61 protein-coding genes, 1 pseudogene and 2 other annotated features (1 of these 64 running past the window's edge) are annotated in these 57,671 nt (G+C 40.2%); of the genes and pseudogenes, 17 read left to right on the forward strand and 45 right to left on the reverse strand.

From position 1 onward, the window contains the following. Window positions 1-112: 112 nt before the first annotated feature. From trpA to ACQKKK_RS03355, 9 genes are all read right to left on the reverse strand, one after another. Entirely contained in the window at window positions 113-892 is a 780-nt protein-coding gene (trpA, locus tag ACQKKK_RS03315; RefSeq protein ID WP_427614085.1) for a tryptophan synthase subunit alpha, read from the reverse strand. After that, the gene (gene trpB / locus ACQKKK_RS03320; protein WP_427614086.1) at window positions 885-2,090 is read right to left on the reverse strand and encodes a tryptophan synthase subunit beta; all 1,206 of its coding nucleotides are present in this window, start codon (window positions 2,088-2,090) and stop codon (window positions 885-887) included. The genes trpA and trpB overlap by 8 nt, the downstream gene beginning before the upstream one ends. Before the next feature lie 4 nt (window positions 2,091-2,094). Further along, window positions 2,095-2,709, reverse strand: coding sequence for a phosphoribosylanthranilate isomerase (locus ACQKKK_RS03325; RefSeq protein WP_427614088.1), 615 nt, complete (start codon window positions 2,707-2,709; stop codon window positions 2,095-2,097). A gap of 10 nt (window positions 2,710-2,719) precedes the next feature. Then, window positions 2,720-3,496 (reverse strand): indole-3-glycerol phosphate synthase TrpC, encoded by a 777-nt coding sequence (trpC, locus tag ACQKKK_RS03330; RefSeq protein ID WP_427614090.1) that lies wholly within the window; start codon window positions 3,494-3,496, stop codon window positions 2,720-2,722. Then, entirely contained in the window at window positions 3,497-4,519 is a 1,023-nt protein-coding gene (gene trpD / locus ACQKKK_RS03335; protein ID WP_427614092.1) for an anthranilate phosphoribosyltransferase, read from the reverse strand. A gap of 22 nt (window positions 4,520-4,541) precedes the next feature. Next, window positions 4,542-5,147 carry an anthranilate synthase component II gene (locus ACQKKK_RS03340; protein ID WP_427614093.1) on the reverse strand — a complete coding sequence of 202 codons (606 nt, stop codon included), beginning with the start codon at window positions 5,145-5,147 and terminating at the stop codon, window positions 4,542-4,544. Further along, on the reverse strand, window positions 5,144-6,538 hold the full coding sequence (gene trpE / locus ACQKKK_RS03345; protein ID WP_427614095.1) for an anthranilate synthase component I: 1,395 nt from the start codon (window positions 6,536-6,538) through the stop codon (window positions 5,144-5,146). Before trpE ends, ACQKKK_RS03340 begins: the two co-directional genes overlap by 4 nt. Before the next feature lie 116 nt (window positions 6,539-6,654). Further along, window positions 6,655-6,892: a binding site (T-box leader), on the reverse strand. A gap of 35 nt (window positions 6,893-6,927) precedes the next feature. After that, window positions 6,928-7,158 (reverse strand) — a binding site (T-box leader). A gap of 69 nt (window positions 7,159-7,227) precedes the next feature. Further along, window positions 7,228-7,503 (reverse strand): UPF0223 family protein, encoded by a 276-nt coding sequence (locus tag ACQKKK_RS03350; RefSeq protein WP_427614097.1) that lies wholly within the window; start codon window positions 7,501-7,503, stop codon window positions 7,228-7,230. 57 nt (window positions 7,504-7,560) lie between these two features. Then, the gene (locus ACQKKK_RS03355) at window positions 7,561-8,520 is read right to left on the reverse strand and encodes an NAD(P)H-dependent flavin oxidoreductase (RefSeq protein WP_427614099.1); all 960 of its coding nucleotides are present in this window, start codon (window positions 8,518-8,520) and stop codon (window positions 7,561-7,563) included. A gap of 402 nt (window positions 8,521-8,922) precedes the next feature. Between ACQKKK_RS03355 and ACQKKK_RS03360 the strand changes: the two genes are divergently transcribed. Then, window positions 8,923-10,380, forward strand: coding sequence for an aminotransferase class I/II-fold pyridoxal phosphate-dependent enzyme (locus ACQKKK_RS03360; RefSeq protein WP_427614101.1), 1,458 nt, complete (start codon window positions 8,923-8,925; stop codon window positions 10,378-10,380). 186 nt (window positions 10,381-10,566) lie between these two features. Here ACQKKK_RS03360 and ACQKKK_RS03365 read toward each other — a convergent pair whose 3' ends face one another. Continuing rightward, window positions 10,567-10,692: a GapA-binding peptide SR1P gene (locus tag ACQKKK_RS03365; RefSeq protein ID WP_081108747.1), complete on the reverse strand. Its 126-nt coding sequence runs from the start codon at window positions 10,690-10,692 to the stop codon at window positions 10,567-10,569. Window positions 10,693-10,998: 306 nt separating this feature from the next. Between ACQKKK_RS03365 and ACQKKK_RS03370 the strand changes: the two genes are divergently transcribed. Further along, entirely contained in the window at window positions 10,999-11,433 is a 435-nt protein-coding gene (locus tag ACQKKK_RS03370; RefSeq protein WP_427614103.1) for a DUF1885 family protein, read from the forward strand. Between the two features lie 26 nt (window positions 11,434-11,459). On the opposite strand, the gene ACQKKK_RS03375 is transcribed toward ACQKKK_RS03370, so the two are convergent. The 7 genes from ACQKKK_RS03375 to ACQKKK_RS03405 form a co-directional block, all read right to left on the reverse strand. Then, window positions 11,460-12,287: a polysaccharide deacetylase family protein gene (locus tag ACQKKK_RS03375; protein ID WP_427614105.1), complete on the reverse strand. Its 828-nt coding sequence runs from the start codon at window positions 12,285-12,287 to the stop codon at window positions 11,460-11,462. Between the two features lie 46 nt (window positions 12,288-12,333). Continuing rightward, complete coding sequence (locus ACQKKK_RS03380; RefSeq protein WP_427614107.1) at window positions 12,334-12,591, reverse strand: hypothetical protein; 258 nt, start codon at window positions 12,589-12,591, stop codon at window positions 12,334-12,336. A 273-nt stretch (window positions 12,592-12,864) separates the two neighbouring features. After that, window positions 12,865-14,277 carry a dihydrolipoyl dehydrogenase gene (lpdA, locus tag ACQKKK_RS03385; protein ID WP_427614109.1) on the reverse strand — a complete coding sequence of 471 codons (1,413 nt, stop codon included), beginning with the start codon at window positions 14,275-14,277 and terminating at the stop codon, window positions 12,865-12,867. A gap of 3 nt (window positions 14,278-14,280) precedes the next feature. Continuing rightward, window positions 14,281-15,639 (reverse strand): dihydrolipoamide acetyltransferase family protein, encoded by a 1,359-nt coding sequence (locus ACQKKK_RS03390; protein ID WP_427614111.1) that lies wholly within the window; start codon window positions 15,637-15,639, stop codon window positions 14,281-14,283. A 121-nt stretch (window positions 15,640-15,760) separates the two neighbouring features. Continuing rightward, on the reverse strand, window positions 15,761-16,738 hold the full coding sequence (locus tag ACQKKK_RS03395; protein ID WP_061462266.1) for an alpha-ketoacid dehydrogenase subunit beta: 978 nt from the start codon (window positions 16,736-16,738) through the stop codon (window positions 15,761-15,763). Window positions 16,739-16,741: 3 nt separating this feature from the next. Continuing rightward, the gene (gene pdhA / locus ACQKKK_RS03400; RefSeq protein WP_427614113.1) at window positions 16,742-17,857 is read right to left on the reverse strand and encodes a pyruvate dehydrogenase (acetyl-transferring) E1 component subunit alpha; all 1,116 of its coding nucleotides are present in this window, start codon (window positions 17,855-17,857) and stop codon (window positions 16,742-16,744) included. 640 nt (window positions 17,858-18,497) lie between these two features. After that, window positions 18,498-19,160: a YkyA family protein gene (locus ACQKKK_RS03405; protein ID WP_427614114.1), complete on the reverse strand. Its 663-nt coding sequence runs from the start codon at window positions 19,158-19,160 to the stop codon at window positions 18,498-18,500. 210 nt (window positions 19,161-19,370) lie between these two features. On the opposite strand from ACQKKK_RS03405, the gene ACQKKK_RS03410 reads away from it, so the two are divergent. Both ACQKKK_RS03410 and def read left to right on the forward strand, forming a co-directional pair. Next, a complete protein-coding gene (locus ACQKKK_RS03410; protein ID WP_427614116.1) occupies window positions 19,371-19,529 on the forward strand; it encodes a YjcZ family sporulation protein in 159 nt (52 codons plus the stop codon). Between the two features lie 237 nt (window positions 19,530-19,766). Beyond that, window positions 19,767-20,321 (forward strand): peptide deformylase, encoded by a 555-nt coding sequence (def, locus tag ACQKKK_RS03415; RefSeq protein ID WP_427614118.1) that lies wholly within the window; start codon window positions 19,767-19,769, stop codon window positions 20,319-20,321. 50 nt (window positions 20,322-20,371) lie between these two features. On the opposite strand, the gene ACQKKK_RS03420 is transcribed toward def, so the two are convergent. After that, window positions 20,372-21,139: a Cof-type HAD-IIB family hydrolase gene (locus ACQKKK_RS03420; protein WP_427614120.1), complete on the reverse strand. Its 768-nt coding sequence runs from the start codon at window positions 21,137-21,139 to the stop codon at window positions 20,372-20,374. Window positions 21,140-22,093: 954 nt separating this feature from the next. On the opposite strand from ACQKKK_RS03420, the gene ACQKKK_RS03425 reads away from it, so the two are divergent. The 3 genes and pseudogenes from ACQKKK_RS03425 (at window position 22,094) to ACQKKK_RS03435 (ending at window position 24,998) form a co-directional block, all read left to right on the forward strand. Continuing rightward, window positions 22,094-22,303, forward strand: a complete 210-nt coding sequence (locus ACQKKK_RS03425; RefSeq protein WP_289324278.1) for a DNA-dependent RNA polymerase subunit epsilon — start codon at window positions 22,094-22,096, stop codon at window positions 22,301-22,303. A gap of 3 nt (window positions 22,304-22,306) precedes the next feature. Next, entirely contained in the window at window positions 22,307-23,977 is a 1,671-nt protein-coding gene (rnjA, locus tag ACQKKK_RS03430; protein WP_061462260.1) for a ribonuclease J1, read from the forward strand. 336 nt (window positions 23,978-24,313) lie between these two features. Continuing rightward, a pseudogene (locus ACQKKK_RS03435) lies at window positions 24,314-24,998 on the forward strand (transposase). Window positions 24,999-25,093: 95 nt separating this feature from the next. Here the strand turns inward: ACQKKK_RS03435 and ACQKKK_RS03440 are convergent. The 8 genes from ACQKKK_RS03440 to ACQKKK_RS03475 form a co-directional block, all read right to left on the reverse strand. Then, entirely contained in the window at window positions 25,094-25,753 is a 660-nt protein-coding gene (locus ACQKKK_RS03440) for a potassium channel family protein (RefSeq protein WP_427614123.1), read from the reverse strand. A gap of 59 nt (window positions 25,754-25,812) precedes the next feature. Next, complete coding sequence (locus ACQKKK_RS03445; protein WP_427614125.1) at window positions 25,813-26,943, reverse strand: N-acetyldiaminopimelate deacetylase; 1,131 nt, start codon at window positions 26,941-26,943, stop codon at window positions 25,813-25,815. Window positions 26,944-27,011: 68 nt separating this feature from the next. Further along, window positions 27,012-27,722, reverse strand: coding sequence for a 2,3,4,5-tetrahydropyridine-2,6-dicarboxylate N-acetyltransferase (dapD, locus tag ACQKKK_RS03450; protein WP_427614127.1), 711 nt, complete (start codon window positions 27,720-27,722; stop codon window positions 27,012-27,014). A gap of 124 nt (window positions 27,723-27,846) precedes the next feature. Beyond that, window positions 27,847-28,731, reverse strand: coding sequence for a LysR family transcriptional regulator (locus ACQKKK_RS03455; protein WP_061462256.1), 885 nt, complete (start codon window positions 28,729-28,731; stop codon window positions 27,847-27,849). Window positions 28,732-29,024: 293 nt separating this feature from the next. Continuing rightward, entirely contained in the window at window positions 29,025-30,521 is a 1,497-nt protein-coding gene (locus ACQKKK_RS03460) for an MDR family MFS transporter (protein WP_427614129.1), read from the reverse strand. Window positions 30,522-30,649: 128 nt separating this feature from the next. Beyond that, the gene (cbpB, locus tag ACQKKK_RS03465) at window positions 30,650-31,087 is read right to left on the reverse strand and encodes a cyclic-di-AMP-binding protein CbpB (RefSeq protein WP_427614131.1); all 438 of its coding nucleotides are present in this window, start codon (window positions 31,085-31,087) and stop codon (window positions 30,650-30,652) included. Window positions 31,088-31,208: 121 nt separating this feature from the next. Further along, window positions 31,209-31,355, reverse strand: a complete 147-nt coding sequence (locus ACQKKK_RS03470; RefSeq protein WP_089362373.1) for a hypothetical protein — start codon at window positions 31,353-31,355, stop codon at window positions 31,209-31,211. 125 nt (window positions 31,356-31,480) lie between these two features. Then, window positions 31,481-31,720, reverse strand: a complete 240-nt coding sequence (locus ACQKKK_RS03475; RefSeq protein ID WP_061462253.1) for a YkuJ family protein — start codon at window positions 31,718-31,720, stop codon at window positions 31,481-31,483. 183 nt (window positions 31,721-31,903) lie between these two features. Here ACQKKK_RS03475 and ACQKKK_RS03480 point away from each other — a divergent pair, with 183 nt between their 5' ends. Together ACQKKK_RS03480 and ACQKKK_RS03485 are read left to right on the forward strand one after the other, a co-directional pair. Next, on the forward strand, window positions 31,904-32,863 hold the full coding sequence (locus ACQKKK_RS03480) for an MBL fold metallo-hydrolase (RefSeq protein ID WP_427614134.1): 960 nt from the start codon (window positions 31,904-31,906) through the stop codon (window positions 32,861-32,863). Between the two features lie 94 nt (window positions 32,864-32,957). Next, window positions 32,958-33,191 (forward strand): glutaredoxin family protein, encoded by a 234-nt coding sequence (locus tag ACQKKK_RS03485; RefSeq protein WP_427614136.1) that lies wholly within the window; start codon window positions 32,958-32,960, stop codon window positions 33,189-33,191. A 66-nt stretch (window positions 33,192-33,257) separates the two neighbouring features. On the opposite strand, the gene ACQKKK_RS03490 is transcribed toward ACQKKK_RS03485, so the two are convergent. The 4 genes from ACQKKK_RS03490 to ACQKKK_RS03505 all read right to left on the reverse strand — a co-directional run bounded on the left by ACQKKK_RS03490 (window position 33,258) and on the right by ACQKKK_RS03505 (window position 37,483). After that, on the reverse strand, window positions 33,258-33,743 hold the full coding sequence (locus tag ACQKKK_RS03490) for a DUF3993 domain-containing protein (RefSeq protein WP_427614138.1): 486 nt from the start codon (window positions 33,741-33,743) through the stop codon (window positions 33,258-33,260). Between the two features lie 181 nt (window positions 33,744-33,924). Continuing rightward, window positions 33,925-34,152 carry a hypothetical protein gene (locus ACQKKK_RS03495; protein WP_427614140.1) on the reverse strand — a complete coding sequence of 76 codons (228 nt, stop codon included), beginning with the start codon at window positions 34,150-34,152 and terminating at the stop codon, window positions 33,925-33,927. 76 nt (window positions 34,153-34,228) lie between these two features. Then, complete coding sequence (locus ACQKKK_RS03500; protein WP_427614142.1) at window positions 34,229-35,434, reverse strand: EAL-associated domain-containing protein; 1,206 nt, start codon at window positions 35,432-35,434, stop codon at window positions 34,229-34,231. 189 nt (window positions 35,435-35,623) lie between these two features. Beyond that, complete coding sequence (locus ACQKKK_RS03505) at window positions 35,624-37,483, reverse strand: SLC13 family permease (RefSeq protein WP_427614144.1); 1,860 nt, start codon at window positions 37,481-37,483, stop codon at window positions 35,624-35,626. A 160-nt stretch (window positions 37,484-37,643) separates the two neighbouring features. Here ACQKKK_RS03505 and ACQKKK_RS03510 point away from each other — a divergent pair, with 160 nt between their 5' ends. After that, the gene (locus ACQKKK_RS03510) at window positions 37,644-38,507 is read left to right on the forward strand and encodes a metallophosphoesterase (RefSeq protein WP_427614146.1); all 864 of its coding nucleotides are present in this window, start codon (window positions 37,644-37,646) and stop codon (window positions 38,505-38,507) included. A gap of 170 nt (window positions 38,508-38,677) precedes the next feature. Here the strand turns inward: ACQKKK_RS03510 and crcB are convergent, their stop codons facing one another. Both crcB and ACQKKK_RS03520 read right to left on the reverse strand, forming a co-directional pair. Then, window positions 38,678-39,040, reverse strand: a complete 363-nt coding sequence (crcB, locus tag ACQKKK_RS03515; RefSeq protein ID WP_427614148.1) for a fluoride efflux transporter CrcB — start codon at window positions 39,038-39,040, stop codon at window positions 38,678-38,680. Next, window positions 39,037-39,417 carry a fluoride efflux transporter FluC gene (locus tag ACQKKK_RS03520; RefSeq protein WP_427614149.1) on the reverse strand — a complete coding sequence of 127 codons (381 nt, stop codon included), beginning with the start codon at window positions 39,415-39,417 and terminating at the stop codon, window positions 39,037-39,039. The genes crcB and ACQKKK_RS03520 overlap by 4 nt, the downstream gene beginning before the upstream one ends. A gap of 117 nt (window positions 39,418-39,534) precedes the next feature. On the opposite strand from ACQKKK_RS03520, the gene ACQKKK_RS03525 reads away from it, so the two are divergent. Further along, window positions 39,535-39,897: a hypothetical protein gene (locus ACQKKK_RS03525; RefSeq protein ID WP_427614150.1), complete on the forward strand. Its 363-nt coding sequence runs from the start codon at window positions 39,535-39,537 to the stop codon at window positions 39,895-39,897. 637 nt (window positions 39,898-40,534) lie between these two features. Continuing rightward, entirely contained in the window at window positions 40,535-41,041 is a 507-nt protein-coding gene (locus tag ACQKKK_RS03530; protein WP_061462243.1) for a YkyB family protein, read from the forward strand. A 62-nt stretch (window positions 41,042-41,103) separates the two neighbouring features. Here the strand turns inward: ACQKKK_RS03530 and ACQKKK_RS03535 are convergent, their stop codons facing one another. The 3 genes from ACQKKK_RS03535 to corA form a co-directional block, all read right to left on the reverse strand. Further along, window positions 41,104-42,009 (reverse strand): chemotaxis protein, encoded by a 906-nt coding sequence (locus tag ACQKKK_RS03535; protein WP_427614152.1) that lies wholly within the window; start codon window positions 42,007-42,009, stop codon window positions 41,104-41,106. Window positions 42,010-42,243: 234 nt separating this feature from the next. Then, window positions 42,244-42,750 (reverse strand): RDD family protein, encoded by a 507-nt coding sequence (locus ACQKKK_RS03540; protein WP_427614153.1) that lies wholly within the window; start codon window positions 42,748-42,750, stop codon window positions 42,244-42,246. Between the two features lie 107 nt (window positions 42,751-42,857). Beyond that, a complete protein-coding gene (gene corA / locus ACQKKK_RS03545) occupies window positions 42,858-43,832 on the reverse strand; it encodes a magnesium/cobalt transporter CorA (RefSeq protein ID WP_427614155.1) in 975 nt (324 codons plus the stop codon). Between the two features lie 160 nt (window positions 43,833-43,992). On the opposite strand from corA, the gene ACQKKK_RS03550 reads away from it, so the two are divergent. After that, on the forward strand, window positions 43,993-45,135 hold the full coding sequence (locus ACQKKK_RS03550) for an aminotransferase A (protein ID WP_427614156.1): 1,143 nt from the start codon (window positions 43,993-43,995) through the stop codon (window positions 45,133-45,135). A 101-nt stretch (window positions 45,136-45,236) separates the two neighbouring features. On the opposite strand, the gene ACQKKK_RS03555 is transcribed toward ACQKKK_RS03550, so the two are convergent. From ACQKKK_RS03555 to ACQKKK_RS03585, 7 genes are all read right to left on the reverse strand, one after another. Continuing rightward, window positions 45,237-45,602 carry a hypothetical protein gene (locus ACQKKK_RS03555; protein ID WP_061462238.1) on the reverse strand — a complete coding sequence of 122 codons (366 nt, stop codon included), beginning with the start codon at window positions 45,600-45,602 and terminating at the stop codon, window positions 45,237-45,239. Between the two features lie 65 nt (window positions 45,603-45,667). Further along, window positions 45,668-46,540 (reverse strand): NAD(P)-dependent oxidoreductase, encoded by an 873-nt coding sequence (locus ACQKKK_RS03560; RefSeq protein WP_427614157.1) that lies wholly within the window; start codon window positions 46,538-46,540, stop codon window positions 45,668-45,670. A gap of 37 nt (window positions 46,541-46,577) precedes the next feature. Beyond that, window positions 46,578-47,363 carry an SDR family oxidoreductase gene (locus ACQKKK_RS03565; protein ID WP_427614158.1) on the reverse strand — a complete coding sequence of 262 codons (786 nt, stop codon included), beginning with the start codon at window positions 47,361-47,363 and terminating at the stop codon, window positions 46,578-46,580. Between the two features lie 315 nt (window positions 47,364-47,678). Beyond that, window positions 47,679-49,397 carry a phosphoenolpyruvate--protein phosphotransferase gene (gene ptsP / locus ACQKKK_RS03570; protein WP_427614159.1) on the reverse strand — a complete coding sequence of 573 codons (1,719 nt, stop codon included), beginning with the start codon at window positions 49,395-49,397 and terminating at the stop codon, window positions 47,679-47,681. Further along, entirely contained in the window at window positions 49,397-49,663 is a 267-nt protein-coding gene (locus tag ACQKKK_RS03575) for a phosphocarrier protein HPr (RefSeq protein ID WP_061462235.1), read from the reverse strand. Before ACQKKK_RS03575 ends, ptsP begins: the two co-directional genes overlap by 1 nt. A 214-nt stretch (window positions 49,664-49,877) precedes the next feature. Further along, window positions 49,878-50,663: an ABC transporter permease gene (locus ACQKKK_RS03580; RefSeq protein WP_427614161.1), complete on the reverse strand. Its 786-nt coding sequence runs from the start codon at window positions 50,661-50,663 to the stop codon at window positions 49,878-49,880. Further along, window positions 50,663-51,292 (reverse strand): ABC transporter ATP-binding protein, encoded by a 630-nt coding sequence (locus tag ACQKKK_RS03585; protein WP_427614162.1) that lies wholly within the window; start codon window positions 51,290-51,292, stop codon window positions 50,663-50,665. Before ACQKKK_RS03585 ends, ACQKKK_RS03580 begins: the two co-directional genes overlap by 1 nt. Before the next feature lie 184 nt (window positions 51,293-51,476). On the opposite strand from ACQKKK_RS03585, the gene ACQKKK_RS03590 reads away from it, so the two are divergent. Together ACQKKK_RS03590 and ACQKKK_RS03595 are read left to right on the forward strand one after the other, a co-directional pair. Beyond that, entirely contained in the window at window positions 51,477-52,298 is an 822-nt protein-coding gene (locus ACQKKK_RS03590) for a thermonuclease family protein (RefSeq protein WP_427614164.1), read from the forward strand. A 669-nt stretch (window positions 52,299-52,967) separates the two neighbouring features. Then, the gene (locus ACQKKK_RS03595) at window positions 52,968-53,462 is read left to right on the forward strand and encodes a sigma-70 family RNA polymerase sigma factor (protein ID WP_427614165.1); all 495 of its coding nucleotides are present in this window, start codon (window positions 52,968-52,970) and stop codon (window positions 53,460-53,462) included. Window positions 53,463-53,509: 47 nt separating this feature from the next. On the opposite strand, the gene ACQKKK_RS03600 is transcribed toward ACQKKK_RS03595, so the two are convergent. Beyond that, window positions 53,510-53,704 (reverse strand): hypothetical protein, encoded by a 195-nt coding sequence (locus ACQKKK_RS03600; protein WP_427614166.1) that lies wholly within the window; start codon window positions 53,702-53,704, stop codon window positions 53,510-53,512. A 446-nt stretch (window positions 53,705-54,150) separates the two neighbouring features. Here ACQKKK_RS03600 and ACQKKK_RS03605 point away from each other — a divergent pair, with 446 nt between their 5' ends. After that, entirely contained in the window at window positions 54,151-54,327 is a 177-nt protein-coding gene (locus tag ACQKKK_RS03605; RefSeq protein WP_064505160.1) for a YkvS family protein, read from the forward strand. 193 nt (window positions 54,328-54,520) lie between these two features. Then, entirely contained in the window at window positions 54,521-55,141 is a 621-nt protein-coding gene (locus ACQKKK_RS03610) for a hypothetical protein (protein ID WP_427614168.1), read from the forward strand. A gap of 51 nt (window positions 55,142-55,192) precedes the next feature. On the opposite strand, the gene ACQKKK_RS03615 is transcribed toward ACQKKK_RS03610, so the two are convergent. Together ACQKKK_RS03615 and ACQKKK_RS03620 are read right to left on the reverse strand one after the other, a co-directional pair. Then, window positions 55,193-56,233, reverse strand: coding sequence for a YkvI family membrane protein (locus ACQKKK_RS03615; protein WP_427614169.1), 1,041 nt, complete (start codon window positions 56,231-56,233; stop codon window positions 55,193-55,195). A 301-nt stretch (window positions 56,234-56,534) separates the two neighbouring features. Continuing rightward, window positions 56,535-57,671 carry the 3' portion of a M3 family oligoendopeptidase gene (locus ACQKKK_RS03620; protein WP_427614170.1) on the reverse strand. 558 nt of this gene lie beyond the right edge of the window, so the window shows 1,137 of its 1,695 coding nt (coding positions 559-1,695); its start codon lies beyond the right edge, outside the window; the stop codon is at window positions 56,535-56,537.

Raw genomic sequence — 57,671 nt, forward strand, 5'->3', positions numbered from 1 at the left:
TTTAAAAAAGATGACCCCTGTTCAATACAGAGATCATCTTCTAGAGGCAGCCTAACCTCTTTTTTTAAAATGTCCTTTACAAAGGGTACAGTTTACAAAGGCTCTCCTTTTCTTATTTACGCACTAACCCTTTGCTAGCTTGTATCAAGTCACTAATTTGATCTTCCTTACCTGTTTCAAAGCATTCGATGATCTTGCTGCCTACAATGACACCATCACAGTATTGCATTGCATCGCGGACATGATCTGGCGTCGATATGCCGAACCCAGCAAGAACGGGAACGGGACTTAGCTCTTTTACCTTCTTTAAATAGCCTCCAAGTTCTTCCCCAAAGGCGTCACGAGCGCCTGTAATCCCTTTGACTGTAACTGCGTAGATAAAGCCCTCCGCCCCTGCGGTAATCTCGGTGATACGCTCTTTCGAAGACGTGAGAGTCACAAGTCGGATAAGAACGATCCCTGCAGTTTTGATTGATGAAAAGATGGCTTCTTCTTCAATCGGTAAATCAGGGATGATGCACCCGGAAATTCCTGCTTGAAGACAATCATCCGTAAACTCTCTAAGTCCATATGCCAGGATTGAATTCGAATAACCCATCAAAATAATTGGAATGTTCACATCATCTTTGATTTCAATAACTTTTTTCAGGACATCTTTTAACGTTGTTCCATTATTCAAAGAACGGATGCCAGCCTGTTGGATAACCGGTCCATCTGCGACAGGGTCAGAGAATGGAATTCCTAGTTCAACAGCTGTCGCCCCGTTACTTTCAAGGAAAAGAAGCTGGCTCCTTAACCGTTCAAGACCGCCATCACCTGCCATAATATAAGGAATGAATGCTTTTTCCTGCTTTGTTTGACATTCTTCAAGCGCTTTTGTCAATTTATTCATGTTCACTACCCCCTATTAATGACTGGACCGTTTCTACATCCTTATCACCACGGCCAGACAGGCAAATCACCAGTCCTGTTCCTTTCTCCATTTGTTTAGCAAGTTTTAAACCATAGGAAATGGCATGTGAACTTTCCAAAGCAGGGATGATCCCTTCTTCCCTTGAAAGCATCACTAGAGCTTCCAATGCTTCATCATCAGTTACGGAAGTATACACCACCCGATTGGTATCCTTTAAATAACTATGTTCAGGCCCTACTCCCGGATAATCCAACCCTGCTGAAATTGAATGCGCCTCCTGGATCTGACCGTCCTCGTTCTGCAATACATACATGAATGCTCCGTGGAGCACCCCAGGTTTCCCCTTCGTCAAACTTGAAGCATGTAATGTTGTTTCCAGTCCATGACCTGCCGCTTCCACTCCATATAATTTTACCGTTTCATCCTCAATGAAGGGATAGAACATCCCCATGGCATTACTGCCTCCTCCTATGCAAGCGACTACTGCATCCGGAAGGGAATGAACCGTCTCCGAATACTGACGCTTTGTTTCATTCCCTATCACACTTTGAAAATCTCGTACAATAACGGGGAATGGATGCGGTCCAAGCACTGATCCCATTATATAATGGGTGTCATCCACGTTCGCAACCCAATATCGTAACGCCTCATTCACTGCATCCTTCAGCGTCCCGCTTCCTTGTGATACAGAAATGACCTTGGCTCCCAAAAGTTCCATCCTGAACACATTCAATTTCTGTCTCCTGATATCTTCTTCTCCCATAAAGATGATGCATTCCAACTTCAGCAAAGCGCACACAGTCGCAGTTGCAACACCATGCTGACCTGCACCCGTTTCGGCAATCACCTTTTTCTTGCCCATTTTCTGAGTCAGCAAAGCCTGACCAATCGTATTATTAATTTTGTGGGCTCCGGTATGATTCAAGTCCTCACGCTTCAGATAAATATCTGCACCACCAGCTAGTTTCGTTAAGTTCTCCGCAAAATAAAGTGGTGTTTCACGACCGATATATTGTTTCAGGTAATAGCTTAGCTGTTTTTGGAATTCCGGATCTTTTTTTGATTGTTCATATGCATCTTCAAGTTCCGTAATCGCCGACATTAAAGTTTCCGGAACGAAACGACCTCCATACGCTCCAAAATGTCCAGTTTTATCAGGCTGTGTATAAGTACTCATCTGTTCATCCCTCTTTTCCGGCTGTATATTTCGCCTCATTTATAAATGCTTTTATTTTTACAGCATCTTTTAATCCGTTTGTTTCAACACCACTAGCTACGTCAACTGCGAATGGTGAAACGGCACTGATCGCTTTTCCGACATTTTCAGGAGTCAGCCCACCCGCTAGAATCACCTTTCCCCGTGGGAGATCCGCTTTTCGGATCATTTCCCAATCCAAAGTCAGTCCCTTACCAGATGAACTTTTAGGCAGATCCACTAAAAGAAAATCTGCTGGGTACTCATGAAGGCTTTCAATATCTTGCTCTGATTCGATTGCAAAGGCCTTGATCACCGGTAGGGGCATTCTGCGGGCGAAGCTGGCAGACTCTTTGCCATGAAGCTGAATATAATCCAACCCTGCAATTTCCGCACTTTTTATCACTTCTTGTTCAGTTTGATTGGCAAACACTCCGACTTTTTTTACATGTCCAGGTAGATTAGCTCCGAATTCACCTACTAAATCCGGCTCGACTTTCCTGCTGCTCTCGGCAAAAATGAATCCAATAAAGTCTGCCCCGGATTTAACGGCAGTCTGAGCAGCTGCCAATGTCTTTATCCCACAGATTTTCACTAACATATTAATCTCCTTATATACTCATTTGCAGTTCGGCCATCGTATGTGGAAGATTTGATGAAGTCATCAGCGTCTCCCCGACTAAAATCCCTTTTGCACCAGCTTCCTTCACACGTATAACATCAGCTTTTGTCTTGATTCCACTTTCACTGATAAAGATATGGCTTTTTGGATCAAGTAAATTCGCCAGTCGTTCCGTCACAGCCAAATCCACTTTGAAGGTCTTCAGATTCCGATTGTTTATCCCTATGATCTCTGCGTTTAGTTCGAGCGCTCGTTCCAGCTCGGCTTCATCATGGACTTCCGTTAATACTTCAAGCCCTTTATTTTTTGCATATTGATATAATTCATGAAGGCGTCCTTTAGAAAGTGCTGCCACAATTAATAGAATGATGGTTGCACCACTTTGATAGGCACGATCGATTTGGATTTCATCGATGATGAAATCTTTGCACAACCTGGGAATCCGTATGGCCTCGCTTACGTTTCTCAAATCGGCAATGGATCCTTTAAAGAAAACCTCATCCGTCAATACGGATATTGCTGCCGCTCCTCCTCTTTCATATGAAAGAGCCTGCTCGATTGGATTTACATTGATTTTAATGTCCCCTTTTGAAGGGGACGCCCGTTTTATTTCAGCGATAACCGCAATTGATTTAGCCGTTTTCAAATTTTCTACCAGAGATGGTCTGACTATGTTGATCATTACCGAATCATCTAAATCCATTTCTTTTAATTTTGCTACTTCAACCTTTTTCTGTTCGATGATTTTCGTTAAGATATTTTCCATTTACATGACCACCTTATTTCTTTTGCCATAAGCAATTATATTTTCTAACTTTTCAAGAGCCGATCCGCTATCAAGGCTTTCTTTAGCCATGAAGATTCCTTTTTTAATCGTTGCTGCCGTACCATGTGCGTATAATCCCAATCCAGCATTCAATAAAACGGTATCACGATAGGCCCCTTTTTCCCCTTTAAGAAGGCGCAGCATAATATCGGCATTTTGTTTGGCGTCACCGCCACGAATGGCATCATTTCCGTAAACCGGCAGATCCACTTCTTCAGGATGCAGCGTAAATGGGATAATGTCCCCTTGTTCCATCAGCACAAGTGAATTTTCACCTTGAAGGCTTGCTTCATCCATAAAACCGGCACCATTGATCACGACCGCACGTGTCCTGCCTAATTTATGTAGGACTTCCGCAAATAGCTCGAGCATATCGCGTCGATTAATTCCCAATAATTGAGTGTCAAGTTGGACTGGGTTTGTCAAAGGTCCGATAAGATTAAATATTGTCGGGATTTTCAATTCTTTTCTGACTTTCATGATTCGTGCAATATTAGGGTGGACGGATGGCGCAAATAGGAACGTGATCCCATTTTCCTCCAACAGTTCTTTTAACATGTCAGGCTCCAAGTACAAATTAACACCTAGCTCTTCCAATACATCCGCACTGCCCGTTTTACTTGAAATGCTACGGTTTCCATGTTTGGCAACCTTGACACCTGCCCCAGCCAGTACAAAAGCCGATGCGGTACTTATATTGAAGCTTTGTGATCCATCTCCTCCCGTCCCGCAATTATCCATTACATTAAGGGAGCTTGTTTGCACACTTCTTGCTTCTTTTCTCACGACTCGGACAAGGCTTGCTATTTCACCTGCCGTTTCCCCTTTGGATTTTAAGGCTATGATGAAAGCTGAAATTTCGCTTTCCGTGATATCTTTAGAAAATAACGCTTGGGCTGCTCTGCTCATCTCTTCTTCCGTCAATGTTTGACGCTCTGCTAACTTCGCTAAATACTCCTTCACCGCTAACTCCCCCAGTCGTTTTTTATAAAACGGATTGTTCCTTCCCTGATTGGAAGGTTCCGGCAATCTTATAAAACTGATGTAATAATTCCTTGCCGATTTTCGTCCCTATTGATTCAGGGTGGAACTGTAAACCGTATAGCGGGTAATCTTGATGTTTTAGGGCCATGATTTCCCCATCATCCGATGCTACTGCCGTCACGGTCAGTTCATTTGGCAAACTCGCCCTTTCAACTACGAGGGAATGATAACGCATTACCGGGAATTCTAAGTCCTGTTTGGCAAATACCCCTGTTCCATCATGCTTGATAACCGATGTTTTCCCGTGCATGATATGTTTTGCCCCAACCACATTCGCACCAAAAACCGCACCAATGGCTTGATGCCCCAGACAAATGCCTAAAAGCGGGACCTTTTCATAAAAATTACGGATGATCTCCATACTGATACCGGCATCTTCCGGCCGGCCAGGTCCAGGAGATATGACGATTGCCATTGGATTCAATTCCTCAATTTCAGCAAGAGTGATTTCGTCATTCCTTTTAACTAAGATTTCTTTTTCTACTTCCCCTAAATATTGGTATAGGTTGTAAGTAAACGAGTCATAGTTATCAATTAATAAAATCATTTTGTATGAACCTCCATAAGAGCGCGTGCTTTATTTTGTGTTTCTTCATATTCCGTTTTTGGATCTGAATCATATACAATACCTGCTCCTGCCTGTACATAGGCCTTGCCATCTTTTATGATCATCGTCCGAATGGCTAAAGCCATATCAAGATCCCCTCCAAAACCGATGAATCCTATCGAGCCCGAATACATCCCGCGTTTACAATTTTCCAGTTCATTGATCAGCTCCATTGCCCTGATTTTAGGAGCACCCGAAACTGTCCCAGCAGGAAGGCAGACCGTCAACGCATCTAAACTCGTGAATCCTTCCCTAAGCTTTCCGCTAATCTTCGATGCAATATGCATGACATGCTGATATCTTTGAACTTCCATTTCCTCGGTAAGGTGGATTGAACCAATTTCGCAAACCCTTCCAAGATCATTTCTTCCTAAATCAACAAGCATCCTATGCTCGGCTAGTTCCTTTTTATCCATCAACAGGCTTTTTTCCAAGCCCTTATCTTCTTCATCCGTTTTCCCTCTCGGCCGTGTACCGGCAATGGGATTAACATGAACCATTCCTGATGAAACATTGATCAAACTTTCTGGAGACGACCCTATAATTGTATATTCACCAAATTCAATATAAAACATATAAGGAGATGGGTTAGCTAATCGCAAACGACGGTAGGCATCGAAAGGCTCCCCATCGAAGGCTGCCTTAAATCGTTGTGATAAAACAACTTGGAACACCTCACCAGCCACAATCGCCGCTTTCATTTCAAGGACCATTTTCTCGAATTCATCCTGACTGAAATTCGACTTGAATTCCAAATATTCCGACGATATTCCCTTTGACGGTTTGCTTGCCTGATTGATTTTTTCCTTCATCCCCAATAAACTTTTTTCACCATCTTCTTCAGCGGTCAAAAGATGAATCTTCTGCAGAACATGGTCGAATATATACAGTTCTTTAAAAAAAAGAAAGTGTGCATCAGGCATATGCAGAGAATCAGGAGGCACCGGGCCAATATTTTCATATAGGCGAATGATATCATAACCCATATATCCAATCGCGCCTCCATTAAATGGCGGAAGATGTACGGGGGCCTCACCTATCTCCACTAACAATTCATTTTTTAGAAACTCGATGATATTGATGCTCTTTACGAATTCGTCACCTGTTTCAGGGTCTTTCACAATAACTTGATCTGCAAGTGATGTCACCTCCAGGTATGGGTTTGAACCTAGATAAGAGTAGCGGCCGTTGTCATGATGCGAATTCGAACTTTCCAATAAAAATTTCTGTTCATCATCTAATTTTTGAAATAGTGCGATGGGTGTATGAATATCCCCTTCAATTGTTTCCATTTTAAAGCGGAGTATTTTTTTTTCATCCAAATTGTTCATCCCAATTCCCTCCTAATTCTTAAACGATTATGTAAACTGCCGATGAAAACCCTTTTGTTCTCCAAGGTATATTTAAAATCCATAAAAAAATCCCCTGCAAACACAAATATGTGTCTGCAGAGGACGGTATACCGCGGTGCCACCTCAAGTTGGAAAAACTCATCATTTTTCCCTCTTAAGCAAGAAATCAAAATTTCTTGCCAATACCCTTTAACGGAGGCAGCCGAGTTTCCCTACTTATTTCAAGAAACCACTCATAAGTCCATTCATCTTCTTATATCGTACCGGTTTCCACCTATTCCGGCTCTCTGTGACGCATCTAAAAAGATTACTACTCTTATTCATAGATTTAATTATCATTTTCATAAAAACGCAAAAAGGGCCCTCATCCAAAGGACGAGGAACCCGTGGTACCACCTTAATTAGCTAAATTAGCTCACTTTACGGCATTAACATGCCTATCTCCAATAACGATGAGATAATCGCCAAAGCCTACTCCGTCCATCCGTTTCGGTTTGGGGCTCGGAAGTCCATTCGCTTAAATTCGTTCACCAGTTTTCAGCAACCACTGGCTCTCTGCAGAACAGCATTAAGGTACTTTTCTTCGTCACTGCCTTTATCTTTTTCTTGATTATTATGTTAAAACATTCTTTTCAGTAAGTCAATGGAGTTTTCTAAAAATTATATTTTTAATTTCTCATTTTTATCCATTCACCGTCATCGATTCCTTTTGCCTTCTTAATGACAAGATATGGTGAATAGTTGCTGACTGACTCAAACTCATCCGTATACTTTTTCTCATCCGCCTTTCCGGGAACTATTTCCTTGAACCTTCGGTAGGCTTTCATAAATTCTTCCTTTTGTATTTTATTTTCATATGCCTTTTCAACCGCTTCGAAGAATTTAATCACATCTACAATTTCGTCAGTAGACCAATCAAGATCCATTGGATATTGATAATCCATACCCTAAACACGCTCCTTCTAGATAGTTATTCATGTTGCCCGGGAGACCATTTACCATCAGTCTGCCCATTTTGAACGAATTGCTTCCGCCTGGTCGATAATCCGGCTGATTAGGTCAGCAGTCGATGGTACATCATGAATCAGCCCCATCACTTGTCCAGCCCAAGCATACCCTTCACATTCAACACCGTCATGGATATAACGCTGGTTCGCTTTTCCACTTATGTAATCCTTCAGTTGCTCATATCCGCCATTTTCTTTTTCTATTTCAAGGATCTTATCAGTCCAGCTATTTGCAATTACCCTGGCTGGGGCACCAATGGACCGCTTAATGACAACGGTATCATTTTCTGTGCCGGAAACCAAGGCATTTTTATATAATTCATGTGCATGAACACACTCCTTGACTGCTATGAATCGTGTTCCCATCTCGATTCCATCGGCTCCAAGTGCCAACGCTGCCATCAAACCGCGCCCATCACCAAAACCACCTGAGGCGATGACTGGAATTTTAACGGAATCCACAACTTGAGGAATTAACACGGAGGTTCCAATATCATCACGGCCTAAATGTCCACCGCCCTCCTGACCAACTACCATCACTGCATCTGCACCAAGCTGTTCAGCCTTCACTGCCTGTCTTCTAGCAGCAACAAGCACCAGTTTTTTTACCTGAGTACCTTTGACGTAATCAAGAAATGGCGAAGGGTTACCGCCCGTTACGGAAACAACTGCAATATCCTCTTTCAAGGCTGCTTCAAGCATGTGCTCATAAGGCCTTCCATGCTGACCGATTGCAAAGTTCACACCAAACGGTTTATCCGTCATTGATTTCGTTTTTCTTATTTCATCTATCAGTTGCTCTGGGTTGTCCAAGGACATGGCCGTTACCTGCCCTAGCCCCCCTGCATTCGAAACTGCCGCAGCCAGGTCTGCATATGCTAAATGAGCCAATCCCCCTTGTACGATTGGGTATTGAATCCCTAACAAATCGGTCACACGCGTATTCCACTTCAAACTCCTCATCTCCCTTTTTAATGGTTTTTTTATTTATAAGCATTCTATATCACTGCTTTATTATGGCAAATATAATTTACCCGTTCAATTATTAAACTCATACCATTCAATATTTATAAAAGAAGAATTCTTGGGTCAATCCAGTTAATACTAAGGATATAGACAATTATAACCGGCTATTATTTTTATTGGTCCCCTTACATCAAAGACATTGGAAATTGTTTATGTCAGTACATTAAAGTCACGCTAGGCATTTATTATAAGACGTGCTATAATTCATTTGTTTTATGTCTATCCAAATGACCATTTGAATGGAATCGGAGAAACATACGATCGTTAATATTGGGGAGTATATCTCCCCAATATTTCGTACCTATTATATTGAAAAGGGGCCACAAAGAATTGTCACAGAATGAAACACCCTTATACACTGCCTTATTGCAGCACGCAAAAAAAAATCCCGTTCAATTTCATATTCCAGGTCATAAAAAAGGAAAAGGAATGGACGCTGATTTCCGTGATTTTATTGGAGAAAATGCATTATCCATAGATTTAATCAATATAGCACCACTCGATGATCTCCATCAGCCAAAAGGCATCATTAAACAAGCTCAGGATCTTGCCGCCGAAGCTTTTGGTGCAGATCACACGTTCTTTTCCGTTCAAGGAACAAGCGGAGCGATCATGACGATGGTCATGACAGTCTGCGGCCCGGGGGACAAAATTATCGTTCCGAGGAATGTGCATAAATCCGTAATGTCCGCCATTGTATTTTCCGGAGCGGTTCCCGTTTTCATCAATCCTGAAATAGATAAGGACCTGGGCATTTCACACGGAATAACCATCGATGCCGTTGAAAAAACTTTAAGTGAACATAGTGATGCAAAAGGATTGCTTGTAATCAACCCTACCTATTTCGGCATTTCGGCTGATTTACAAAAAATAGTGGAAGTTGCTCATTCATACCAAATCCCAGTACTCGTAGATGAAGCGCATGGTGTCCATATTCATTTCCATGAGGACTTGCCGATGTCAGCCATGCAAGCCGGAGCAGATATGGCTGCAACGAGTGTTCATAAACTGGGCGGTTCACTAACGGGAAGTTCCATATTAAATGTTAAGAATGGACTGGTTTCTGCAAATCGGGTTCAATCAATTTTGAGCATGCTCACTACCACCTCAACCTCCTATATCCTTCTAGCTTCTCTGGATACAGCTAGAAGACAACTTGCGACGGCAGGCAGGGAAATGATCGATGAAGCCATAAATCTTGCAGAATATATCCGTGAGGCCGTGAATGATATTCCTTATCTCTTCTGTGTCGGCAGCGAAATCCTAAGCAGTAAGGCAGCCTTTAGTTATGATCCGACTAAACTGATTATTTCCATTAAGGAATTGAATATTACCGGGTACGACGTTGAGAAATGGCTTCGTGAAAAGCATAATATCGAAGTGGAGCTTTCTGACTTGTACAATATCCTTTGCCTGATAACACCGGGGGACTCAAAAACAGAAGCGGACCTGCTGATTGCTGCCCTTAGAGACTTATCGAATGAGTTTAAGGAAATGGCTGCTGAACATGAAAAAATTGAAGTACTGCTTCCTGATACACCACCACTGGCTTTATCTCCCAGGGAGGCTTTTTATGCAGAAACCGAAGTAGTTCCCATCGAGGAATCCGTCGGCAAAATCAGCGCTGAATTCATCATGGTTTACCCGCCGGGAATCCCGATCTTTATACCCGGTGAACTGATAACCGAAGATAATATCAATTACATCCGGAAGAACATCGAGGCCGGCCTACCAGTTCAAGGTCCAGAGGATCCAGAGATAAAATATTTACGCATCATTAAAAACTGATTGAATTTCATCAAACCGGAGCAGATACCTGCTCTGGTTTTTTTGCCCATTCTATTGTTTCAATCGTAATTGAGCAAGGTGCTCTTGTTTGAAAACGGAAGGATACTCCCTTATATAAAAAGGGTGCTCCAGGTTGCAATCCTGAAACACCCTTAAATTCTATTAATCTCAAAGTTCTTTTTCCATTTATTTTTCAGAGGCAGCTGTATCACAGCATTGGCAGTTGTGATTGTGTGTATAAAGTACACTTACTTTTTCATCTTCAAAATGTTCAATCGTGCTATTGCAAGTTTGACATACGATAGTTCCCATTTTTACAACCCCTTCCTCTATATTGTATGCATCAATAACGTAATGTAACCGCTTTATATGAATTATAATATAACACATTTATTATTTCAAGCTAAAAAGTATAACATATATATTTTTCCCATATAATTCATTTGAGTTCAAATAACATAGGGTCTTGGGGATATTTTTTACATATTACACCATTCCATTCTCAGCCAATCAAGTTGAAAATGGAATTTCGTCTTTAAATTTACATATAGATAAGTATATAATGCAACCATAAAATGTTAATATATACTTACATTTATAGATCTAAGGGGGTTCCAAATGACTGAAAATGCCTATATCAAACTTGTTCCCGAGTCCGTGAAAGCGACAGTAACCATCGAAGACGTGAAAGAATTGCTGAATTATTATCAAATGATCACTGCGAAAACCGGAAAGCAACTGGATTGGGACTATGAAAAGAACGCATTTCCTTATGAAATGAAAGAACCTGAAAGAATGAAAGATAAGGCAATATATCTTCAATCCAAAGAGGATCGCTACCATATGATATTGATAGGCGTTGACCAAGAAGTCGTTAGGGATGAAGATGGATTAGAGCGGATTCAATCCTATATCCAATTCACACTCCCTGAAACAGCAACTTTCGGTGATAAGGGAAAAGCAAATGAATTGTGCAAGTTCCTTGCTAAGAAATTACGGGCGCAGCTCCATCTCTTCAATAATCGAGTGATGTATTACTATCCTAGGAAATAAAAAACCTGCTGAAGCCGAAAATCAGCTCATGCAGGCGTTTCAATTAATTTTGGATCAAGCATCTTATAACCTTTCTTTTGTAACCCTTTCACGATATCCTCTATCGCTTCACTCGTCCATTTCCGGTCATGCATCAGTAAGTTCGCGCCATTTCCTAAATAAGGGCTGTTCTGCATGATTTCAGTTAAAGCTTTTTTATCTTGATATTCTTTTTCCCAGTCATATCCATATGTCCAATTCATGACCAACATTTTTTCTTTCTCAGCGACATTTATTGAATGATCTGTATTCGATCCAAAAGGCGCCCTGAAATACTTAGGGCGTTCCCCGATAATACCCTCAACCAAATTGTTTAATTTTACAATTTCCCTCTCTTGTTCCTTTTCACTCAGCTCTTTTAAATTCACATGAGAATATGTATGATTACCGATAGGAAAACCCATTTCATGAATTTCTTTTAGCATCGCTTTATTTTCATCATTTTCAAGAAAGTGACCATTCACAAAAAAGATCGCAGGTACCTCAAGTCGTTTAAGGGTTTTGGCAATTTTCAGCGAATATTTATCGGGTGCATCATCAAAGGTTAATAAAACAACTTTCGGATTTGCATTCCCAATGGGCTTAACTGACCAATCATCTTTGTCCAACCTATATACTGCCTTAACATTCATTTCCCCGTTTGTTTTTGATTTTTCTTCCTTCAGATCTTTCTCTTGCTGGTTTTCATCTTGGACGGTTGTTGTCGTTTCCACACTTTTTTGATTCTCATTTTCAGTTTGATCGGGATTCGGTTCATTGCAACCCATCAATAAAAATGATACAAATGTAAATAATACTAATACTTTGTTAAACATGGTTCCCCCCGTGGTTTTTTGTGTCTTTGTTGAGCTTACGAAAATTTCAATAAACCGGTACAAGCGTTTCCAATAGGATTTGCAAAATCCCGTAACATAATAAACTTATCACGGTAACAAGCATGGTTCGCTTATTGGATTTTAAAATCATTTTACCAATGTAAATGGCTAAATAAGAGAAGACCAGAAACATGAATACTTTGGAAACAAATCGATCATTTACGGAAAGCCATTCAACTAATGTATACCCACTCCAAACGATTAGTTGAAAGAGGATTACCAGATAATTTTTCAAGTGATCCACCCCATTTTAATATGAATATATCAGCCATAACTTTTTATTGGCAAAAAATATTCGTTCAGCAAATCGCTCATCTTATTTTTTATCCTCTTTTACCTTATATAAACCTTTTCAAGGAAAAAAGTAAGAAGTTCCTTTTTATAGCTTATGCCCTTTTTGTCCTTTTCATTTAACTAGTGTAAAGAAAAAATTATGAATTGAGGTAATCATTCATTTTCTATTATCTGGCAAATAAAAAAAGCGTACTGCATTTGCAGTACGCTTTTTTATAATCAATTACTTAATGATGTGAATAGGAGTTCCAAGGGCAACTTCAGCAGCTTCCATTGTGATTTCCCCTAATGTTGGATGTGCATGGATTGTCATCGCGATATCTTCAGCAGTCATTCCTGCTTCGATAGCTAAACCAAGTTCTGCAATCATATCAGAAGCATTTGGTCCTGCGATTTGGGCTCCAATAACCAATCCGTCTTCTTTGCGAGTGATTAGCTTCACAAATCCGTCCGTATTGTTCAATGAAAGAGCACGTCCATTTGCAGCGAATGGGAATTTTGAAGCAAGGGCTTCGATTCCAGCTTCCTTCGCTTCTTTTTCATTATATCCGACAGAAGCAAGTTCCGGTTCAGAGAATACAACAGCCGGAATAGCAAGATAGTCGATTTCTGATGAATGTCCTGCAATGGCTTCAGCTGCAATTTTACCTTCATATGAAGCTTTATGAGCCAATTGAGGGCCTGAAACGATATCACCGATTGCATAAATGTTTTTCACGCTTGTACGGCATTGTTTATCCGTTTCGATTAAACCACGGTCAGTCATTTTGATTCCGACTTGTTCCAAGCCGATTTCTGCAGTATTAGGACGACGTCCAACTGTTACTAAAACGTAATCGGCATCAACTTTTTTCTCTTCGCCTTTTACTTCATAAGTAACGGTTACGCCTGTTTCAGTTTCTTCCACGCCTTTAGCATTTGCTTTAGTAACAATTTCAGCACCTTTGTTTTTAAGGTTACGTTTAACAAGTGCTGCCATTTGTTTTTCAAAGCCTGCAGAAAGAATTTCTTCAGTACCTTCAAGGATGGTCACTTTAGTGCCAAAACTTGCGAATGCTCCGCCAAGCTCAGTACCAATATAACCTCCGCCGATTACCACGATAGAACTTGGAACTTCTTCCAGAGCAAGAGCACCAGTGGAATTAAGTACACGTTTCGTATATTTAAATGACGGAATCTCGATTGGCGATGAACCAGTAGCGATGATTGCGTTTTTAAATGTATATGTTTGGGCTGAGTCATCATTTATAACACGGATGCTGTTTTCATCAACGAAGTAAGCTTCGCCAGTTACAACATCAACATTATTACCTTTTAACAGGCTGCTTACACCGCCAGTTAATTTTTTTACAACAGTACCTTTCCAAGCTTGTACTTTAGAAAAATCAACAGTAACTTTTTCTGCAAAGATACCCATGTCTTCTGAATGCTGAGCTTCATGGAAACGGTGTCCTGCCGAAATTAAAGCTTTCGATGGGATACAGCCTACATTCAAACAAACTCCGCCGATTGTTCCTTTTTCAACGACCGTTACTTTCTGTCCAAGCTGCGCTGCGCGAATTGCGGCAACATATCCCCCTGGGCCTGAACCGATCACTAAAGTATCTGTTTCGATTGGAAAATCTCCTACTACCATTGTTTACGCCTCCATTAACAATAATTCTGGGTCGTTCAATAACTTTTTGATATGATTCAATGCATGCTGAGCAGTAGCTCCATCAATCATGCGGTGATCAAAGCTCAGTGATAATGCCAGAACTGGAGCGGCGATAATTTCCCCGTCGCGTACAATTGCTTTTTCGGCAATTCGTCCAATCCCTAGAATGGCAACTTCTGGATGATTGATTACAGGTGTGAACCATTGACCGCCTGCGGAACCGATATTCGTAATGGAGCAAGAAGCACCTTTCATTTCGTTAGGAGCCAATTTACCGTCACGGGCTTTCGTCGCTAATTCATTAATTTCTTGTGAAATAGCAAAAGTTGATTTACGATCTGCATCTTTTACAACTGGAACGAGCAGTCCTTTGTCTGTGTCTGCTGCAATTCCGATATTGTAATAGTGTTTATGGATAATCTCACTAGCCTCATCATCAAATGATGTGTTTAGCATAGGGAATTCACGCAATGCACTTGTTAACGCTTTAACAACATAAGGTAGGAAAGTAAGCTTGATTCCTTTTTCTGCAGCAATTTCCTTGAATTTCTTACGATGAGCAACCAATAGCGTCACATCGACTTCATCCATTAATGTTACATGTGGAGCTGTCTGTTTGGATTTAACCATTGCTTTAGCGATGGCTTTTCTCATACCGCTCATTTTCTCGCGAGTTTCAGGATATTGCCCTTCTGGAATTGAAACTTTTGGTTTTTCCGTTTTTTCCGTATCAGTTTGTTGTGAAGCTTCACTTTGAGCTGCTGGTTGCTGTGGAGCCGTTTTGCCGTTTTTGAAAGCATCGATGTCATCTTTCATGATGCGGCCGTTATCCCCAGAACCAGAAATCTCACGAATATTTACCCCTTGTTCGCGTGCATATTTCCTAACAGAAGGCATGGCGATAATACGACGTGAAGGATCCGCCTCAACTTGTGGTTGTGACCCTGCGCCCGTTTCTGCACTATTTTCTTGAACCGGAGCAGCCTCTTTCTTGACTTCCTGTCCAGCTTCAGCTGTAGCTTGAACCTGGGCCTCCACATCCTTCGCACCTTCTGCCTTCGCTTCTTCTCCATGATCCCCTTTAAACTGAAGATCTTCATATCCTGGAGCATCGAATGTTACAAGTACATCGCCAACAACGGCAACCGTTCCTTCTTGAACAAGGATTTCTTCAACGGTACCTTCCACTGGTGATGGGATTTCGACAACGGCCTTATCGTTTTGAACCTCGCAAAGCACGTCATCTTCTTGAATCTTATCTCCTGGTTTTACAAACCATTTCACTATTTCACCTTCGTGTATACCTTCTCCGATATCAGGGAGTCTAAATTGGAATGCCACTGAGTTCAACCTCCTATATTAAATCATACTTGGTGCTTTGAATAAAGTCCTTTATCTTGCATTACCGTTAATGCGAAATTACTTTCTAAAAGCAGGACATTCATTCCATTGCTTAAGATTGTTAAAACTTCAAGACTTTAGTCGCCGTTTCAATAATATCTTTATAATTAGGGAGCCATACTGTTTCAGCTTGTGAAAACGCGAATACCGTATCAGCAGCCGCCACTCGCAGTACTGGAGCATCCAAGCTCAAAATGGCACGTTCGTTAATTTCCGCGACAACATTCGCTGCTATGCCAGCTTGCTTTTGTGCTTCTTGAACAACGATAGCGCGTCCTGTTTTTTCTACTGAAGCAATGATTGTATCAATATCCAATGGAGATACAGTCCGTAAGTCGACCACTTCGACGGAATGACCTTCCTTAGCCAATTCTTCAGCTGCCTTGATTGATTCCTGTACCATCGCACCATACGTAATAATGGATAAATCCGTTCCTTCTCTTTTCACATCCGCTTTTCCTAATGGAATTGTATATTCTTCCTCAGGAACTTCCTGACGGAAAGAACGGTACAATTTCATGTGCTCAAGGAAAATGACAGGGTCATTATCACGAATCGCTGAAATCAATAAGCCTTTTGCATCGTAAGGAGTTGAAGGGATAACTACCTTTAACCCTGGTTGCTGAGCCATTAAACCTTCTAAGCTATCAGCATGCATTTCCGGAGTATGCACTCCGCCGCCAAAAGGTGAGCGAATTGTAACCGGCGCACTGTAACGTCCGCCTGAACGGTAGCGCATACGAGCAAGCTGACCGCTTACGGAATCCATTACTTCATATATAAATCCAAAGAATTGAATTTCAGGAACAGGACGGAAACCTTGTAAAGAAAGACCGACCGCTAATCCACCGATTCCAGATTCAGCAAGTGGTGTATCGAATACACGATCTTCGCCGAATTCTTTTTGAAGATTTTCCGTCGCACGGAAAACTCCTCCATTAAGACCAACATCTTCCCCAAAAACGAGTACATTCTCGTCATTTTTAAGTTCTGTACGTAATGCTTCTGTAATTGCTTGAATCATCGTCAATTGAGCCATGGCTTACTTCGACTCCTTCTCTTTATAAATTTCATATTGTTCTTTTAAGTTATAAGGCATTTCTTCAAACATGTTTTCAATAAGGTCTGTAACCTTTTGCTTAGGTTCTGCATCTGCCTTTTTGATTGCTTCTTTAATATCTTCTTTTGCTTTTTCTATCGTTTCGTTCTCTAGTTCTTCATTCCAAAGTTTTTTGTTTTCCAAGAACTTGCGGAAACGCACCAATGGATCTTTCAGTTCCCACTCGTTATCCATATCAGAAGTACGGTAACGTGTCGGGTCATCCCCAGCCATCGTATGTGGTCCATAACGGTATGTTAATGTTTCAATCAATGTAGGGCCTTCACCATTAATTGCACGTTCACGTGCCTCTTTAGTTGCTGTATATACGGCCAACGCATCCATACCATCAACTTGGATTCCAGGAATACCTGCCGCCACACCCTTTTGGGCTAGTGTTTTCGCTGCTGATTGTAAATCAACCGGAGTCGAGATTGCGAAACGGTTATTTTGCACGATGAAGATAGCTGGCGCTTTAAATGCACCTGCAAAGTTAATTCCCTCATAGAAGTCACCTTGTGAGGTTCCACCGTCACCCGTATATGTAATCGCTACAGCTTTTTTACCGCGTTTTTTCAAACCAAGAGCCACTCCGGCAGCTTGGATATATTGAGCGCCGATAATGATTTGCGGGGAGATGACATTGACGTCTTCAGGAATTTGATTTCCCTTAAAATGTCCCCGGGAGAATAAGAATGCTTGCCAAAGCGGCAGGCCATGCCAAACGATTTGCGGAACATCACGGTAACCAGGTAGAATGAAATCCTCTTTCTCCAAAGCATACTGTGAAGCGATTTGAGAAGCTTCTTGACCGGCAGTCGGTGCATAGAACCCTAATCTGCCTTGACGGTTCAGTGATATGGAACGTTGATCCAAGATGCGAGTATAAACCATACGACGCATTAATTCTTGCAGTTGCTCATCACTTAAATCAGGCATTGCCGCTTCGTTAACGACTTCTCCCTCTTCATTTAAAATTTGGAAAGTTTCAAATTGTTCTTCCACTTTCTTAAGCTGATCTTCAACATTAATTTTAGCTTGTTTTGTTTTTTGAGCCATTTGGCACCTCATCCTTTCATTAAAAAGGTTTGCTATTATTATTCTCTAAAGCAAAAATAGTTTGCTTTATAGTTTCTTCAACAATTCATTCTTTTATTTTCCCCTTAAGACCAATCCCTCAAACGTGAATATGCTTAATATGTCTCAATCTTATTCTGTACTATAAAAAAAATCAAGGAAAATGATACAAGAACTTTTACAAATTAAGTTTACAAGATGAATTAACATCAAGTCAATCACTTGGAGTTCCTTATTTTTTTGATTTAAGAGAATCTCCAATGCTCACACTCCTTCTCTGTATCAGTTTTCATTTTATAACTGTACTATTAATCCCCCACCATTTTTTAATTTATGGATGAATAAGGATAATATTTCAATCCCTCCGCATATCCAATCGATTCCAAAACCGCTTTAACTAAAGGCATTTGAGCCCTTAAGATAATATTCTAAAAAAATATTCAAACGCTTTCATATCAGTCTGCTGTTAGATTTTCTATTTTCATTTTTTTTTAGTACAGATACTGAAATTTCACCTTCAGCTAATTGCATTTAAAAATCATTCTAGAATTTTTCAGTTTATAGAAAACTGGATACACAAAAATGGGCTGTGAGTGAGGATCACAGCCCATCATTACTTATATTATTTTGTTGAGTCAGCCATTTCTATGCCCGAACTGTCATAAAAACTTTCTTTTTTTTGATTGGATTTTACCGTTAATGCATTAAATTGCTCATTCGCTTTCAAAACTTTTATATAAGAGGTATTGATTTTCTCAATTTGCCCTTGTAGTTCATCCATTTTCAAATCCTCTTTTTTAAACAGTTCATATAATTTACGATCATTTGCCAGACTTTGTTGATAGGCATCATATAAGTTGTCGTAGGTGCTATAACGTTCACTCATGACCTTTTTCATTTCAGTCGCTTCTTTTTTTACCTTTTCATCTTCTATTTTCCCAATTTGTTCATCTATTTTATTAAATTGTTCTTTCGAGGATTGCATGCTGCTTTGTTCCTTTTCAATTATTTCCTCCCTTTGGTCAATATTCTTGGTTGCTTCATCTGAAAGCTCGACGATTTGTTCATACTCTTCCAAGCCAAGTTTAATTATTTTCTCATATTGTTCTTTTTCTTTTTTCTCCAAATCATTAAGCGGCTCTTGATTCTCAGTGAAATCACTTTCCTTTTCTGCAGTTTTCTCTAGGATCTTGTGGATTCTTTCTTCCGGTGAACCATTAAAACAACCGGTCAAGATCGCTAAAAAAAGAAGTAAAATAACATATGGACCAAAACGCTTCAACATAGACAGCTCCTTCTGATAGTTCTTCGTAGATTCATATTTCTCTAAATTTCCGTTTAAGCACAGACACTTGTACTAATCATATTCCGAACATGAATTTTTCATTACTGGGCTTAAGCCTACACCCTTTAAACCATACTGCATAGGCTGTAGGGACCGTTTCAAATCAGAGTGGTCAACATTTTAATAATACAAAAACGGAGGTATGAAATTATGTATGGAGGTTACACCCAGGATTGTTGTTATCCGGTTTCCGTTGAACCCAGCTTTGGTTACGGTGGAGGTGGAGGCTGCGGCGGCTTTGGAAGCGGCTTCGCCCTAATCATCGTCCTGTTCATTCTGCTCATCATTGTCGGCGCCTGCTTTTGCTAAACAGATAATTACTATTACCTTTACCCGAAAATGTTATCTATTTACCCTGATTCACAAAAATAGTTCTATTTTTTTCAAAAGACCTCAACACGTAAATAAAATAATGGCTGGGATAGGAATTTGGCGACCGATTCCATCCCTCCCATTTCCCTTCCATAGAACAGTCCATTAACTTTCAGCATTTTTTTTGTTAAAATAGCCTATACATATTTAAGAATTTTTATGGGGTGAAAGATTATGCTTACTATGGATGATTTTGTTAAGGAAGACGATCCGATATTAAGGAAAGTCGCGCTGGAGGTCCCACTTCCGGCATCAGATGAAGATAAGCAACTTTTAGCTAGCTTGATGGATTATGTCCAAAACAGCCAGAAGTCCGATATTGCTGCTCTATACGGGTTAAGAGCAGGAATTGGCTTGGCTGCACCACAGGTTAATGTTTCAAAAAGGATGATTGCGGTTCATTTGAAAGAAAAAGATGATCAACTTTATAGCTATGCACTTTTCAACCCAAAACTGATTAGTCATTCAGTGGAGAAAGCATACTTGACATCCGGGGAAGGCTGTCTTTCCGTTAATCGCACCGTTTCCGGCTATGTGCCACGTTATGCTCGAATAACGGTTGTGGGTACTGACCTGGAAGAAAAACCGGTTCAACTCCGCCTTAAAGGCACCGCAGCCATTTGTTTTCAACATGAAATCGACCATCTTAATGGAATCATGTTTTATGATCATATCAATCAGGAAGACCCCTATGCCGTTCCGGAAAATTCCATTGCGGTGGAAAGGTAACGTATAAGCGACAAAAACTCCCGTCTTTTGGTTGACGGGAGTTTTTATTTTTAAATCAGTTCAAGTTCCTTCAAACCAAAAAGTATGCCATCATCATCGACATCCTTCGTTACAAAGTCGGCCTCTTGCTTCACAAGTTGACCGGCATTCCCCATTGCCACGCCATATCCCGCTACTTTTAACATTTCTATATCATTTAAGCCATCTCCAAAGGCGTAAACATCTTCGAGAGCAAAACCGACTTTATCCATTAATATTTTAATGCCTTCAGCTTTTGAACCCCCGAATGGAAGTACATCCGTCGAGTATTCATGCCATCTAATAAAGTGAAAGTCATCGTATTTTCCAACAAAATTCCCTTCTTCATCTCCCGAGCAGAATAATAAGGCCTGATATATTTCATGGTCCTCATAAAAGTCTGCCACATGTTCAGGGTGTGGAAACTTAAGGGTGCTTAGTGCTTCTTCAATTCTGCTATGATGCGGGACACTTGATTTCATTGTCTCCTCATTCATGAAAACGATTGGTATTTCATTATTTTCAGCATGTTCATGAAGCCTTTTTATCTCAGGTATGCTCAAAGGGTTTTTATAAACGACTTTCCCTTCAAAAACAACGTATTGTCCATTGAAGCTTACGAATGTATCGATGCCCAGCTCTTCCCTTAAAGACTCGAACATGAACGGTGCCCTTCCTGTGGCAATCGCTACGAAAACTCCACTATCCTGTAGTTGCTTAATGGCTTTTTTCGTTGAAGCAGGTAACTTTTTTTCATGATCGAGCAATGTTCCGTCAATATCAAAAAATACGATTTTCACTAACGATTCACTTCCAATTCATTCATTTTTCCTTTTTTAATATGTACCCATTTAATAATTGTCATCAAGATAAGTCAAGTAACTCTACCGGATTCCACTAAAGTTACGGTTTTTATCCAAGAATGAGCATATACTATTCTTATTAGAACTAAAACTCAAGTTTTCCACCTTACACTTCTCCCCTCCTACTTGCCTCTGAAATCACAGTTGCCGGTATGAATGAGCCTTTTTTTTCAGGAAATGGGCCAAGTACCTGTAAAGACATATTTACATTATTGAATAATCCTATACAATAATAACTAAGGGAGCGTGATCGCCATGTTAAAAAAGCTTCGTAAAAAGCTTGTTAAACAGTGGAATGATCTTTTAAGAAAAAAATCTATCGCATGATTTGCCATTCGTATCCTGCCTTGGCCGTCATCCATTTGCGAATTTTTTTCGGACAGCCCTTCAAAAACTTGCGGAGGGCTTCTTCCTTGTTGTAAAGTTCTTGTTAAGCATTCTTTCTATCTTGGCTTTGATATGCAAGGTGAATACATATTTCATCAAATTATTAGTCGTTGTCTTTTCATGAAACGCTGTACCCAGTGGTACTATATAATTAAGAAAGAAATCGTTTGCGAAAAAAGATCCCATTTAAATAAGATAAAGTGAGTAAACTATTTCCGCATGAAAACAAGCTTACAGAAACTTTTCTTTATCAATTTAAGTTTTACACATAGTAAAAACGGATAGGATATAAGATAGAGGAAGCTATAATTGGATTGATACCCGATACCTGCCATCTATTTTTTTATATACTTTTTTAGACATTGGTATATTTAATTCATCAAAACCCCTTCCGTTTTTATGGCGGAGCTGGGTTTATTTTTACATGATGTTGAAAAACATGAAAAAATTGTTGTTTTTATATATAATGAAAAAAGCAATGCAAACAAGTGAGGAGAGATTAAAATGGTTTTTAAGGTATACTATCAAGTAACCATAGCAGAGGTTCCCATCAGGGAGAATACTAAAACAGTGTTTATCGAAGGGGAATCCGTTCGTGACGTCCGTTTAAAATTAAAAAAAGAACCTTATAACGTAGAAATCGTACTACCGGTAACCGGAGCATATTTAGAATATGAAAAACAAAATGAAGATTACAAAGTATTGGAGCTATAATTTATGAAATTTGTAAAAAATGATCAAACAGCTGTATTCGCCCTGGGCGGTTTAGGCGAAATCGGTAAGAACACATATGCTGTTCAGTTTCAAGATGAGATCATCGTCATTGATGCTGGAATTAAATTTCCTGAAGATGAACTTCTAGGTATTGACTATGTGATTCCGGATTACAGCTATTTAGAGAAAAATGTAGATAAAATTAAAGGTGTTTTCATCACGCATGGCCATGAAGACCATATTGGCGGGATTCCTTATTTACTTAGAAAAGTGAATGTCCCTGTATACGGCGGGAAGCTAGCACTTGGGTTACTTCGGAATAAATTGGAAGAACATGGCCTTTTACGTCAGACAACCATGATTGAAATCAGTGAAGATGAAGTGATCAAGTTCCGGAAGACTTCCGTCTCTTTCTTCCGCACAACTCACAGTATCCCTGATTCTTATGGAATCGTTGTAAAAACGCCTCCTGGGCAAATTGTCCATACTGGTGATTTTAAATTCGACTTCACACCTGTTGGCGAGCCAGCAAACTTGACTAAGATGGCTGAAATCGGCAAAGAAGGCGTATTGTGCTTACTCTCGGATAGCACAAATAGTGAAGTGCAGAACTTCACTATGTCTGAAAGCCGTGTCGGTGATACCATTCAAGACATTTTCCGTAAGGTTGACGGCCGGATTATTTTTGCAACGTTTGCATCGAACATCCATCGCCTTCAGCAAGTTGTAGAAGCAGCCGTTGCTAATGGCCGTAAAATAGCTGTTTTTGGCCGCAGCATGGATTCTGCCATATCAATTGGCCAAGATCTTGGTTATATCGTAGCGCCTAAAGATACATTTATAGATGTACAGCAATTAAATCGTATGCCTGCGAACAAAGTAACCATCCTTTGTACAGGCAGCCAAGGCGAACCAATGGCAGCCCTGTCGAGGATAGCAAATGGGACTCACCGTCAAATTCAAATCATTCCTGGTGATACAGTCGTATTTTCTTCTTCACCTATTCCAGGTAACACAATCAGTGTTTCCAGAACGATTAATCAATTATATCGTGCAGGAGCAGACGTCATTTCAGGGCCACTGAATGATATTCATACTTCAGGGCATGGCGGACAGCAGGAACAAAAACTAATGCTTCGTTTGATTAAGCCAAAATTCTTCATGCCAATCCATGGTGAATACCGTATGCAAAAACTTCATGCCCGTCATGCAGTCGATTGCGGTGTTCCGGAAGAAAATTGCTTTATCATGGATAATGGTGAAGTTCTTTCCTTAAGTGAAAACACAGCACAAATCGCTGGTAAAATCCCTTCAGGTTCTGTTTATATCGATGGAAGCGGCATCGGGGATATCGGTAATATCGTCTTACGCGATCGTCGGATTCTTTCCGAAGAAGGTCTTGTGGTTGTCGTTGTCAGCATCAATATGAAGGAATTCAAAATTGCATCCGGCCCTGACATCATCTCACGCGGATTTGTTTATATGAGGGAATCGGGAGACCTGATCAGTGATGCTCAATCCTTAATCACTAAGCATTTAAATAAAGTGATGGATCGTAAAACTACTCAATGGTCTGAAATTAAAAATGAAATTACAGACACTTTATCTCCATTCCTATATGAAAAAACTAAACGCCGTCCTATGATCCTACCGATCATCATGGAAGTCCAATAAACAAAAAAGACCAGCCATCATATGGCTGGGTTTTCAGACTATGGACAAACTCGATTATAATTGAGTTTGTCCATAGTCTTTTTTAGGTTTGCAAAATTTGACCGTTGATTGGAACGTAGGGCAGTCCGCCCACGGCGCTTTTGCGCCTGAGAGTCTCCCTTGGTCGCGCTTTTCCCGCAGGAGTCTTGTATCCCCGTTGGCAATCAACTTTGTTTTAACAGTTAGATAGAACCCCATTTGCCTACAGTCCTTTTTGTTTTAAAACAGGAGGATTAAAACTTGAGGTGAAAAGGATGCTTTCTAATCATGATTCTATTATAACGAGATCAACTTGAAATGATTTACTTTAGATCGACTGGTGCCATCGAACCATTGGTTCGTAAAATGGAGGCATCCATTGATTTCTGTTTCATTTATGACTTGGTGAAAGATATGTATTCAGAAGTCAGCGTAAATAGATTGAAGAAGTTGAAACCAACATGCCCGTTGGTTTTTAGGTTAAGGTTTCCATGATAAAGTGCCACGCTTCTCTACGATCGCGAAAAATTATGGGCAAAGCTTTAAAGATACTGACCTGTTTGAACAGATTTTCTATCACATTTTAATGAAAACTTCCGAAAGTAAACTGATAAGTGCAGAGTATGTATTAGTTGATTTCACACATGTGAAATCCAGTGCATATAAGGAGGAAATTTGAAAAGAAAATCGTTCGTAAAGAAACACGAGCCTATCAAGGACTCCTTCAAAAAATCGTGAGTACAAATCATTTGTGCGACTTGTTACTTTTATCACAGTGTACAGAAAGTAAAGACCATCAGAAAGCGGTGACACGCTATATTTGGCAAGAATTATGGAAGAAGCAGATAATCTGCGACATTATGAAGATGTAAAATCTATATATGCAAAATGCAAAGAAACGATAGAGCGTGTATTCGCAGATGCAAAAGAAAAGTATTATAAACTTAAAAGAATGTCGACGCAGGCTATTCTCTATATCTGCTTCAAATCCAATAAAAAATAAAAAAGGTTTCGGATGAGGCCATTCCGAAACCTTTTTGTTTTCCTTTGATAATAGAAAGTGAGCGCTGCTCAATAATAATTTAGCAAGACGCTTGCTTATTCTACTATTTTTTTTTCGAAACGATTGATGTCCGAATCCGCTCCGATGACGATTAATACATCACCTTTATGTATTAAATCGCTTGCCTGTGGGGAGACATTTATTTCGTTCCCTCTTTTAATCGCGACGATATTCAGTCCATAGTGAGCGCGGATATCAAGATCAAATATTGAATTTCCATTCATCTTTTGGCTCGCAACAATTTCGACGATGGAGTGTTCATCAGATAGCTCCAAATAATCGAGAATATTATTGGAGACGATATTATGTGCAATCCTTCTCCCCATATCTCGTTCGGGGTGCACTACAAAGTCGGCCCCGATTTTACGAAGAACCTTCTCATGATAATCATTTTGCGCTTTTACCGTAACATTTCCGACACCCAATTCCTTAAGCATGAGAGTCGTCAATATACTTGCTTGAATATTCTCGCCAATCGCGACGATGACGTGATCAAAATTACGAATTCCTATGTTTCTCAGCACATTTTCATCTGTCGTATCCCCTACTACGGCATGAGAAGCTATTCTGGCAAATTCATTCACTCGATCTTCATCTGCATCAATGGCCAGAACTCCTAATCCCTCTTCAGCCAATGTCTTGACTATACTGCCGCCAAAACGACCAAGTCCAATCACCGCAAACTCTTTTTTCACAATAAGCCCTCCAACATCATTCGTTCTCTCTTTAATGTTCCATACTAAAAAAACGTTTTTTAAGCTCCGTTTCCTTTAAACGTTATATAATCCGTTAAATGGTTAATCGCGAGTTCAATCGCACTTTCATCCGGACTTAACTTAGCATGGTGCAATCCGTACTCTGATGAAACCCCTAGCCAGAACATGAAACCTGGAATCTCCTTTAACATATATCCAAAATCTTCACCGGTCATCGCTTCAGTACAGCGATGCAAATGAACATCCGATGCCTTGTCTGTAAATTCCATGAATTCCCGGGTCAGCCTTTCTTCATTATACACCTGATGATACATCGCACCATAGTCGATTTCTGCCAAGCACTCATATCCAACTTGTATACCATCCACAAGCGCTTTTATTCTCGACTTGACCATTACCATCGATTCGGGGTTAAGGGTCCGTATTGTGCCCTCTAACCGCGCTGTCTCCGCTATAATATTTTGAACAGTGCCTCCAGTAACCTTCCCAACTGTAATGACAGCTGAATCAAGTGGATTTACATTCCGCGAAACGATGGTTTGCAGCTGCCCTACAAGCGAGCATGCCGCGATGACCATGTCTTTTGTTTCATGTGGATAGGCTGCATGCCCCCCTTTACCTTTCAAATCGATGTACAATTCAGATGTATTGGCAAATAGAAGCCCTTCTTTAACGGCAATCGTTCCAACTTGATACTCTGGAGCAATATGTAAAGCAAGGATCATGTCAGGCTTCCATTTTTTCATGGTCTCCGATTTAAGCATCGGTTCCGCACCACCAGGGCCCTCTTCTGCTGGCTGGAAAATGAATAGCAAGTCATCATCGATTTGATTTTCGGCGAAATATGTCAATAATCCCAAACCGATGCTCATATGAAAATCATGGCCGCAGGCATGCATATATTCCTTATGTTTGGATGCGAAGGGCAGTCCAGTTTCCTCTTTTATCGGCAGTCCGTCTATATCTGCCCGATAGCCAATTATTTTCCGCGGGTTCCTTCCCTTCACTTTTACGAATATCCCTGTTCGCCAAGTTTCTATTTCCATTCGCTCAGAGGCAAGATTCGTTATGTAATTCAATAGATATTGCTGCGTCTTAAATTCTTTAAATCCTATCTCCGGTATTTGATGCAAATCACGCCGGATCTCGGCAAAAGGATTTGTTTTCACATTATTCCCTCCTATACAGAAAGCGTGGATAATTATATCCACGCTTAAGGCAATATTCACTTAAGAAATTAAAGTTGGCGAAGTTCTTGCATGATCTCTGTTTTTGATTTAGTTTTTTCATCAATTTGTTTAATGACCTTCGCCGGGATACCAGCAGCCACTGAGTATGGCGGAATGTCTTTCGTTACAATTGCACCAGCCGCTACAACTGAACCTTGACCGATTTTCACACCTTCAAGAACCACCGCATTAGCTCCGATTAAAACATCGTCTTCCAAAATAACCGGTTGTGCGGAAGGAGGCTCGATGACACCTGCTAATACCGCACCTGCTCCAACGTGACAGTTTTTACCCACTGTTGCACGTCCGCCCAGTATTGCATTCATGTCGATCATTGTGCCTTCACCAATGACGGAGCCAATATTGATCGATGCTCCCATCATGATCACTGCGTTGTCACCGATCGATACTTGGTCACGGATTATTGCTCCAGGCTCGATACGGGCTTTGATGCCTTTAAGGTCCAATAAAGGAATGGCAGAGTTACGGCGATCATTTTCAACTACATAATCCTCAATTTTTGTCCCCGCTGCCTTGATTGCCTCTTCGACTTCAGACCACTCACCGAATACAACCCCTGTATTTCCTGTAATGAAGGTTTTAGAAGCTGGTCCAAAATCCATACCTTCTAAATTACCTTTGACATATACTTTTACTGGTGTCGATTTTTTACTATTTGAGATAAAAGAAATAATTTCGTTTGCATCCATTTTATTCATTCCGGGTAAAACCTCCTAAATATGTATCATTACTCGTCTTAAATTTACCAGACAACTGCCGGCAAGACAAGTTGAATGTCACTCTTAAACATTATTCTGCCCTATTGACATATTCGTCACGGACTTATAACATTCCTTGTTGGCGAATATGCTCTTTCACCACTTCCGTGAATGCTTGGACTTGCTTTAACTGGAAGGCAGATTCATAGCCGCAAAGCCATGTATCCCGTTCGATTGAGTGATTATGACCATCTAGAAGAGGGATTTTAAAAACATTCGTATCTTTATCATGTAAAGTGATTGCAGGCAGGATTGCATATCCTATGCCGTTAAATACCATTTGTTTGCATGTTTCAATTTGATCCACGACTATGGTGTTTTTGGGTGTCGTTTTAAATTGCCTGTGCCACCAGTCCTGAATTTCCTGATAATAATTCGAATCGCTTTTAAACTGAATGAATGGCCGGTCCGTTTCAAACACTTGATTCAGTTCCTTCATTTCAGTATCCACCAAATAAAGCATATCTGTAAATAAATGCTGTTTAACCCCTTTCCAATCCGGGGCTCCCCTTATGATGCCAATATGTACTTGTCCTTCATACAAAGACTTTAAAATCTCACTGCTCCAGCCAGTGATTAATGAAATTTTGGCATACGGATATTTTTGAACGAATTTTTTTAATACTTGCGGAAGCCAATTTTGACCGACAATCGAGGCACAGGCTATTTTCAAAGTACCATATACTTCATGATCCATAGCTTGGATACTTTCCCTGACCTTTTCTTCTTTTTCTATTACCTCATTGGCCAAACGGATTACTGCTTCTCCTGCAGGTGTCAGCGACAGCCCTTTTTGTGAACGCAGAAACAGTTTCGATCCCCAATCCTTTTCTATTGATTGTAAACGCTGTGATAAAGCCGGCTGGGAAACGAACAACCGCTCAGCAGCTTTTCTCATATTCATTTCCTGAGCAAGTACGGATAATAAATGAAATTCTGAAAACGACATACACACCAACCTCTTGATAATTAATTCTTATCATGATGACTTAATTTATTTAAATTTAATTATCAACAAAGTCCGCATATAATACAAGGGAAAAGAAATGGAGGGAATATCCTTTTACGATTATATTATTGCAGGTCACCAGTTTTGCAGCATCCGATTCAGGCACATCGACAGCTGAAATTCACATACGGTAAACGATCGCATGATTGATTTCATTGATCATCTGAGTCGCATTTCCCTACCATTTAAAGGCAAGCTCCAATTATGAGTCTGACTTTTTCTCATATGCCTTCTTATTTCTTTTTTAGTCTTGTAAGTAACACGAAACTGATTACTGAGAAGACTAGAACAATGAGATAAATCGTTTGTAAAGACAATGTAAGTCCTTCCTGTAAAACCTTTACCACATTTTCAGGGAGCTTCATACGTTCTTCACTGTTCAACAGTTTATTTGCCGTATCTATCGTCACTCCCGAACCAGATGGTGCATGCTCGTTTAAATAGGCTTGAAGCCTCGTATTCATGATTCCTCCAAGTAATGCTGCACCTACCGTATTTCCTAGATTACGCATGAACATATTAGAAGCCGTCGCAATCCCCCTGCGTTCCCAGCTCACTGTTTTTTGAATGACGACAATGAATGAGGTAGAAGTCAAACCCATCCCTACACCAACAAAGAAGGATCCCATGGCAGCAATAAGTGGCCCTGCTTCTGGCTTCATCCATACTAGAATCAAACTCCCAAGGATCAACGAGCACCCTCCAAGGAGGGAGGTCGATTTGAAGCCTATTTTCATCAATAACTTGCCAGATACGATTGAAGCGATCGGCCAGCCAATTGACATGGCTGTTAATGTAAACCCAGCTACCGTAGGAGAGCGTTCCATCACACCCTGAACGAATGTCGGGAGGAAACTTGATAATCCTATCATCATCACCCCTGTCGTCAGAGATACAAGATTCGCAATCAGGATGGAGCGCTCCTGCCAGATTTCAAATGGCATCATCGGTTCGGCTGCTTTCATTTCTTGAAGAATGAATAAGATAAAGGCGATGACGGCAACTAATGCCAGGGAAATGACTGGAGCTGAAGTCCATGACCATTTTACTCCCCCTTCTACGAGTATCACCATAAGAGTGGATATGGATAACGTCAATAGGGTTGCACCGAGGTAATCGATATCACGTTTTTTCTTTTCAATTTTTTCATGAAGGAAAACCCAAATCCCTATAAAAGATAATAAGCCCAGAGGAATATTAACCCAAAATACAAGCTTCCAAGTCAGGGATTCAACGAGCATGCCGCCCAAAGCCGGCCCCATGACCGCTGAAATGCCCCAAACACTCGATAGATACCCTTGGACGCGTGCCCTCTCTTCATTTTTATAGATATCACCAACAATCGTTGAAGCTACAGGAGCTACAGCCCCGGCCCCAAAACCTTGTACAAAGCGATAAATGATGAGTTCCGTCATAGAATTGGCAAAGCCGCAAAGAAGGGAGCCAATTAAGAAAACAACGATTCCAAATAATAAGACAGGTTTTCTCCCAAGAATATCTGAGAGCTTTCCATATATCAAGACTGTCACGGCGTTCATTAACAAATAGCCTGAAAACACCCAGCTGTAAAGTGAAAAACCACCTAAATCGCTTACAATGGCTGGCATAGCCGTCGAAACAATCGTCCCTTCAATAGCATTCATAAACATAGCCAACATGATGGCTGCTAAAATGAAGGGACGTTTCAATTTTTTATTATGTACTTTTGCACTATCCACTGCTTGGCCCAATTTCCGCCATCCTTTCCTAATAAGCAATAACTATTTTTGATTTTACCACCAACTGGTGCAATATGTAAAAAACAAGAAAACTCGCCAATTGGCGAGTCTTAAGGTTAACCATATTCAGCCTTACATTTTTATTCAGGTGTATTTTGTTTAAATACTTTTTTCAAGATTGCTCTTCTAGTTAAGATACCTTCAAAGACATGTTCGTCATTCTCTACACAGACAAACGGATGATCGATTAACAATTCCACACCCTTAGTCAAGGTATCTTCAATATGCAGGCGAGGTATTTCTATATTCATTATTTCAGAAACTTTTTTATTCTCAAGATTATCGAATTCAATTCGTTCCAGTCCCAAAATTGAATCAAGAATGACTGGTGTGCTGATTAAGCCATGCAGTTTATACATCGGATCTAACACAGGAATGGCCGTATAACCGCTCTTTGTTAATACCAAAAGTGCATGTTCTAAATTATTGGTTACCTGCACGTGGGCCACGCGTTCAGAAGAAATCATTAAGTCTTTAACGCTGGATTCCAATAAATCCCCATCATGAGTACCGATCATGTTAAAACCCCTTACCATATGTTTTTATATACAGCTCTTTGATTAGTTTAACATATGTAAGCAGAAAAGGCTCATTCCTAGTACAATAAAATCCCAAACTGCGGGACTTTGACAAAGCTCCTTACCCCTTACTAGTTTTAATGTTAACCTGTTTAAAACCGCATTCCGGGCATTGATAAATCACATTTTGGTTTGATTGGGCCGTTAAAACATTTTCCATTTCTCTTTCTTCTCCGCAAACAGGGCAAATTACCATTGGATTTTTCATTTTTATCCCTCCAATTAATAAGATGTCGTAAAAATCACTTCTTCATTCAAAAAGTGATAATTGAACGGTTTCATGGAAAATAAAAAAAAGCCGCTTCCATGGGAAGGCGACTTTTCATAATTTTTTTAAGATTGAAGAAGATCAAAGATTTCAATGGTAATCATATCAATATTATCGAATTGATATTTTGCTGATTTCCCTTTATCACTGTATACTTCAAGCTCGAACATTTCTGTTTTGCTGAAATATGTAACCTGGCACTTTTTCACACCATCTATTTCAAAAAAACGTTGAGCAGATTCAGATTCCTTCGCTTGCTCTTGAAGACTTTTCAATCTGGTAAGAATGCCCTGTAATTGAGACATACTCCCTCTCCTTTCTGAATAAAACCTTTTCGATAGGTTTCACTATACCATACTTTTCTATCCAGTAGCCACGCTGAAATAAATTCAGAATAATTTAAACCTTCATTCTTTACATGGTACTATTAACAGAATAAAATAAGGAATGGATTTTGTACATGAAAAATTTTCTGGAGGTAGGTTCTATTGCAAAACATTAGTGAACTTGGTTATCGCATTTCATTGATTGATGGTTTTGATTTGAATAGAAGAAATCGAACAGGAACATATGTAATTGCCGATACAGACATCACTTTAGTCGAAACTTCCGCCAGTCCTTCCATCCCCCACTTAATGAAGGGTCTTGAAGATCTGGGAATCTCCCCCGTGGATATTACATATATCATTCTTACCCATATACATTTGGACCATGCAGGTGGAGCTGGACTTTTTTTACAACATTGTCCGAACGCCAAAGTGATCGTCCATCCAAAAGGTGCACGGCATCTAGTAGACCCAACACGTTTGATCGCTGGGGCTAAAGCTGTCTATGGTGAAGAATTCAATGAGCTTTTCAATCCGATTTTACCTATTCCATTTGAAAGAATACAGACTATCCATGATAAGGAATCCCTAAAGACCAGTGATAATTCCTCTTTGACCTTTTATGACACCCCAGGGCATGCAAACCATCATTTAAGCATTTTCGATTCCGTATCAAAAGGCATGTTTTCAGGTGACACCGTAGGCATCTATTATCGTGAACTCGATGAAGAAGGTTTGGAGTTTTATTTACCATCCACATCACCAAACCAATTTAACCCCGATGCGATGCTTGCTGCAGCGGAATTGTACGAAAGCATCGGCGTCGAGCGTATATATTTTGGCCATTACGGGGTATCGGAAAACCCTAAGGAAGTATATAAACAACTTCATTACTGGCTGCCCAAATTTGTGGAGACTGCCAAATCGGCATATAGGGAATATGATAGCTTTGAGGAACAAGTAGCGGCAACCAGTAAAAATATTTTCACGGAAGTCGCGGTTCATTTAGGTGAAAAAGGAATCATCACTGATCATCCCGTTTTTGAAATCATCGCCATGGACATAAACGTTTGTTCCATGGGGCTGATAGACTATCTGATAAAACAGGAAAAGGATAAGTAAAACGGTTCCATCAAGGTTTTTCCCTATTCAAATGTCCTTCCATTCTTTATAATGAAAAAGTACATCTTACTTATAACATACATGGAGGAATGAAATGAAAGACGTCACGCTTTTTACCCAACCTGATTGCCCTCCCTGCAAAATCATGAAAATGTTCTTTGATGATAATAATATCGTATACAAAGAAAAGGATATTAAAGCAGATGGACATGCACGTAATGAACTAACGAATAAATATGGCGCCTATTCCACACCAACGGTCGTCATCGATGGCAAAGCCATTATCGGTTTTGAACTGGACGAAATAAAAAAAGAACTGAATATATAACAAAAAGTCTAGAGAAGGTTTCCCTCCTCTAGACTTTTTCAGATAAAGGACTTCCTATAAAATACTTCATCTCATTTTTTCGCTTTCATACTTAACGTTCATTACCTTCCAAACGTCATTTTCCTTTTTTAAAGTAACAGATTCCACATGTTTTCCAGTTGTTACAGGTCCGTCCCCTGTATCCTGGAATTCCTCCTGAACATAAATGAACTCACCGTTTTCTCCGTATACAATTTCCGTATTCTTATCGTAACTGAAAAATGGAATATAATAGGGTGCAAAGTCTGATCCAAATGCGGTATAACCGCCATCGACTTTCACTACATTCGCTTCGACAAACTTCTCGATGAAATCACCTGTGAAATGTTTATCCAACTTCCCTTCAATCTCTTCTTTCGTACGTACTTCCTCACTGATCGAACCTTGATTCTTCACTGCATCTTGTACTAAAGATAGTACTTCCTCTCTATTTAAGCCCTCTGCTGAAGCTGTGAACCCTCCTCCTAAAAAAAGAAGGACACTGGCAAGACATGCTACTAAATATTTACTCATTCCAATCATCTCCTAGTTATAGAATTTCTCCTAACGGTTCGGATTACTGCCTCTATCTTTCAATACCCGTCGAGATCAAAGCCAAACTACAAAATCACATTGCCTGAGAAATCTTGATACTTTTGCCACACCTACCAAATAAAAAAGAAGATTTCATGAAATTGAAATCTCCCTTTTACAATTATTTAAAAGCATAGTAAAAAATAAAACCGGCAACCAAAACCGTTCCGACAAAAAGGGAAACGAATACCGGGTTCTTTAAATACGGATGTTCTTTAACTGAATCATCAATAGTCGAATCATATCTGGCTTTCACTTTCTGTGCCCTTGCTACAGAATAAGTATAAAAGAGAAGATATAACGCCATAACTGTAACGATTATGATTAGAATCCAGATGTACGTACTCAAAATATGTCTCCTCCAAGTGCATCATTTCTGCTTATAGTTACACACTTCAAGCGATTATATACATGAGTCCGTTTTTCTATAAAAGGGCTTCATTTTCATATAAATAACTATAAGAAAGATCAAAGAATATGTATTCCTTATCATTCAGGGGATATGAAAAGGTCCGGATGGTTTCTCCCGTTTCAATATCACTGTATAAATCGGATAAAATTCCTTTCTTCTCATTTCGCATCTTTACGATGTTTTCGAGAAAATAAGGTCTCCAGCTCCAATTTTTATTCATATATTTGGGTTGGACTAACCATTGCCCGTCCTTATGGAGGATATTGGGTGACTTTTGATACCCCTCTTCATCACAAATATAAAGCCGAAAACATATGGAATCCAATTTTTTCGCCAAAATACGAAGAAAATCTTCATGGGAGCCAACTCGCTTTTGCTGTTTTAAGAAGCTTTGCATATTTTCGTTGAATTTCAAAGTCTTTTGATAAACGACCTCAAGCTTCTTTGTCTCAAGTGAAATGAAGGACTGACATTCTTGATGGAATTTTTCACGCAGTAAATCTTTATTGATGAACTCACCTTCCGGTTTCGCCAAAAAATACCCTTGATAATATCGTCCACCGTTCTTCCATGCAAAGCGAAGCTGGTATTCAGACTCAATGTTCTCAAATAGTAAATTGGCGCCTATTTTTCGTGCAAGCATGCTTAGAGAAAACAGGATGACCTGATAGGCATCTCCACCTGAAATGCGAAGCTGGTCCAGGTTAACTTTTAAAATATTCGGAGAAATTTGTGCAATTCGGTCCAATTGCGTGTCTTGTCCTAAATGATCGAGAGCTATCTTAATCCCATATGTTTTAAAATAAGCGAGCACATGCTGCAAAGGGTCTAAGTTTTCCGGGCTGATCGTGTCTGATAATTCCAGCACAATCCGGTGCATTTCCTCCGGTTGAAAATGACGATGTAAAATCTCCATGAATTCTTCGCCATGATCCAGCATAAGCAAATTTGGATCTCTGTTAATAAAGATAAGAAAATCTTCACCATAGTCTTTTATTCTTTCCAAGGCTATTTCAAGAACGTAATTATCGACTTCCACCCTATACTCTTCCGGCACTGCAGAATCGTGAAAAAAAGAGCCCAGGCTTTTATATTCTGATTGTTCCTCATAGCGCCCTAAAATTTCATATCCGATTACTTGATGTTGATCTGCACTGAAAATCGGTTGAAAGAATGGTGTCACCCTGTCTAAATTTTTCAATATTTTTTCTGTATCCATGATGCATCTTCCCCCTAATTACGAAACACCAATATGCCAAAATTATACCATTAGTTTCTAGCATTGATAATAAATAATTTTAATTCCTACAACATAACTCTTTTTTTCAGTAATGACTTTTGAATGAAACTGAACGATTCCTCGTCGAAAAGGCATTGTCCATAAATCGAACAATGCCTTAATGCCTAATTAAAAAGGGAAGAACCATGGGATGGCGATCACCATAATAACGCCAATGAAGATCTGTATGGATATCCCGATCATGATAAAATCCTTATACTTGTAATCACCTGCCGTCATAACAAGCGCATTGGTAGTGGCAACCCTAGGCGTGGATAACGCCAAACTGCCTGCAACTGCAAGGCATAGAAATACAGGTAGAGGATCGATGCCTTGATTCACTGCAGATGTCAGGGCAATGGGCGCCATGATCACCGTCGCTGCTCCATACGGGATGAATTGGCTTAGGATAAGTGTCAGGAGGTAAAAGACAGCTAATATGCCGTGTGCCCCGATATTACTGAATAAAACGGCCAGCCAATCACTTATCATTCTCACTCCACCCGTATTATCCAATGCTGCCGTTATTCCGAACATGGCAGCGATCAATAGAACAGGTTCCCAGTTAATCTTTTGGTAAGCATCTTCCATCGAACGGACACAGCCAGTTATTACCATCAACAATGCGGCCGTCAATACCGATAGCACAGCAGGGATTGACTCCATCGACAAAAGAATTACCATCAATGCAGTGATGCCCAAGGCAATCCATGTTTTGCCTTTGGAGTTGACCGGAGAGCCATCTTCCGAAGTACTGCCAATAACGATGACATCCTGTAAATCCGAGGATATCCTCTCAATGTTCTCCCATTCTCCATGTATCAGGATTGCATCCCCCGGTTTCAGACGTTCCGTACCGACATCCGCTTGAATATATTCACCATTCCGATTGATTGCCAGTACATTACATTGGTATTTCTCACGAAAATGCACATCTATCAATGTTTGGTTTTCATAATCCGAATTCGGAACTATCAATATTTCCGTCAATCCAAATCTACTGCTTAGAAAATGTTTTTTTATTTGTTCGGTATTGAAATGCTTAAACTCCAGTTCATAGTTCAGTGCCAATCTCTCAACTGCTTCTTCTTCCCCAAACACCAAAATGATATCTTCAGGATGAAGAACTTCATCCGCTCTGGCTGCAATCGTCAGCTGTCTTTGCAACAGCGGCAATTGCTTATCCTTTGGCTTCCGCTGAATTTCAATCAAAGTCAATTCATACTGGATAGGAAGCTGAAGGTCCGACAGCCTTTCTCCAACAATATCGGAAGTAGCGGGTATATGCAGATAATGCAATCGGTCATACACTTTATACATGCCGGCAAGCTCCCCTGCAGACAGTCCCTTAACACTATTGTTCGCGGCAATCGTTTTCTCAGGTAGTAAGAGGCGCCCAAGTGTTAACATGAAGAATAACCCTGCAGCAAAAGCGATTAATCCCACTGGTGTAAAGTCAAAAAATGATAATGTTCCTATTCCGTTTTGCCGCAATACATCAGCAATGATCATATTGGAGGGTGTACCGGTAAGTGTTAATAGTCCGCCAATACTGCTTGCATAGGCAAGGGGCAATAAATACCTCGTCGGACTTGTTTTTTGTTGTAAAGCCATGCTCATAACGAGGGGAAGCAGTATGGAAACAATGCCCGTTCCACTTAAAAACGCACTTAATATTCCAGCTGTAAGCATGACGATAAGCAGCGATTTCCATTCACTGCCCCCACATAAAGCTAACAACTTATTTCCTGCCTTTTCCACGATTCCTGTATTTAAAAGGCCGGCACCGACGATAAATAGCCCAGCCAGCATGATCACCACTTGATTCGCAAACCCGGCCACTAGTTCATCCAATGTAAGTATCCCCAGTAAACCAAGTATGGAAACCCCACTAAGTGCAATCAAATCTGCGCGGAATTTTCCTTGTATAAAAAGCGCAATGGCGCATAGAAGTATAATCAGTGTAATAAACATTGGTTCGGTCATCATGTTACCTCCGTATAGATGTTCAATTTCAAACCGGATACGGTTTCATTAAACCCCAGTTTACATGTTTTTCATGTGCGTACAGAAGATATTTTCTTCATTTTTTGAATATTGTTTGTTAGTATGAGGAAGTAACATTTTTATATTAGATAGGTTGATTAATTTGAATAAACCCATATCCAGAAGAACATTTTTAAAAAAAAGCCTTAATACATTGGCTACCATAACCGGTTTAGGTATTGGCGGCAGCTATTATGCCCATAATTTGGAGCCGAAATGGTTAGAAACCAAGCATAAAACCATCCGACATCCCCTTATCCCTGAAGGTTTCCATGGCATGAAAATGGTCCAATTCAGCGATACTCATTTAGGTTTTCAATTTCAGCTTAAAGATTTACAAGCAATTGTCAATAAGATAAACCAACTCGACCCGGATGTTATTTTATTTACCGGAGATTTAATGGACCAGCCTAATAAATACAAGGCTCAACAGAAAATCCCTCCTGTTTTGAATCAGCTCAAAGCGCCGCTTGGAAAATTCAGCATCTATGGTAACCATGATCATGGGGGATATGGCTCGGAAATTTACAGCGATATCATGAATAAATCTCATTTTACCATGTTGCAAAATACCTCGACTAAGATTACCTTATTAACGGCTGAAGAAATATTCATTGCCGGGGTTGATGATGCCATGCTTGGAAAACCGGATTTTGAAAAAGCCCTCTCAGGCATTCCAAAAGAAGTGTTCACCATTATGCTTTCGCATGCCCCTGACCTTGCCGATATATCAAGGACTTACGACATCCAATATCAAATAAGCGGTCATAGTCATGGGGGCCAAGTACAAATTCCCTTTGCCGGAGCCCTTGTAACTCCCCCATACGCTGAAAAGTACCGAGAAGGCACGTATGAAATCGATTCGTTAACGTTACATGTTAATAGAGGGCTTGGCACTACCCGGCTCCCTTATCGTTTTCTTTCGCGTCCTGAGTTGACGGTTTACGAATTCCAGGCCGAAAAATGATAAGAAAAGACCACAGGGAAAAACCGCCAGACTTATTAACAAAACCTGTGCGACTAAAATAACTTGTTGCCATAAATCTTTTGTAATGTATTCTTATGAATTATAGCATTAGATGTATATTTGAGAAAACCAGGTTTTTTTTACCAGCAACATGGGTAAGCGGCATAAAGTCATAACATGCTTAAGTAGCCACACAGGAAAGTCCCGATACAACCTATAACCGACACCGATATATAGATAAGACTATCTATATATCGGTGTTTTCTAATAAGTTCGAGTGTTTCCATACTGAATGTGGAAAAGGTCGTAAAAGCTCCCAAGAAACCTATTGCCGTGAAAACTTGTAAAGATAAAGCCCAGCTTTCTTTCTGTGGAAATATCGTTCCTAAACCAAAAGAGCCTATAAGGTTAATCAGTAAAATACTAATGGGTATTGAGCCACCTGGCAATAGCCTATTGAAAATAATCTGTAAGACATATCTAGAGGATGCTCCAAAAAAGCCTCCTATAAAAACTGAAAGAACTTCTATCAAAAGGTCTCACCTCTCCTTATATTAGAAAGGCACAGTCCGAGGAAACCGGCGACCAAACCAAATAAAAGCGTGGCCACAAGATACAGTCCTGCTAATGGCAGAGAAACCTGCAGTAGATTCACCATTTCCTGGGAAAATGTGGACATCGTGGTGAAACCGCCACAAAACCCGCTTCCCAGAGCCAAAAAAACATACGATTTCTTTTTCAAGGAGAAATAGCCACTTATCATCCCAAGTAAAAAGCTGCCTACTATATTTATTAAGAGGGTTCCAAACGGGAAGAAGGAATGGGCAGTGGTCAATATTACGCAATAACGCAATATCGCTCCCGCTGCTCCTCCGAAACCGACGGCAATAATGCTTTTAAACCGATCCATTACAGTCACCCCAAATTTTTCTCACAAGTAGATTCATTATAACAGATTAAGATGAAACAGGCTCTTTTCTAAAAAAAATCCATACTATGTAAAGAATTAGAGAAAAGGAGGCTAATTATGCAAGTACAGCATTTTCCTTACTACCACTATCCACAAACCATAATGCTACAGAACGAATATAGAAATGCATATGGGAATGAATACGGACCTGAATATGGACCTGAATATTGGAATGACGAGCGCTTCTTTCCATTCTTTCCTCTATTGGCGCCTGTAGCTTTTGTTGCAGGATTGGCAATTGGACCGTTGCTATTCAATAACCGTCCACCAGTCTACCCTTCATATCCTCCTCCATTTCCGCCCGCTTACCCTCCTTATGCTGCTTACCCTCCTTATCAAGGTTTTCAGGGCTACCAGCAACAACAACTCAGCGCACCACAGGCTGGAGTATCCGAAAATATCAATATATACACTAGATAAGGATTGGACAGAAGGGTTTCGGAATGGTCTCATTCCGAAACCCTTTTGATTTCTTATTGGATTTAAAGCAGTTATAGAGAATCGTTGATCTCGCTGAATAGAATCATGTTTAGAAAACATCCTTATCACCTCAAGTTTTAATCCTTCTATTTTTATAACAAAAAAGACTGGAGGAAAAAGGGGTTCCATCTAAATGTTAAAACAAAGTGATTGGTACGGGTGTGCGAGCTCCTGCGGGAAAAGCGCTTCCAAGGGAGACTCTGCGGGCGGACCGCCCGCGGAAAGCAAGTGCCCTACGTTCTAATTTTAAAAACAAAAAAACTGTAGACAAACTCAATTTATTTATCGAGTTTGTCTACAGTCTGAGAAGGTCACATAAACGCCTTCTTTTTCTTATCCTAAAAGGCATCTGGTTGAATTTTACTTCCTTATATATTTTGAAGTGGTATAATATGAAATGCATAGATGGAAATGTGTTGGGAAATGATTGTCATACCCTAGAGATGTACATGCATTAATTTTTAACTATTTCTTGCCTTATTGGCACACGTCTATATTTCACCCAATATAAAAACAGGTTTTTATTGAAGGGTTCTACAACGCCCTTCTAACCTTATTAAGAAAAGGAGTTTCCATAATGAACCAAACGAAAGGACATTCTGAAAGGGATGAGTTTTCGATTAACTCCCTTGCCCAAGCCGTGTTTATTGTTAATAAGCACGCGAAGACTGCGTTGGAGCCTAAAAATTTATATAATTTGAAACGGCTCGCATTAAGCAAGCTTATGCAAGAAGGAAAAGCGAAGAAGATTGGACTTCATTTCTCTGATAACCCTCGCTTTGCAGCACAACAATCCGACGTGATTGTCGAATGCGGATCATATGTTTTTCATCTGCCTCCCACTAAGGAAGATTTGAAAAAACTACCCCACCTCGGCAGCCGGGCAGCATCCATACGTAATCCTAAAGCTGCGTTGTCATTATCCAAGGCAAAACAAATCCTGCAATCTTACGTTGGACAAGCAGGTGAAAAACAGCCGACCCCAACGAATACCGAGAAAAGGGCTTACGGGCGTGGGTCGGTCAAGCAACCTTTTCACAATCCATTCCCATCCTCCTTTTTAGGAAAAGGTTCCAAATATTAAGTATGAATGCCGGATAAATCAAACGGGCCGTAAGGTAATGCCTCATCGGCCCGTTTTCACATTTATAATATAAACCTGTCTATCAATTTTATAAGCTCGGCAATTTCAGGTTTGCTGATTTGGGCATCAGCCCCTACGACCTGCCCTTTATGACGCAGGCTGTCCGTAATCAAGGAAGAGAAAATAATCACCGGCAATACTGCGAGTTCACCGCTTTCCTTTATTCTTCTAGTCAAATGATGACCATCCATTTGGGGCATCTCAATATCGGTAATCACCAGTTGCACTTCTTTTTCGACCACTTTTCCTGAGTCAATCAAATTCTCCAGATAATTAATTGCATCAAGTCCATTTTCATAAAACTCCAAGTACTTGAATCCAGCTTCCGACAATGTATCAAAAAGCAGCTTTCTCAGTAATGGAGAATCTTCTGCAATCAGGATTTTCTTATCTGAGTTTTGTCGGCTACCGAGCTTTTTAACCTGCTGGATGTTTATTCCCGATTCCGGATTGATTTCGACCACTATTTTTTCAAAATCGAGTAACAGTAACATTTCGCTATTTAATTTTATTACTCCGATAATCTGACTTTCAAGCCCTTGATACATATCCGAAGGCTTCTCGATTTGAGACCAGGAAATACGATGGATCTGTGTTACAGTATGAACATGGAAAACCACTTTTTGCTGATTGAATTCAGCGACTATGAATTTATCCTGCTCAGGAGTTTCAGATGGCGGAAATCCCAAAGCATCCGCTACATTTACTACCGGCAGGACTTCTTCGCGAAGCTCAATGATCCCCTCCACATTTGGATGGGAATGAGGTACAAGCGTAATGGGGACAGGATTAATGATTTCTTTCACTTTAATTACGTTAATGCCGAATTTATTCTTACCGATGCCGAATTCCACTATCTCCAGCTCATTTGTACCACTTTCCAGTAATATCCCTTTATTAGCTTCCATTTCATCTCGCCCTTCTCTTACTTTTTCAATTTACAATTCCTAAATCATTTATCCGGCAGAAAAATCCTGCTTGTGTTACATGGACCTATCATGGTTTTTTATCATCAGCTCATACCTAATAATTCGGTTAATTTTGTCTTTTGTTTAGAGCAATGATAAAAAAAGGATCAAAAAGTGCTTATCTTTTCGGGCCAAACAAAAAAGGGACCCATACAGGTCCCCTTTTTACCCAGCTCATTTTTTTACTACTACCGTTCCGGCAATCATATCGTGAAGTGCCTGTTTCTTCGACGTAAACCCTGCCATGATATAACCGATATAAAAGATCATACCTGATAGTATCGTCGCAAAATAACGCCCTGTAGCTCTTCCAAAGCCAATTCTTTCTCCATTTAAATCCGTCACTTTAATATTCAGGAGTATTTTTCCGACACTGCCTTGCCATTTCGAGGAATGCAATAAAGTATAGTAAAGAAAGCTTATAAGTAGAGATAAAAATAGAATGATAATGGTCCCGGCCATGAAAGCGAATAAATCACTCAATGATGCCTCATAGTTAGGATCGTTTGTCGATTCCTGTAAATCCATCATCGCTCCACCCCAGAAAACACTTACAAAAACTGATATGATTCCGGTAGGGATCCCGATTATGATACCATCAATAATATTCGCGCCAAAGCGCAGCCAGAATCCAGCATACTCTCCTCTTTCCACTTGACTTTCAACAACACCAGCTTCCATTTAAACACCTCATATTCATAAATTTGGTACTTCATTCTTTTTAATTATATCAAAATAAAGTATCAAATTAATATGGATATTATAACAAACAGGTCAATTGGGTATTTTCAGCTCTTTCGTGACCTTTTCCTTGGATTGAGCCAACCTTTTCTAACAAAGTATAAAAACATCAACAGCGCAATCCCCCCCATCATTCCGAGGACCAAGAAATAGCCATAGTGCCAATTTAATTCGGGCATAAATTGAAAGTTCATCCCATACACACCTACTATGAAAGTCAGCGGCATGAAAATGGTAGTTATTACAGTCAATGTCATCATCGTTGAATTCATATTATTAGAGTTCACCGACAAATAACTATCCCGGATATCGGAGGAGAAATCCCGATACGATTCCAGCATTTCAGTTAATTTAAGAAGATGATCATACACATCAGTAAAATATAGGTGTTGATCTTTTAAGTAATTGAGGCGCTCTGATGAAATCATCCTGTATAATAAATCACGCATCGGTAATATGGTTCGACGAAGCCTGGACATATCCGTACGTAAATCGAATAGCTGATCCATCAAATCGTTTATCGTTTCATTTTCAGTATTGTCCTCAATGCTGCCCAACTCGCTTTCCATTTTATAGACGGGAGGGAAAAATTCATCGACGACCCTGTCAATTATCCTGTGCATCAAGAAAAAGGGGCCATGCATCAACATTTTATTATCAGAGATCTCTTCCCAGACCTTTTCAAGTTCAAGCATTTCTTCCTTATGAAAAGTGACTATCCATTTTTCACCAACGAACATATCCAATTCCACCGCTCTAAATACCCTTTGCCTTAGAGCATGTATTACAAGAAATTGGTAGTCCTCATAAAAATCCATTTTAGGACGCTGGTTAAAATCATCCAGGCAGTCTTCAATTGCCAGCGGATGAAAGTGAAAATGACTGGATAAAAATTCGATTTCGTTGTTTGCAGGATTGGAAAAATCCACCCAATACCACTCGATATCCGGATTATTCATTTCTGATAGCGGTAAACCGAAACGGATTTCTTGGTTAGTAGTAATTGCACATGTCCTTATCATTTGTATCAACCCTCAAAATTTTCTTATAAATACAGTATACCTTTAATTCATTAATCTCAAAAAGTATTTCTCCCCCATCCAAACTAAATGATAAAATATAAATGAATCCGTCAAACATAGTACATAATCTCATGAAGTATGAAAAGGGAGGATATTCATCATGGAACATTTAATAAACCCTCTAGTAAAAGACGTTCAAATATCAGGGATCCGCAAATTCTACAATATGGTCGCTGATATCGAAGGAACCATTTCCTTAACGATAGGACAGCCTGACTTTCCCACTCCAATGCATATAAAAGAAGCGGCAAAACAAGCCATCGATAATGATTATACCGTTTATACTCACAATGCCGGTTATCTGGAATTAAGGGAAGCTGCCTCTGAATATGTAAAAGAGAAATACAGGCTCGATTATGATCCAGCGAATGAAGTCATCGTGACATCAGGTGCCAGCGAGGGCATTGACATTACCTTTCGAACGATCCTCATCCCAGGTAACGAAGTCATATTACCAGGGCCGGTATATCCAGGATACGAACCCCTCATCAAAATGTGCGGTGCAACACCGATTTATGCCGATACAACAAAAAATGGATTTCGTTTGACTGCAGATATAATTGAGAAGTACATAACTGATCAAACTCGTTGCATCGTTCTTCCCTATCCATCGAATCCGACTGGGGTAACATTGTCTGCCGAAGAATTATTGGACATTGCCGAACTTGTAAGAGGCAAGGACATCTTCATATTGGCTGATGAGATATACAGTGAACTTGTATTCGATCAGGAACATGTATCGATTGCCACTTTCTTAAAAGAACAAACCATCGTCCTGAACGGTTTATCCAAATCCCATTCCATGACCGGGTGGAGAATTGGCCTTCTGTTTGCGCCGGCAGCCATCTCTCAGCATATTCTGAAGGTCCATCAATACAATGTTACTTGTGCCTCCTCCATATCGCAGAGAGCTGCCTTGGCCGCATTGACGGCAGGTAAGGATGATGCCATTCCCATGAAGACCGAGTATGCACGGAGACGGGAATACGTATACAGTCGATTACAAGCGATGAAACTGGAAATAGTCAAACCAAATGGTGCCTTTTACTTCTTTATAAAGCTGCCTGAAGGCTATACCTCTTCCATTGACTTTTGCCTCAATCTTGTCAAACAGGAAAAAGTGGCGGTAGTCCCTGGTGACGCTTTCTCTCCACTTGGGGAAGGGTACTTTAGGATTTCCTATGCCTATTCCATGGAAACCCTGGAAAAGGCTTTGGACCGCATAGAAGCATTTTTATCTTGAGCGAATCAGACAAAAAAGTGGCCTTCATTGGAATGATTGAAGGCCACTTTCCTATTCTCAAAGATTTCAGGCAACTGATGGTTTTTCACCATGCCGGACAACTAATACAATCTCCGTAAAAAACGAATTTCCCGATATCCTTCTTCTTTATTTGTCGTGGTAAGGCTCACTTCAACGATGGAACCGAGTAAATCAGCCATCACTTCTTCAAATTCCTTTGCGGAGCGCGGCTTTGAAAGACCTAAACTTTTCAATTCGCGCATCAGGATCTGGAAACCGGCATTCGTTTCGATATGACTGAATTTTACCGGCAGGATTAGCGGACTTTCATTCATTAATTTCAAATCCCAACGAATGGGCTTTGTTTGATGAATGGTTTTTTCGCGTTTATAACCTTCAATCCTGACAATATATCGACCATCCTCTAATTCCTGAAATTTCATGTTGATATCATCGAATTCGCCCATATCGATCGCTCCTTTTTGTAAAGGCTATCGCTATCAGCTTATTCATGAAAAAGAAATGCTAGCACTTAATTATAGTATTTATATAATGCCTGGGTACCGCTATTTTCCTCGCCAGCTTCTGCCAGCCCCTCATATAGGGATTTGCTCAGACTTAATCCAGGAGCGTCCATTCCCATTTTTTCCGCTTCATCAAGTGCAATCTTCATATCTTTAATAAAATGCTTGATATAAAAACCTGGTTCAAAGTCCCCTTTGACCATTCGCGGCACAAGGTTTGAAAGTGACCAGCTGCCAGCAGAACCCGATGATATGCTTCTTAGAACCCGGTCTGGATCCAATCCCGCCTTTTTGGCATAAGAAATCGCTTCAGTTACTCCGATCATATTAGATGCAATGGCGATTTGATTGCACATTTTCGTATGCTGTCCTGACCCCGCTGGGCCTTGATATACGACATTGCTGCCAATAATATCAAAAATGGACCGAACCGCTTCAAATGCCTCACTTTCCCCGCCCACCATGATCGTAAGCTTCGCATCACGAGCACCGATGTCTCCTCCGGAAACCGGTGCATCCAATGATTGCATTCCTCTTTTCTTGGCTTCCTCTGCTATTCTCATGGCCAAGGATGGGGTGGAGGTCGTCATATCGATTAAATGGGTTCCTTTTTTCCCATTCTCGATAAGCCCATTTTCTCCAAAATAAATTTCTTCCACATCGCTAGGGTATCCTACCATGGAAATGATCACATTAGCTATATGTGCAATTTCCTTAGGTGCAGATGCCCACTTCGCTCCCTTTGAAAGCAATTCACTTGCCTTCTCTTTCGTCCTGGTATAAACAATTACCTCAAATCCTGCCTTTAGTAGATTTACGGCCATGCTTTTTCCCATTACTCCTAAACCTATGAATCCGATTACTTCGTTCGATTTCGTCACTGAAAATCCCTCCCAATCATTTTGTTTTCAAAAAAACTTAAATCGACTTTATCATTCCCCCGTCAACCAAATAGGACTGGCCCGTTAAATATGTATTCGCACCTGAAACAAGGAAAGTAACGAACTTAGCAAATTCCTCGGGTTCCCCGTAACGGGCAAGAGGGATTTTATTTATGGATTGTTCAGTTATCTTCTCGGGAGTGACGCCTTGTTTCTCTGCATTCATTTTATCAAGGTGCTGAATGCGGTCTGTTGCAATTCTTCCCGGACCAACTGTATTGATCAAAATCCCGTCTGGAGCTAACTCGGTAGCAAGTGTCTTTGACAATCCCACGATTGCGGTGCGGAATGTATTCGATAATATCAATCCTGGAATAGGCTCCTTAATGGATGAAGATGCAATATTAACAATTTTTCCGCCCTGTTTTTTTAGATGCGGCAAGCTCTCACGGATCGTCCTGATGAAGCTCAATAAATTAAGTTCGAAAGATTGTTGCCATTCTTCATCATTGAAATCTGAAAATGAACCCCCAGGAGGACCTCCGGCGTTATTAATAAGAATGTCGATACCGCCGAACTCTTCAGCTGTTTGCTCAACCAGGCTTTTAATGTCTTCAGCTTTTGTTATATCCGTTGCCATATAAGCCACTTTACCCGCCCCAAGCTTTGATAATTCCCTTTGGACGGCGGCAAGCTTTTCTCCATCACGGCTGGCTAGCATGACATTTGCTCCTTCTTTAACCAATTCAGCTGCCATCGCCTTCCCTAATCCTTGGCTTGAAGCTAAAATCAAAGCATTTTTCTTTTGCAAATGTAAATCCATCTTAGATCCCCCATTTTCATAAAAAATTTAAATATAATTTCATTATATCGTTTCATTTGAAAAGTGAAAAATCTGAATAATCATTCCCGTGTTTTTTTATTTCCCTTGGATAAACTCAAAAAAATTGCCGGTTGGATTAACCAACCGGCGACAAAGGGGGAAATGAGAATGTCAGCTGCCCTAATAGAGCCAAACAACTGTGCTTGCTTTTTATTTACCCCCATTTTGTTGCAATAAACATTCTTTCTAAATGATTTAAGAAAAATTACAGGACAGCACCCCATCCGAAGGGGACGGGGTGCCGTTTGTCATTATTTATTGCTTCAAAGCGTTAACTACCGCTTCTTTCACTTTATCATTTGTATCCATTACCAAAACATCCTGAGACAGTTTTTTCATCTCTTCAAGCGAAAGTTGGCTAATCAAGGAACGTGCTTTTAGAATGGAAGTGGCACTCATGGAAAATTCGTCGAGACCCATTCCGATTAAAATTGGAACAGCTACTTCATCTCCAGCCATCTCACCGCACATTCCGGCCCATTTCCCTTCTTTATGAGCTGCATCTATAACCATTTTAACCAGGCGAAGAATAGCTGGATTATATGGTTGGTATAAATAAGATACTCTCTCATTCATTCGGTCAGCGGCCATCGTATACTGAATCAAGTCATTAGTGCCTATGCTGAAGAAATCGACTTCCTTAGCAAATATATCAGCCATCACTGCAGTTGAAGGGATTTCAACCATAATTCCGACTTCAATTTTTTCAGCAACTTGAACACCATTATCAAGCAATTCCTGTCTAACTTCAGCCAAGACGGCTTTTGCTTCGCGGAATTCGCCTAGTGTTGCAATCATTGGGAACATGATTTTCAAATTTCCGTAGATGCTTGCACGAAGCAGGGCACGGAGCTGTGTCCGGAAAATCTCCTGCTCATTTAAGCAGAGCCGAATCGCCCGGTATCCAAGGAAAGGATTCATTTCCTTAGGAAGCTCTAAATAAGGCAACTCCTTGTCTCCGCCTATGTCAAGCGTTCTGACGACTACAGGCTTTCCTGACATTCCTTCTAGCACCGCTTTGTATGCCTCGAACTGTTCTTCTTCACTTGGAAAGTCATTTCTGCCCATATAAAGAAATTCAGTACGGTATAACCCGATGCCTTCACCGCCATTTTGATGAACGCCCTCTAGATCTTTCGGCGTACCAATATTGGCAGCCAATTCCACATGATGGCCATCTTTTGTAACCGTTTGTTCATGGACCAGCTTCGCCCACTCAGCCTTTTGCAAAGCATAGGCTTCCTGTTCCTCTTCGTAGCGTTTCACGAGTTCAGGAGTAGGGTTGATGTGTACTTCACCTTTTAACCCGTCAATAATAACCAAGTCACCATTTTCGATGGACGAAGTTACTGACTTTGCTCCTACGACTGCTGGAATTTCCAATGAACGCGCCATTATGGCTGAATGGGATGTACGTCCACCGATATCGGTCGTAAAACCTTTGACGTAAGCCGGATTCAACTGTGCTGTATCGGATGGAGTCAAATCCTCCGCAATGATAATCACTTCTTCAGCAATCATGCTTGGATTTGGAATATGAACACCTAAAAGATGCGACAGTACCCGTTTCGTGACGTCTCGGATATCAGCTGCACGTTCCTTCATGTATTCATTATCCATTTGTTCAAACATCGTAATGAACATGCTTGCGGTTTCATTTAAAGAGAACTCAGCGTTGACGTTTTCTGATTGTATTTTATCCTGAATTGGAGTTATAAGTTCCGGATCAGCCAAAACAAGTAGGTGCGCGTCAAAAATAGCGGCCTTATCGGCCCCTAAGTCCTTTTCGGCTTTTTCCCTGATTATCTCCAATTCAACTGTTGACTTTTGAATAGCTTCCTTAAAACGGGATATTTCCGCCCCGACATCTTCTATGCTTCTTTTTTCAATCGAAAGATCTGGCTCAGTCAGCCGGTAGGCTTTAGCGATGGCTATTCCGTTTGAAGCTGCTATTCCACTAATCAAAGTGGACATTATTCTGCTAATCCTTCTCTGTTCAATGTTTCAGCAAGTGTGTTCAGTGCATCATTTTCATCGCTTCCTTCAGCAGAAATCGTAATCTCTGCCCCTTTGCCAATTCCAAGTGACATTACACCCATAATGGACTTAAGGTTCACTTTTTTCTCTTTATAAGAAAGGTTTATTTCTGAATCAAATTTTCCTGCAGCTTGTACTAGCAATGTAGCCGGACGAGCATGAATTCCTGTTTCTGCAGTTACTGTAAATGTTTTTTCTACCATATAAATCAATCTCCTTTAAGATAAATTAACAAAAATAGGTTATGTAAGGGGTTTTCTCTATCCAATCAGGAAAGAAATGAAAAAAGATATGCCCTTTTCCTTATCAGAATATCATTATCATTCCCAACAAACAAACCAAAACTATCTGGTACCTAAAAAATAGTACAAAAATATAGATAGAACTGCAACTATTACTTTTTAGATTCTTCAATGATTAAATGGACAGCTGTGCATTTTTGGTAAAAAAGGCTCTGAAACTCAGCATAATGAAAAGGACAACTGTTAATGAAACACTCCCGAGAATCCCGATAAGTATGGCAATCTGATATTCAATTGCGATGAGCGGGCTTATCCCCGACAGGATTTGCCCTGTCATCATTCCAGGAAGGAAAATAATCCCCATTCCGAGCATATTGTTCAAAGTTGGGAGTACTGCCGAATCGAATGCAGCATCCACATATTTCTTCACTGCCCTCGCTGGTGTCGCTCCAAGCATTAACATCGCTTCTACCTTTTCACGATTACTGCTAATCCCATCATGGAGGTTTTTAAGTGCTAATGTCACTCCAGTCATCGCATTCCCCACGATCATCCCTGCTATTGGAATGAAATACCTTGGCTCATACCAAGGCGTGAAATGGATCACGACCAGATTAAAATAAAACAAGGCGGCCATGGGACCTGTCAACATACTTATGATAACCATCCTTTTGATTTTCTCATTAAGCGTATAGGGCACTTGCTTAAAAATATTATGGATGGAGAACAGGGACATCGCACATAGAAACCCTAAAGAAAGTAAAGGGTGGGTATTTTCAAAAATATATGTCAAAACATAACCCGCAAGAATGAGTTGGGCCGTCATCCGTACCGTGGCGAGAATGATTTGCTTTTCCCGTGAAATCCCTCGCCATTTCACGATAATGAGCAGAACTACAACAAAGAGGTAGGCCGCACAAAGACGCCAGAACTCAATATCTATTATCCCATTTCCCTCCATTAATAGTCACTCCCCTTTGCCTTTTTCAGAACGATCATCTTTTCAGCACAGATGTCCGCGAGTTGTTTTGAATGGGTTATCATGATGACCGTTCCCTTTTCCCGCTTCACTTCTGCTATAAATCTGCTCATGACCTTCAATTCTGTTTCCTCATCTAGCGCAGCTGTAGGCTCATCCAGTAAATAAACTTCGGGTTTTAACAATAGTAATCTAGCCAGTGCCAGCCTTTGTTTCTCACCGCCAGACAGAATCTCCGCATCATCGGATAAAGACTTCTGCAGTAGAACCGTATCAAGGGCTTTCATGAACTCTGCCTTCTCTTTCTTTTCTCTTTCTGTCAATTCTAGGCCCAATTGAAGATTTTCTTCAATCGTACCGGGTAAAATGAATGGTGTCTGAGAAAGCATAGTGACTTTCCGACGGTGCTCTATAGGATTAAGGTTATCTAGCAGCTGATCTTGATAAAAGATCGAGCCGCTGTCCGGTTCATTCATTCTGTTCAATAATCGAAGCAGTGAAGTTTTTCCGGCTCCACTTTCTCCAGCCAAACAAGTAACCATATTTGCTGAAATTTTCAGACTATCAATATTTAAAATCCCTTTATATCTAATCTTTTCTAGCCTAAACATACTTTTTCACGCCTACCTTTCATACTCTCCAATTTTATTATAAGAAACAATAATCATAGTGAATAGTAAAGTATGTAAAAATTTAATGAGTTTTGATTTTCTTTCCGGTTTTAATAGGTTAGTATTATTCCTGCCCACATATCCATGACTACATGGAAAATATCTTTGAACTGGAGGCTTTATAATGAAAAGAAATACCTTTTCTCATTCTTATTTGCATGCGCTTCTCCTGATTGCCATCTGCATGATCACTTTAACTGGTTGCCAGGAGGTTTCAGATAACCTAATTAATGACTCATCCAAACAAGGGACGTCCAATCAAGACACAAAATCCAGTAGCGATTCTTCCAAAGAAGAAAAAGGCAAGACATTCACAGCCAAGATCGTCAGGGTTGTTGACGGAGATACAGTAAAAATCAAAATGACTAACGGAAAGGAAGAAACGGTCAGGCTCCTTTTGGTAGATACCCCGGAAACCGTGCACCCCTCCAAGCCCGTTCAGCCTTTTGGACCTGAAGCAAGCAAGTTCACCAAGGATTTAATGCCTGCTGGTTCTAATGTGGAAGTAGAAACCGGCATTGGTGAAAGAGATAAATACGGCCGGCTGCTTGCCTATTTTTATGTTGATGGAAAAATGGTGAATAAGCTCCTGCTTGAAAAAGGACTGGCAAGGGTTGCCTATGTTTATGCACCGAACACTAAATATCTTGATGAATTTGAAGATATTCAGAAACAAGCCCAAAAAGACGAAGTCGGTATATGGTCAATTGAAAACTATGCAACTTCAAAAGGGTTTGATGATTCGAAGTCCGGAGAAACATCAGAGAAAAAAAACACTGTGAACTCATCTTGCAATAACCCCAAAATAAAAGGCAATATAAATTCTAAAGGCAATAAAATATATCACATTCCTTCGGGCCAATATTACGAAATAACTAAACCAGAAGAAATGTTTTGTACCGAACAAGACGCACAGGATGCTGGATTCCGAAAATCGCAGAGGTAACAAAAACAATGGTTTTATCTATATGCCTACTTTGGAAATCGCAATAGAAATGTTCAGAGGAATACATAATGAAATACCACAGGAATGAAGCGTGTCAGCTGTTCTCCCCCAACTTCCTGGTTTATTTCAAAATAATAGAAGTGCACAACATGGATAATGAAAGCTGAAATGGGACATGTCCGTTCTCGATATCAGTCTCCGTGGAGTAAAAACCCAGTGTTATCTATAGCTCCCTGTGAACGGAGACTTTGAGCTATTGCTGACGTTTAAACTAAATGATGATTTTCATTGAATTGCGGGTAAAAGTAATCTGTAAAAAGAAAAACACATCATTTTCATATGTATATGGGTTTAACTTGAACGAAGATGAAAAACTAGAAGGAGTCACCGTTAAAGAACTTAAAAACTATCTAAGAAGAATTGAGTGAATTGATTCGGCACATCCACTATCCGGATGTGTTTTTCTTTTGGTCATCCCCGCGCTCAAAAGCACTTTCAATACTCCCGAATCTCCCGTTTCCTTTCAATGAGTTTCTGGTTCACCGCCTGCTAACCCACTTTTTTATCCCTTACATTTTCCGTTATGCCATTTAGCAATAGCCGAACGGATCATTTATGGTAGAAGCACCCGGGAATACTGAAAGTGCACTTTCTAAAGGTAGCTGCTTAATGGATGATTTCTCAGCACTAAAGACTGAATTCACCCCTATGATCCATCATATTATCCGTTCACTTTCCATCTATAAAAATAAGGAAGAATATTTTCAAGTAGGGTTGATTGCTTTATGGGAGTCATTTAGAAGTTTCAATGAGGAATACGGACAATTCTCTAACTATGCCTACACTGTAATCAAAGGAAAAATCCTGAATGAATTAAAGCATCATCATAAATATGAAACCCACACCAAACCATTTGATTCCGCCATACTAGAGATTAAAGATCCTTTTTTAATGCACGAAGAGGCCTTCGCCATCGAAAATATCTTACACTATACGGCAGGCTTGACATTGAATCAGCAACGCTGGCTTTTGCAGACCTACCTGAAGAATAAAACAGTGACTGAAATTGCTGAGTTATATCAAGTTACTACAGCAGCCGTCAAATCCTGGAGAAAGTCCGCTTTGATTAAATTAAGGAAGCAAATGATTTCCCATTGTAAATAATGATAGGGGGTGGCCCAATCGTGAGCCACCCCCATAATATCCGGTCATTAACTTCTCGCTTCTTCTAAATACGTATAAATTATCACACCGTTATGTTGAGCATTCCCCCGAAAATGTTTAAAGTCTTCCCTTTTTACAAGAACCTCACGAAAAGCTAAAAATTCTTCCTTTGTTATCTTGAATTCATCCATTTCCCGATTTGCCAGTTTATCGAGTACATCTTTTGCTTCTTCAGCATTCATCCTATTATCCTCCTTAATTATCAAATGTTCTATCCATATTCATACAGGAGAAATTCCGTTTCCATTTTATCATAAACATGCCGTTTAATATAAATCGGAATTTTTTGAGGCCATCTTGCTACATTATTCTTTACGAATGCTTTAAAATAGTGCAAACTGTATAGTAAAATATCATAATGTAAAATGTTTGGCATTTTTTGCACATAGGATTACATACTGGTATGCATAACTGTGTCCACAGGATATACCAAATTATGCCACATCATTACAGTTGCTCCATACAAGAATCGCACCTCCTTTAACAGTTTAGCTTACTGTACCGACAGAAGAGAATCTAATTCTCTTACTTGCACTCCCCACGTCAATATCTAAACGGCAAGATGTTCGAATAATCCAATTACTCCATAGTTTGATCATTGGAAACGAAATGGGAAAGGATGATTACCATGAAGAAAGCGGAAGTTGGAAATATCATTGAATTTAGAGAAGGCTTAAAAGGAATCGTCGAGAAAGTGAACGAGAACTCCGTAATCGTGGACGTCACGTATATGGAAAATTATCGTGATTTGGAACTTGAACAGAAGACCGTCGTCAACCATAAAAATTATAAAATCATAGGATAAGTCAATGTAAACAAACGGGATGGTTTCTTAATGACCATTCCGTTTTTCACTTTTTAGAATCATACCAATTCATTCTCCTGCTTTTTTGTAACAATTTTCACTCCATACCGTCTATTTCATTAAAGGTCCTGCATTTGTGATTGTGGGGATATCATGAATTTTTAATTCTATCAGAGAGATGAGGGAAAAAGAAATGACTAGTTGGACACGTTCTATTGGCTATGCCACATTCACCGCTTTTTTGCTGACGGGCTGCGGTATGACCACAGACGAAAATGCAGATGAGCCACAGGGAGATTCAGTAAACGAGGAGAACGAAGGCAATTCTTCTCAAGGTCGCAATGACGGAAACAACAACAAAGTAAGACTGATGGAGCAAAACCTGCAATATACAAGTAATGGGAAAACAATAGAAAAAACAGCGTTCTTAAAAAGAAGTGATAATCAACCGTTCAGCCTCTATGTTTTGCAACAATTTAAATTGAGTGCCGAAGAACCTGGAAAGGATATTATTTTCCTGAAAGAAGATGACTCCATTTATATGAGAATCGAATTGTTGACGGCGGATGTCAACTGGGATGAGGTGGAAGAAAACGTTCATACCCAGCTGAAAAGCCTTTCAAAAACGATTAGGGATCCGGCACTTGATATAGAGAACGGCGCGGGATTTGAAGTGGAAAGTGGGGGTGATGTGATCACTTCCGTATTGCTCAAGGATGAAAAAGCACCCGTCCGCTTAACTATGTTCACGAAAAAAGATATGGATTTCCGGGCTGCTTTTCTGGAAATGGCTAAGACGCTTATGAAAGGATGAACCCCCATTTCCCCTGGGACGGAGGGCTAAGGTCATGCCCCCCGTACTTCATTACTCCTTCCCTGCCTTGCTTTTCCAGACCAGAATTAAAAAAAGCAGGCTTATGTATCCAAAAGCTGGATAAATATATCCTAATAACCTTCCATATCCGAATTCACTAATGATCAAAGCTATTAAAAAAATCACAGCTATGATTAGAATGCTTGGCAATTTGATATAACTGCTGATTTGCCTTTGTAATCCATATATGTTTCCGATGACCGAAGTGAATATCTCCCCGTAGATTACCAAAATGAACATCCAATATAATTGACCGGCTGCGGTTCTCATAATAACTGCCGAAGGAATTTCATAACTATTCAGGTCAGGAAGGGTCATAAGTGAAAAATGCCCTGATAATAAAATGATGGTTAGGAATATCCCCCCAAGGATTGCACCATGTTTAATGACCTTCTCATCTCGGACTTCATACGCCACCGGAACCAGCACAGCCTGTGCCAAAGCAAGGTTAAAGGCTGTATAGGCAAATGGTGACAAAATCACTTTCAAGGTAATCACTTCATCGGGAACTTTAGTAAGGGTCTTGAAGAAATCTCCATTTCCCAAAGTCGAGAAAAAAAGGATCAAGCTAAAACAGATCATGATTGGTACTACAAAAGAGTTTACAGTGAATACACCGCGCATTCCCATCATTAAGACCAAGGTTGCCAGGATGATCGTAGACCAGCTTCCTATACTTTTCGGCACACCAAGTTGTTCCTCGAAAACGGCGCCTGCACCGGAAATCATGACAGCCGTCACCCCTAGCAGCATGATAAGGAAAAAGATATTGATGATTCCTGCTATTTTCTTTCCAAAAAGAAATTCATTGAACTCCTCATAAGAAGATGCTCTTATCCTTGCGGAAATGAGCATGATTTTCGTTCCAGTAAAAATGAAAATATAACCTGCTATTAAAATACCAATAAAGCCATAAAAGCCATAACGGGTAAAAAACTCGACAATCTCTTTTCCAGTTGCAAAACCTGCACCAACGACTGTGCCTACATATACCGCTGCAATCTGAAAAATCCCTGACCACCTTGACAGCATACTCTCCCCTCCTCCCTACATTTATATGTAAGGAAGAGACATTTAAGACAAGCCGAGCAATATTCCTTATGTCAGCTGTTTTTTCCTTGACTTAAAGGCATTAAAGAGAAAGTTCTCTCTATCATATCATTGTGACCCTATTTACCTCTTATGCATTTCCCTAAGGCTTAAAGCAGCTGATTTGTATGTGCAATGCCTTACTTCCTGAACGTGATAAAAGATTAAAAACGCTTAAGGAGTAACCCTCAAGCGTTTTTTTAAAGCATCCAATAAATTACCGAATCAAATAAAACCTCATCTTTTATAATGCTTTATCATCGACAGTTGAAAGCCATTCGTCTATCACCTTCACAACGGACTGAACAGTACCGTCAACAAATGGGGATTTCAAATTAGCAGATTCAACGAGATCAAGGAAGGACTTGCTGCCTCCAAGTTGGCACAGGTTCAAATAATCCTCCCAAGCCGTTTCATCTTTTTCAGCCGACCTTTTCCAGAATTGGAAAGCACAAATTTGAGCCAACGTATAGTCGATATAATAAAAAGGTGACTGATAAATGTGGCTTTGCCGCTGCCAATACCCGCCATTCTCCAAGAATTCATTCCCTTCATAATCACGATGCGGCAAATAATCCATCTCGATCTTACGCCAAGCCTGCTTTCTTTCAATGGGGGAGGCATCGGGATTTTCATAGACAAAATGCTGAAATTCATCAACGGCTACCCCATACGGGAGGAATGTAAGTGCACCACTTAAATGGGAAAACTTATACTTTTCCGTATCTTCCTTGAAAAATAGCTCCATCCATGGCCAGGTAAGAAATTCCATGCTCATCGAATGGATTTCACATGCTTCATAGGTAGGCCAATAATACTCAGGAATGTCGAGATTACGGCTGCGATAAACTTGGAATGCATGGCCTGCCTCATGTGTTAAAACATCTATATCCCCTGAAGTCCCGTTGAAATTTGAAAAGATGAATGGAGCTTTATAGTCTTCTATAAAAGTACAGTAGCCCCCGCTTTCTTTTCCTTTCTTTGCCACAAGGTCCATCAGGTCATTATCTATCATAAAGTTGAAAAACTCATTCGTTTCAGGTGAAAGCTCTTGGTACATCTTTTTCCCATTTTCGATGATCCACTGAGCATCGCCTTTTGGAACGGCATTACCCGTACTGAAATGAAAATTCTCATCATAATAGTTCAAATTCTCCAAGCCAAGACGTTCACGCTGACGTCCCTTCAGCCGGGTTACAAGTGGTACCACTTCTTCTTTCACCTGCTTGCGGAAAGCAGCAGCCATTTCAGCATTATAATCAGTCCTTGTCATTCGATAATACCCAAGCTCTACGAAGTTTTCATAACCTAGCGCTAACGAAATCCCATGCCTCACCTTGACAAGTTCATCGAATATACGATCCAAATCCCCCTGCTTTTC

Origin of the sequence: Peribacillus sp. NPDC006672, from assembly GCF_050274955.1 — a bacterium.
Lineage (GTDB): Bacteria > Bacillota > Bacilli > Bacillales > DSM-1321 > Peribacillus.

Coding starts and splice junctions, on each gene's coding strand:
- ACQKKK_RS03395 (WP_061462266.1), bottom strand. CDS start 16,738: ATGGCTCAATTGACGATGATTCAAGCAATTACAGAAGCATTACGTACA.
- ACQKKK_RS03610 (WP_427614168.1), top strand. CDS start 54,521: ATGACTAGTTGGACACGTTCTATTGGCTATGCCACATTCACCGCTTTT.
- ACQKKK_RS03500 (WP_427614142.1), bottom strand. CDS start 35,434: ATGGATACAGAAAAAATATTGAAAAATTTAGACAGGGTGACACCATTC.
- trpC (WP_427614090.1), bottom strand. CDS start 3,496: ATGGAAAATATCTTAACGAAAATCATCGAACAGAAAAAGGTTGAAGTA.
- ACQKKK_RS03550 (WP_427614156.1), top strand. CDS start 43,993: ATGGAACATTTAATAAACCCTCTAGTAAAAGACGTTCAAATATCAGGG.
- pdhA (WP_427614113.1), bottom strand. CDS start 17,857: ATGGCTCAAAAAACAAAACAAGCTAAAATTAATGTTGAAGATCAGCTT.
- ACQKKK_RS03350 (WP_427614097.1), bottom strand. CDS start 7,503: ATGGATTATCAATATCCAATGGATCTTGATTGGTCTACTGACGAAATT.
- ACQKKK_RS03490 (WP_427614138.1), bottom strand. CDS start 33,743: ATGAGTAAATATTTAGTAGCATGTCTTGCCAGTGTCCTTCTTTTTTTA.
- ACQKKK_RS03405 (WP_427614114.1), bottom strand. CDS start 19,160: ATGTTGAAGCGTTTTGGTCCATATGTTATTTTACTTCTTTTTTTAGCG.
- ACQKKK_RS03555 (WP_061462238.1), bottom strand. CDS start 45,602: ATGGGCGAATTCGATGATATCAACATGAAATTTCAGGAATTAGAGGAT.
- ACQKKK_RS03520 (WP_427614149.1), bottom strand. CDS start 39,417: ATGGATCGGTTTAAAAGCATTATTGCCGTCGGTTTCGGAGGAGCAGCG.
- ACQKKK_RS03475 (WP_061462253.1), bottom strand. CDS start 31,720: ATGTCTCAATTACAGGGCATTCTTACCAGATTGAAAAGTCTTCAAGAG.
- lpdA (WP_427614109.1), bottom strand. CDS start 14,277: ATGGTAGTAGGAGATTTTCCAATCGAAACAGATACTTTAGTGATCGGT.
- ACQKKK_RS03370 (WP_427614103.1), top strand. CDS start 10,999: ATGACTGAAAATGCCTATATCAAACTTGTTCCCGAGTCCGTGAAAGCG.
- ACQKKK_RS03325 (WP_427614088.1), bottom strand. CDS start 2,709: ATGTTAGTGAAAATCTGTGGGATAAAGACATTGGCAGCTGCTCAGACT.
- ACQKKK_RS03535 (WP_427614152.1), bottom strand. CDS start 42,009: ATGGAAGCTAATAAAGGGATATTACTGGAAAGTGGTACAAATGAGCTG.
- dapD (WP_427614127.1), bottom strand. CDS start 27,722: ATGAATAAAATGGATGCAAACGAAATTATTTCTTTTATCTCAAATAGT.
- def (WP_427614118.1), top strand. CDS start 19,767: ATGCTTACTATGGATGATTTTGTTAAGGAAGACGATCCGATATTAAGG.
- ACQKKK_RS03485 (WP_427614136.1), top strand. CDS start 32,958: ATGAAAGACGTCACGCTTTTTACCCAACCTGATTGCCCTCCCTGCAAA.
- ACQKKK_RS03525 (WP_427614150.1), top strand. CDS start 39,535: ATGCAAGTACAGCATTTTCCTTACTACCACTATCCACAAACCATAATG.
- ACQKKK_RS03470 (WP_089362373.1), bottom strand. CDS start 31,355: ATGAAAAATCCAATGGTAATTTGCCCTGTTTGCGGAGAAGAAAGAGAA.
- ptsP (WP_427614159.1), bottom strand. CDS start 49,397: ATGTCCACTTTGATTAGTGGAATAGCAGCTTCAAACGGAATAGCCATC.
- corA (WP_427614155.1), bottom strand. CDS start 43,832: ATGATAAGGACATGTGCAATTACTACTAACCAAGAAATCCGTTTCGGT.
- ACQKKK_RS03540 (WP_427614153.1), bottom strand. CDS start 42,750: ATGGAAGCTGGTGTTGTTGAAAGTCAAGTGGAAAGAGGAGAGTATGCT.
- ACQKKK_RS03505 (WP_427614144.1), bottom strand. CDS start 37,483: ATGATGACCGAACCAATGTTTATTACACTGATTATACTTCTATGCGCC.
- ACQKKK_RS03340 (WP_427614093.1), bottom strand. CDS start 5,147: ATGATTTTATTAATTGATAACTATGACTCGTTTACTTACAACCTATAC.
- ACQKKK_RS03425 (WP_289324278.1), top strand. CDS start 22,094: ATGGTTTTTAAGGTATACTATCAAGTAACCATAGCAGAGGTTCCCATC.
- ACQKKK_RS03585 (WP_427614162.1), bottom strand. CDS start 51,292: ATGTTTAGGCTAGAAAAGATTAGATATAAAGGGATTTTAAATATTGAT.
- cbpB (WP_427614131.1), bottom strand. CDS start 31,087: ATGATCGGTACTCATGATGGGGATTTATTGGAATCCAGCGTTAAAGAC.
- ACQKKK_RS03595 (WP_427614165.1), top strand. CDS start 52,968: ATGGATGATTTCTCAGCACTAAAGACTGAATTCACCCCTATGATCCAT.
- trpA (WP_427614085.1), bottom strand. CDS start 892: ATGAATAAATTGACAAAAGCGCTTGAAGAATGTCAAACAAAGCAGGAA.
- trpE (WP_427614095.1), bottom strand. CDS start 6,538: ATGAACAATTTGGATGAAAAAAAAATACTCCGCTTTAAAATGGAAACA.
- ACQKKK_RS03600 (WP_427614166.1), bottom strand. CDS start 53,704: ATGAATGCTGAAGAAGCAAAAGATGTACTCGATAAACTGGCAAATCGG.
- ACQKKK_RS03615 (WP_427614169.1), bottom strand. CDS start 56,233: ATGCTGTCAAGGTGGTCAGGGATTTTTCAGATTGCAGCGGTATATGTA.
- ACQKKK_RS03410 (WP_427614116.1), top strand. CDS start 19,371: ATGTATGGAGGTTACACCCAGGATTGTTGTTATCCGGTTTCCGTTGAA.
- rnjA (WP_061462260.1), top strand. CDS start 22,307: ATGAAATTTGTAAAAAATGATCAAACAGCTGTATTCGCCCTGGGCGGT.
- trpB (WP_427614086.1), bottom strand. CDS start 2,090: ATGAGTACTTATACACAGCCTGATAAAACTGGACATTTTGGAGCGTAT.
- ACQKKK_RS03375 (WP_427614105.1), bottom strand. CDS start 12,287: ATGTTTAACAAAGTATTAGTATTATTTACATTTGTATCATTTTTATTG.
- ACQKKK_RS03455 (WP_061462256.1), bottom strand. CDS start 28,731: ATGTCGTTTTCAGAATTTCATTTATTATCCGTACTTGCTCAGGAAATG.
- ACQKKK_RS03590 (WP_427614164.1), top strand. CDS start 51,477: ATGAAAAGAAATACCTTTTCTCATTCTTATTTGCATGCGCTTCTCCTG.
- ACQKKK_RS03575 (WP_061462235.1), bottom strand. CDS start 49,663: ATGGTAGAAAAAACATTTACAGTAACTGCAGAAACAGGAATTCATGCT.
- ACQKKK_RS03565 (WP_427614158.1), bottom strand. CDS start 47,363: ATGGATTTACATTTGCAAAAGAAAAATGCTTTGATTTTAGCTTCAAGC.
- ACQKKK_RS03365 (WP_081108747.1), bottom strand. CDS start 10,692: ATGGGAACTATCGTATGTCAAACTTGCAATAGCACGATTGAACATTTT.
- ACQKKK_RS03530 (WP_061462243.1), top strand. CDS start 40,535: ATGAACCAAACGAAAGGACATTCTGAAAGGGATGAGTTTTCGATTAAC.
- ACQKKK_RS03580 (WP_427614161.1), bottom strand. CDS start 50,663: ATGGAGGGAAATGGGATAATAGATATTGAGTTCTGGCGTCTTTGTGCG.
- ACQKKK_RS03605 (WP_064505160.1), top strand. CDS start 54,151: ATGAAGAAAGCGGAAGTTGGAAATATCATTGAATTTAGAGAAGGCTTA.